This is a genomic window from Thermovirga lienii (genome assembly GCF_036847465.1).
GTDB classification, from domain to species: Bacteria; Synergistota; Synergistia; order Synergistales; family Thermovirgaceae; genus Thermovirga; species Thermovirga lienii.
Window position 1 is genome coordinate 1 of sequence record NZ_DAITZW010000002.1, and the last position, 57,172, is coordinate 57,172.

Consider the following 57,172-nt stretch of genomic DNA (forward strand, 5'->3'; position numbering starts at 1 on the left):
TGAAGGCAATTATCCTCGTAAGTGGAATAGTTCAAGGTATAGGTTTTAGACCATTCTGCGCCAAATTGGCTCAAAAAATAGGCGTAACGGGTTCAGTATTAAATACATCCGAGGGAGTAATACTTGAAATATTCGGGGACAAAAGACAAATAGAAGCCTACAAACAAGAGCTTATAACTAACGCTCCTCCTTTATCATACATCCAGAACATACAAACACTGGAAGAAAAAGAAGTGGACGCTGTTCCAGATAATTTCCTCATATTGCCAAGCAGGGAAAAAGCAGAGACCAAGGCTTTGATTCCCCCAGACATAGCAACTTGCGAAGATTGCCTAAATGAGATGACTAACCCATATGATAGACGTTTTGAATATCCTTTTATCAACTGTACCAACTGCGGCCCTCGTTTTACCATAATCGAAAGTCTTCCTTACGACCGACCTAAAACAACCATGGCAAAGTTTCATATGTGCCCAGACTGCAAAAGAGAATACGAAAACCCAGACGACAGAAGATATCATGCTCAGCCAGTTGCGTGCCCTATCTGCGGACCACAAGTTTGGCTTGAGAACAACATCTCGGACACCCCTATAGTCAAGGGCAAAGATGCTATAATGGAAACCATTCGTCTTTTGAAGGAAAACCATATAGTGGCTATAAAAGGGCTTGGAGGTTTTCATCTTTCGTGTTTGCCAACCGATGAAGCATTGACAAAACTGCGTTCTAGGAAAAAACGACCTTACAAAGCGTTCGCACTAATGGCAAAGGACCCTCAGGTAGCAGAAAAGTTGGTACACCTAACTGAGGATGCCAAAAGATTACTTACTTCTCCACGAAAACCCATAGTGGTATGCCCCAAGAGGAAAAATGGAGATATCAGTGAGCTTGTGGCTCCTAAGTTGGATACTATAGGAGTAATGTTACCATATACTCCATTGCACTTTCTTCTGTTAAAAGAAATTCCTGTTCTAGTTATGACAAGTGCAAATGTATCTGAGACTCCTATAGTGTCATCTAACCATGAAGCCAAGAGCAAACTTTCCGAAATTGTGGATTACTTCTTGATGCACAACAGAGATATAAAAATGAAAATAGATGACTCAGTCGTCGCATCTGCCGGTAAAAGGCAGATCTTCTACAGACGAGCGAGAGGTTATGTCCCCCACCCAGTATTAGTAAAAAATGCTATGCCGCCTATCTTAGCAGCAGGGGCTGAGATGAAATCTACTTTTGCTATAACAGTAGATAAATACATAATTCCAAGTCAGTACCTTGGGGATCTCAAAGCCCTGGACACCGCCACTTATTACGAAGAAGCCCTAAAACATTTCCTCCGACTTTATAACTTTAAACCAAATGTCCTGGTTAAAGACATCCACCCTCAATATATATCAAGCCAAATAGCACATAAAACGGTTAAACTCTCAACCGCCAACAATATTGAGGAGATAAAGGTACAACACCATCACGCTCATATGGCCTCATGCATGGTGGAAAACGGCATCACTCAACCTGTCATAGGGCTCATATTGGACGGCACCGGCTTAGGAATTGATGGGAAGATATGGGGAGGGGAGATACTTGTAGGAGATCTTAAAAAATTCACCAGAAAAGGGTCCTTGTACGAAGCCCATTTGCCAGGAGGCGAAAAGGCCATATTGGAACCTTGGCGTTTTGCTTACTCCCTCCTTTATGAGACTTTCGGCAAGGAAGGTTCAAGAGATCTAATAGCTACGATCTGGCCCCACAGAGCTCAGTTGATTCCTCTGATGGAAGGAGCACTGCATCTTTCTCCCATAACATCCTCCTGTGGTCGGCTTTTCGATGGCGTCGCGGCACTTATTGGCGTCGAGGAAGTAATAAGTTACGATGGCCAGGCAGCAATGGAACTAGAAGCCATGAGCGCGGGAGCGAGGGAAAAAGCACCGTTCTCTATCGCTAGAGTAGGAGAAATGTTTATACTCGACTGGAGGCCAACCATCAAATGGATAATTAAATCTAAAACTCAAATTCCTGGACCTAGGATAGCTGCAGCCTTCCACAAAGGGCTGGCGGAAAGCTTAGCGGAGATGTGCCTCGAAATTGCAAAAGAAACAGGCATAAAAGATGTTGTTTTATCCGGTGGAGTGTGGCAGAACAAAAGGTTGTTCTCCCTTACGCTCTATTATCTGAAAAAAAGAGCTTTGCGGCCCCTTTGGCACACATCCTTGTCCCCCAACGATGAATCCCTGTCTGTGGGACAAGCGGCGATAGGAGCCGCACTTAAATCTTAAATCAAAATAAACACACGTTCAGCATCCTAGCTACTCGTACCGAGGACTGTAGTCTATTCCGCTATAAAGCTCTAACTTCTCAAGGCTGTGCACTGCTTCTATGTACCTGATTGTGCCGCTCTTGGACCTCATAACCAAAGAGCTCGTCCTTATCTTTTCCCCTTGATAACGGACACCTCTTAACAGCTCTCCGTCGGTTATCCCAGTAGCAGCAAAAAATACGTTATCAGATTTCACCAAATCATCTAAACCGAGCACTTTATTGATGTCCATACCTTGTTCTTTGCACCTTGACGCCTCTTCCTGATTTCTAGGCCACAATTTACATTGCATGTTGCCTCCCACGCATTTTAATGCACATGCTGCTACCACAGCCTCAGGAGACCCTCCTATACCAATTAGCAAATCTATACCGCTGTCCTCTTTGCAAGTCATGAGAGCCCCTGCAATGTCTCCATCTGGTATAAGCCTTATTCTGGCCCCCACCTCTCTAATTTCTTTTATCATGTGTTCATGTCGCGGTCGATCCAATATCACCACCGTCACATCTTCTATGCTTTTGTCAAGAGCTTTGGCCACTTTACGAATGTTTTCCGATATTGGTGCCTCAATATCTATCGCATCAGCGGCCTGAGGACCCGTGGCTATTTTATTCATGTAAAAAATATGTTTCGGGTTGTACATGGTATCTTTCTCAGAAATGGCTACAACACTTATGGCGTTGGGCCTTCCTAATGATAGAAGACGGGTACCATCTATTGGATCAACCGCAATGTCTACCTCTGGCATGTCCCCGCTACCTAAAACTTCCCCATTAAAAAGCATTGGGGCTTTATCCTTTTCGCCTTCTCCTATGACAACCGTTCCTTTCATGTTTATTGTATTGAGCATGTAGCGCATGGCGTTCACCGCCGCTGCGTCTGCTGCGACCTTATCACCTCGCCCCATCCATCTTCCTGCAGCCATGGCAGCTGCTTCCGTTACTCTCACCATCTCAAGTGCCATATTTCTATCAGGTTTGCTCATATCCGGCACCCTCCTTTTGCTTGACATCATTGACCAATATAAGGGTTCCCTGTGAATCTATCAAAAATGGAATCTACATGTCTTATGTAGTAATTTACATCAAAAAGGGAATCCAACAATTCTAAGGATAAGTACTTCGTTATCCGTTCATCGCTTTTACACAGCGCACGAAAATCTTGACCAGTTCTCCACGCTTTCTTGGCGTTGGACTGTATTATTTCGTACGCCCCATTTCTATCCAAACCCGCATCCACCAAGGCCAACAACACTCTTTGACTGAAGATCAGTCCCCGAGTCATATCTAGATTCTTGCTTATATTCTCACCAAACACGTCCATATTACTTATAACCTTTTGCATCATCAGTATCATATAGTGGATTAGATTAAAACTATCAGGCCAAATAACTCTCTCTACAGATGAGTGGCTTATGTCCCTCTCATGCCATAAGGCCATGTTTTCCATGGCTGCAAGGGCATATCCTCTAAGCAGCCTGGACATGCCACATATCCTTTCACACAATATGGGGTTTCTCTTATGGGGCATCGCAGAAGATCCTTTTTGTTTAGACGAAAAGGGCTCTGCCGCTTCAAGAACCTCAGTTCTTTGCAGATGGCGAATCTCTAAAGCTATCCTCTCTAACGTGCCTCCCAATATGGCCAGCGAGGACATTATCGTTGCATGTTTGTCGCGCTGCAAAATTTGCGTGGATATAGGCGCAGGCCTAAGTCCTAACCTAGCACAAACCTTCTCTTCTACATCTGGAGGGCAATGAGCATAAGTCCCTACAGCGCCAGATATTTTCCCTACCTTAATCATTTCTCTAGCTGAATTTAGTCTTACTTCGCCTCTCAAGAGTTCATCCAGCCAATTGAGGATTTTCAAGCCAAAAGTCATGGGCTCAGCATGAACGCCATGAGTTCTACCAATACATGGAACGTACTTAAATTCCTGGGCTTTCTCGCGAACTACGTTTATCAAAGACACAAGGGCCTCTATCACAATGTCCAATGCTCTTGTTAACAGCAGAGAGGAAGCAGTATCTATTACATCACTGCTGGTAAGTCCTAAATGGACATATCTTCCTTCAGGTCCAATATTTTCTGCAACACAGGTCACGAAAGCTATTACATCGTGATGTACTTCCTGCTCTATCTCTTTTATTCTTTCTATGTCGAAGTTTGCTTTCTCCCGTATTACCTTCATGGCGTCGTGAGGAATAACCCCTTTCTCGGCCCACACCTCACAAACGGCCATCTCCACCTCCAACCAGGTCTTAAACTTGCTCTCATCAGACCACAGCTTGCTCATTTCTTTAGTTGAATATCGTTCTATCAAATTATTCATCCTCCTTAAGTGACCGTATTTCTTGCAGCCAATCGTTTCTCACTGCCGACAAAAAATCATCGTACAGGCCACTTCTGAAATCAGGGAAGGTATAATCAAAGGGCACCCATCTTTTACCTCTATATCTCAAAGTAACTTCAGCAAAAATACCATCTCTCAAATATATTCTATGAGCATGGTCTTTAGTAGAAGCCAAAACCAATCGTGCACCATTCACATAGCCAGGATCTATATTAATCTTTCTGGTCTTGCCCGAAGCCCTTTCAATGCCACACGTGAAGAGTTTCCAATCAGCCAGGTTTTCTGCAGCCCAAAGGCCAGTAAAGGAAAAAAACGCTTTGAACAAGCTAGGAGATATATCTTTATAATAATCCGTATATTCAAAAGGAATACCCCGCAACGTGCGCTCCACAGCGCCAAACTCTTTCTTTAAGCAAGATTTCGTCCATTCCAACCATTCGTCATCAGGATAGAGCACACCTACAACAAGCTTAACCAAATATGACATACTCAACTCACAACCTTTTATGTACCACAATTTACTCCAAAAGACCGTTAATAAACTCATCCACCGAAAAAGGCACCAAGTCCTCAGAACCCTCTCCTAGACCTACATAGTATATGGGTATATTCAGTTGCTCAGCTATAGCCAGCAATATGCCTCCTTTCGCTGTGTTGTCATATTTAGTAAGAATAACCCCTGTCAAATCCAACGCTTCCCCAAAAGTCTTGGCTTGTAAAAGCCCATTCTGGCCTGTTACTGCATCAAGCACCAACAAAACATTTTTTTCCCAACCAGGAGTTTCCTTATATGCAACCCTTATAACTTTACCAAGTTCATCCATCAGGTTTTTCTTGGTGTGTATCCTTCCTGCGGTATCTACTACCAAGAAATCGCCCCCGCCAGCATCAGCAGATTTGATTGCATCAAAAACAACTGAGGCGGGGTCGCTTCCGGGCTCTCTAGCTATGACTTTTATATTCAACCTTTCTCCCCAGGTCTTTAACTGCTCTGTTGCCGCTGCCCTGAATGTATCCGCAGCAACCAATATAGGGCGTTTGCCTCTTCCCTTGGCTAATCTAGCTAACTTTGCAGCAGTGGTAGTCTTACCAGTTCCATTGACTCCAACCAAAACGACAAGGCTTTTATTCTCCGTAGCCAATAAATCCTTCCCCATGCCCTCAACTCTTCCCAACTTCTCTCTTAAGACTTCCTTCAAAATCTCTTTTACTTCTTCCTGTGTTTGAATTTTTTCCCTTTTTGTCCTATCTTTAACCTCCCTTACGAGGTCTTCTGAATAGTCGATACCCACATCTCCCTGAATCAAAAGTTCTTCCAACTCTTCCCAGAAAGAGTCGCTCAGAATTGTACCCTTGGAAATTAGGTTGGCAATACCTAGTTTGTTTTTAACTTTTGCCAGTTTTTCTTTTATAGTTCCTAAAACCATCTATCTCTCACCTCAGTTTAGCCAGAGTAATACCCACGGCAACTAGCCTTGTTCCCGTTGGGGTTTAGTTCTTTTCTTCTTGTTGTCTTTTATTTCTTTCTTTTGGCTACCCTCTCTTTTAGCGGCATTGGTTTTGTTTTTATTTTTTCTTTTTGACCTCTTACGCCTTCCTTCCCGCTTACCTTCCTTGGTGGTTTCATCAGAATCCTGCAACGTTTCTGCAACTGAGTTTTTTGTTTTATTTTCTTTATCCTGCATTTCCTCTGAAACTTTTTTACGTTCAATATCTTGGTTCTCGAGTTGTGCTACTTCCCCTGTGGTGACCTCTATCTCAAAATTATCATCCCAAGAAAACTCCGGTTCTTCTTCTATTGGCTCTATTTCAATAAGAGGTTTGACTTGAAAATCAGACCACACCTCTCCCCTCTCAACACATTCTCTGAAGGCCTCAAATTTATCCACGGGCACCAATATTTCTCCCTTACCAGGCTCTATTATCTTCACACAATCAGAAGTTATATCCACGCCAGATATCACATACGTCGCATCAGGCCCCTTTATCTTTGATCCTGGATTGGGCAACCTTTCCCAAAGCTTGGAGTAGGTCTCCCGTTCATATGCGATGCAACACATCAATCGACCACATATTCCTGAAGTTTTCGCGGGATTCAGCGAAAGATTTTGTTCCTTGACCATGCGAATACATATAGGCTCAAAAGTATTCAACCAATAGCCACAACAACAAGGCCTTCCACATGGACCAAGACCTTTGACAACCTTTGCTTCATCTCTTACACCTATTTGCCTTAACTCTATTCTAGTTTTGAACTTCCGAGCCAAGTCCTTGACAAATGCCCGAAAATCTACTCTTTGCTCAGAAGTGAAAAAGAAAAACAGTTTCTTGCGATCCAGCAAATACTCTGCTTCCACTAATTTCATAGGCAACTTATGTCCCTTAAGGATCTCTCTTGCATCAAGCAGAACTTTTTCCTCTTCTTCCCTCTGCAAAGTGCTCTCAGATAGATCAAGAGCTTCAGCTTCCCGGACATAGATCAAATCTTGAAAAAGAGGCTCACTGCCCTTCAACTGGGGTGACTCATCCTGGGATACATTGCTAAATTTTTCCCTGTACCGTTCAACTTTGTCGGGACTTACTCCTCCTAGATTTAGCGCTAACTCAAGACCTCTAGCGCTCTCGACGACTATGTAAGTTCCTTTTTGTAGATTTCTATCTATATCTACAACTCCTAGAAATCTAGGTTTACCAAAGGACACCAGATAAAAGCTCAAAATCATACCCCTCCCACAACACCATATATATTAAATCCTCGAGCATTTCTTTGGACATATTGTACTTCTCTGACAACACTCTTGCCATCTCAATGTCGGCGGCCTTATCGAACCTACCTTCATCAACCAGGGTTGACACCCAACCGGACAAAACCAAAGCTACCTCACCAGTACTCATATTTGATGTAGATCTCAACCATTTCAAAAATTGATCTTTATTTTTAGGTATATCAGTCGATGATTTTAGCAAGGGAAGCTTGAAACGAAAAATGTGCAACCTGCTTTTAAGCGTGGGAAGCATTTTTTCTTCTTCCATCAAAAGGGCTACCAATCCATCTCCCGGGGTCTCCTCGGTAAGCTTCAACAGGCTGTTGGCCGCAGGAAGGGAAAGTTTGTCGCATCCTAAAAGAAAAGCAACCCTTCTGTTGGCGGCCACAGGGAAAAGGGATATCTCTTCCCATAGACTCATACACTCTTTGATCCCTGGAGGTTTGTCTGGAGAGCCGATAATTATTAAATCAGGATGACTCTCTCCAACCCACGCCTTGCAAGATTCACAATTATCTTCCCCTGTTTTGCTTTCACACAATAGAGACTTGCCTAACTCCACAGCAAGCTTCCTCTGCAAAGAACCTGGAAGTACACATGCAAAATTGGTATCTATCCCATTGCTTTTGATCTCCGCCACCAAGGAAGAAAAGGACTCTTGAAGAAAATTTTGTTCTTCCTCATTCTCATTAACAGCCAGATTTTTCTTCTGCATATTTCCTCAATTCCTCCGTTAGCTGCATACAGACTAACTTTTCATCCTTGTTAGCGTCTATTCGCTTTATCCTATTAGGATTTTCTCTCCAAAGGGTTTTATAGCCTTCAGCTATGCGCTCCAACAGATGCAAATCCTTTTCTATCCTATCCAAGTTTCCCCTTTTTGAAAGCCTCTTCACTGCCACATCGACAGAAACATCAAACCAGAAAGTCAAATCAGGCTCTGGGAGCTTCGCGATATTTATGATTGTTCTTACATCCTTTTCTGGTAAACATCTTCCCCATACCTGATACGCCAGAGTGGAGTCATTGTACCTTTCAGAGACAACTATATTGCCCTCATTCAACGCAGGAGCTATTACCCGCTCTACGTGTTCACACCGATCTGAGATAAAGAGAAACAACTCTGCCCAGGGGTTTGAGAAATGGGTTTCAATTATAGTGTTCCTTAGGTATATCCCGCCAGGCCACCCCCCAGGCTCGTGTGTAAGCACAACATTTTTGTCTTTCCAGATGCCTTTTATTATCTCCGCTACCCGTTCAGCTTGGGAGCTTTTCCCTGATCCATCTATTCCTTCCAACGTTATAAACATGGCTAGTTGCATACCACCTATCCTACTATTATTTTCATTACCTAAAACCTGTAGAACACTCCCAGCGAATCTCTTTCCTCCGAATCTATTTCCTGATGCTTATAGAACAATCCCCAATCCTCATCTATAGAATACTTACCCTCAACGGAAAAACTGCCACCTTCTTCGTTCCACCAAGCAGCGCCTATAGACAAATCCCCCTTGGAAAAGTCTGGGTTATAGGACAAACCAAAACCAAAGTAATCATTTATTGAGCCTGATATGAATTGCCAGTCTTTGTACTCATAACCCACGGCACCTGTAAATCCAGGATCATCACCTATGTTTGCCATTCCTACCAGCAATGAGTATGGAGAATCACCTTTCTTCAAATGGATATAGGCATCGAATATGGGATCCCTTCCATCTAAATCTCCATGTAAATATAGGTCGCCACCTAATTTTATCGATTCGATGAATGCAAGGGTTTTATCGGCTCTATCAGCTAGGTCTGATAGTTTCCTCAAGTTGAAGGCTTTGCCAGACTCCCCCTCAAAGCCTTGGACGAACTTCCTTATGGAAATAGCCATTTCTTTGGCTTCCTCTGCAGCTTCTTTGATTTTTACTACTGTTTCTCTCAAGTCTTTGCCACCTTTTTTATCTTTGTCAAATTCGGAAATTATAAAATTCAACCGACTAGACAATTCCTCAGCGTTTCTGACAAGTTTTGTTATATTGCTCCTATTTTCCTTCACAGTGGCTTCCATATTTGCTGATAGGTTTTCGAATGAATTGGCGGCTTCTTCCACAGCTCTAGCTGCATCGACAATTGCTGGTTTCGCTTCTTCGACGAAGTTCTCTAAATTGTCAGCCATTCCAGAAAGATTTTCTAAAAAGGCATTTACCTTTGAAAAAGTGTCTTTTATGCTACCAAGACCTTCCTCTATGTCCCCAAGTATTTCGTCAAAGGAGGGGGGGAGCTCTCCTATTACTCTGGCTTTAGGCCCCAACAATTCTCTAGATGTTCCCCTTATTATTTTTACTCTGGGCTCACCCAAAAGACCTCCAGTATCTATGGTAAACTTGCTATCAACCGGCAATGATATCCCTTCTTTCAAACCTACCGTCACCAAAACTCCTTCCTCTAGAAGCTCCATAGAATTTACTCTACCCGATTCTATTCCAGAGACTAAAACTGGTGAACCTACGCTTAGACCCATTGCATCATGGAAAACTATGCCTAGTTCATAACCTTTTTCTTTAAAGCGCAAGCCTCCACTGAAGAATACCAAAAGGCCTAACAATATTATTGTTACCAGAGCAAATATTCCTATCTTAATTTCCCTATTCATGGCAGATCTCCCCCACGCACCGAAATGAGCCCCGCAGCGAAACGTTTTACCGCCGGATCATCCATCTTGTTCCATTCATCACAGGTGCCACGCCATACCACCCGCCCATCATCCATGAGAACCAATCTATCTGCAATGCCTAAAGCTGACACCATGTCATGGGTAACAACTAAAACAGCTACTTGAAATCTTCTGCACAGGGTTACGATCAGAGCATCTATATGTCTTGCAGTTAAGGGATCTAAGCCAGTTGTTGGTTCGTCAAGGAGTAAAACTTCAGGTTCGTGAACTAAAGCTCTAGCTATGGCAACTCTCTTTCTCATACCCCCTGAAAGTTCCGAAGGATACAGCTCCCTCACATCTTCTAGCTCCACATGGTCTAACATTTCTTTTACTTTTTTTTCTATGAACGCTCTATCTTCTATACCTCTACAATACTTCAAGGGAAAGGCAATATTCTGACCGACTGTTAAAGAATCGAACAGAGCCCCACCTTGAAAGACTACTCCCAATCTTTTCCTAAAATCGGCCAGATCCTTCTCCTCGGTTTCCGGCGTCACGTAAGAATCAAAAAGCTTCATCCTGCCCTTCTGTATCTTCTGTAAACCAGCTATAACCCTAAGAGTAGTAGTTTTGCCACAGCCCGATGGGCCCAATATGCACTTGACCTCTCCCATACTCAATGAAAGGTTGATGCTTTTAAGGGCTTCCTTGCTGCCGAAAAAAACCGAGACTTCTTCAAGAGTAACAACCGGAGGACTCAACTTGACATACCTCCAAACAAAAGGCTCGAAAGGATGTAGTTTGTGGCCAATATAAGCATATTGCTCCAAACAACAGCTCTTGTAGTAGCTACACCTACTCCTTTTGCTCCCTGCCCGGCTCTGAAGCCGTGGGTACATGCAGAGACGGCTATCAAAATCCCAAAAACAGCTGCTTTGATAATTCCCCCCCATATATCATAGGGATCAAGAAGTACCTCAAGAGATTTTCTGAAAATATGGGAATTGACCCCATGAGCCAGAACGTATAAAAAAGCCCCGCTTATACCAATAAAATCTGAGAAAATGGTCAAAGCTGGCAGCATTATAAAACTTGCAAGCAGCCTAGGAGCACCTACAAAAACTATGTCGTCTAATCCGAAAGCTTTGAGGGCATCCAACTGCTCAGTCACTTTCATGGAGCTTATTTCGGCGGCCATCGATGCTCCTACCCTCCCGCTAACCACGAGTCCTGTCAGCACAGGAGAAAGCTCCCTGGTGATACTAAGGCCAATCACCCCTCCAATATAGCCTGTCGCTCCAAACCTAATGAACTGATCTATGGTCTGAACCGCCATAACCATTCCCGTAAACGCGCTTGTTATCGCTACCATGAACACAGAGCTTACACCTATGCGCTCCAACTGCTCTGAAAAATCCTGTAAGCTCCAGGTTTTCGACAACAAGCCGCTTGTAATCTTAAAAAAAATTACAAAAAATGCTCCCAGGTTTTCTACCACTAAGATAATCTCTCGTCCTAACCAGCTAATTATCCGCAAAAGCTGGCCTCCTTCCAAAGCAAATCAGGAAAATTATTTCTGCTTGTCAGCGACCTTTATTAACTTCCTCAATAGGCCATCAACATAATAGTTCGACTTAAAAACTTTTAGCAGTCCCTTTTCCATTTTTTCCTTCTTTATCTCGCTCAAAAGTCTTTTATCTTCTTTCTCGGTTTTAGAGGACCACGGGGCCCTGTCGGGGGTCTCATATCTAAGCTCAACTATAACTTCGTTGTTAGCCTCAATTGAACTTATCTCGCGCAAAAGCTCGTTCAAATTGGTGATAGCTCTCCATCCTTGCAGCAAAGACTCCTGAGACGGCTCGTCTATGCCTCCACCTCTTACTACCACCTCATAGGTCCCAGCAGCATCTTCTGGAACGTTCAACGTAAACTTCCTCTCGATCGCTTTACCCCTGTATGGACGCATTTTTACTTTCACTTCAAAGGTCTCTCCAGGTTTTAAATCCCTTTCAGGCACTATGAGATCCTCTATCAGAAGAATTCTAGGTTCCTGGGTCACCTCAACATCAAGATGCACACCAAAGGGATTTATCTCGTAAAAAGGGTTCAGCATTATGGTCTTTGTTATGTCCACCGCTTCCGAAAACATATCCTTCGCCAGGTCTTTTCCTGAGTAGAACATGTTTGTCCTTTGCCATCCCTCAACTAGTGAGCCACCTTCTATCTTTAAATCAACCTTAGCGGTGCCTTCTCCTTTTCTTTCCCAAGTGTCATCCCATAATCCAATCAAAATGTTATCTATAAGTTCGCTTAACAAAAAGGGGTCGTTCACAAACTGAAACCTTTTTTTGACTATTTTGCCTGTATCTTTGTCCCGCATACTAAGAGAGAAATCAAACGCCGTAGGAATTTTGCCTATATATCCGCCAATGGCTTGCGGCCTGTCCTGAGTAACCACTCCTACAATCTCTGTCGGAGTCCCTATTTTAAAAGGAGCTTGTACGCTAGGTATTACATCGTGAATCCAAGCCTTAGCCAAAGGATAGTAAACTGCACCGCGATTTAAAAATGGGTGCGCAAAAGCCAGAAAACGTCCATCCTTGGATAAAGCTGTGAGTGTGCCAGTAGCAGCGATAGAGACGTCTCCCCACGCCAAAAGGACACTAACAGCATCCCCAGGAGTTAGTTTTGCATTCATGTTAACGGGCAGTGAAGTAGCCTTAAAAGAGTGGGGCAACATAGAATAGCTGGTTCCAAGTTTTTCGCTTATTTCTCCAGCGCTACGATCACTTACCCCATACATCATTATGGGAGTTTCCAGGTTCTTAATATCGCCGCTTTTCTTACCTTCAGTTTCACTGTTCTCAATTTTTATATTTATAGGTTCCCTCAATTTTATTTCTCTGTCCGGCCACTCCCAAACTGCAGCCATTTCAGATATAGGAGTCACAAGCCCTTTGTCATGTTCACTGAAATGCCAACCGTACCCTATGGCACCGACGAGCTTCCCATCTATGAAAACAGGACTGCCACTCATCCCGGCTGCTATTCCACCTGTTTTTTCTATTACCGGACCGTAAGCTTGAATTAATATTAATTGGTGGGGCAACTCGACCGATGGGACTACGCTCAAGACTTTAACAGGAAAAGTAACTACCTCCTGTCCCTTGACCACAGTGTAAGCAATTCCTTCCATGCCTGGTTTGATGTCATCAAGAGACATAACAGGTATAGTTGAATTAAATGTAGACTGCGCCATGGCGAAAGTACAGCAACAGAGGATAAAAATTATAGAAAGTAAAAGTTTCAACTTAAATCTAAACATCCTTTGCCCCTCCAGTTATTTATCATTTGTTCTTTTCTTGCGCCGTTTCAGTTCAGCAAAAATGAAATCATCCAAGTCGCCGTCTATTACTGCCTGAATGTTACCTTTCTCTACCCCAGTACGATGGTCCTTAACCAAAGTGTAAGGATGAAAAACATAAGATCGTATCTGGCTTCCCCAACCTATCTCCTTCTTTTCCCCTTGAATTTGTTCAAGCTGCTCCTGCCTTTCCTGTTGCATTCGCTCATAAAGGCGACTTTTTAATATATTCATGGCCACCTGTTTATTCATGTGTTGAGATCTTTCATTTTGGCAGCTCACGACGATCCCCGTCGGTATGTGAGTAATTCTCACTGCCGAATCCGTCATGTTGACGTGCTGCCCCCCTGCACCACCAGCCCTGAAGGTATCTATCTTAAGTTCTTCAGGATTAATATTGATCTCCACGTCATCAGGAAGCTCAGGAGAGACATTGACAGACGCAAAGCTGGTGTGTCTCCTCTTTGCGGTATCAAAAGGTGAAATTCGAACAAGCCTGTGCACTCCCCTCTCGCACTTCAAAAATCCATAGGCGAAGGGACCAAAAACTTGAAACGTAACAGACTTAATTCCCGCCTCCTCCCCCTGAGAAATTTCAAGCACTTTAGTCTTGAATCCCTTGTTCTCAGCCCATCTTAGATACATTCTGTAAAGAATCTCTGCCCAATCTTGGGAGTCTAGGCCTCCAGCCCCTGGGTGTATGCTTACTATCGCATTTGACTCGTCATATTCTTCATCAAGAAGCAGCATTACTTGCTCTTCTTCTATTCTCTTCTTAAGTTTTTCAGCTCTTTCGTAAAATTCTTTTTCCAGAGCTTCGTCCTGCTCCATCGCCAATAGCTCAGCAATGGTTTCTATCTCTTTCAACTCATTTTCCATCTCTTGCCATTTGCTATAACGATCCTGGAGCAAAGCCAGTTTTTTTGTTAACTCTTGGGCATCATCCCTATCCCAAAAGCCCTGCTCTCCCGTCATTTCGGTGATTTGGTCTATTTTCTTCTTTAGTGAAGCTGGGTCAAAGGCTGTCCTGCAGCTCCGTCATCATGGAGCGCAGTTCCTCCAATACGGTAGATATGGGCAATAAGGTCATTCGAACTCCTCCTTAAACTGTTCTTTCATTATATAATGTGAATGCTTATTATCCAAAAAGCTTTGCTACGAGCGGATTACCATTATATCATCACCATTGTACGAAAATTGGTTTAGGAGGCCTCTAAATGCTGAAAACAAATGATACAAAAAAAAAGGTGTTGAAGATTCTCATGGAAAAAGAAAAAAATCTGATCTCTGGCTCCGAACTGAGCTCCCTTTTGAACGTATCAAGACAGACCATATGGAAAACTATAGAGTCTCTAAGAGAAGAGGGATTTTACATAGAATCCGTACCTCATCAAGGATACAGGCTTTTGGATAAAAACGAAGCAGATCTCAGCCCAACATGGATAGAACTTGAGCTCGAAGACGTAGCGTGGGGCCATCCCATACTTTACTGGGAATCCCTAGACTCTACTCAGGAACCTGCCAAATCTCTAGCCCGTCAAGGAGCCAGCGAAGGAGTCGTAGTGATATCTAGAGAACAAAAAGCAGGAAGAGGAAGGCTCGGTCGAACCTGGCTTTCCCCGGAAGAAGGAAGTATAAGCCTTTCGGTTTTAACCCGTCCAAACATTGACCCCAGCCTACTACAGCTTTTAAGCTTATCAACGGCAATTGCTGTGCACGATAGTCTAAAGGAATTATTCAACATAGATCTTGAGCTTAAATGGCCCAATGACGTATTGTTCAGGGGAGCTAAGCTTTGTGGAATATTGATTGAAGCCTCTAGTGAACCTGGCAAGGTCCATTATGCCGTCATAGGTGTAGGAATAAACGCCAATTTAAGCCCCCAAATACTTAGATCCGTCGACAAACCCACTACTTCCCTTAAGGCTATACTAGGAAAGGATGTCCACAGGGGGAAAATCATAGCTACTCTTATTAGAAAACTCGAAAAAGAGGTCAAAAACTTGGAAAAAAACGAGGGTATCACAGAATGCATACAAAAATACTCAAAACTTTGTTCGACCTTGGGGATGAAGGTTAAAGTTGAGCAAAATGACCAATTTACCGTAGGCACAGCAACAGGTATTTCTCCTTTGGGGAACCTCATTGTAAAAATGGAAGATGGATCTACCTCCACCTTCGCTGCTGCCGACATAACCCATTTAAAGATGTCAGAGGCTCAATAAATAAAAGAAGGACAAAAACATGGCAACTTTATCAAAAATTTGCTGAACGGTACGCATTCCATATCGATAAATTAAATTCATAAAGATAAACGAAAAAATCCTCCTCTTTGGTGGGATAGGCAAACTTCACCTTTAGTGGCACACCTTCAAGGGTTGGCAACAGATTTTTAGGCAGATTCGAACTGTAAACTACTACGCCTTTGTTGGACTTGATTTGCGAAATTATTTCATCAAATTCTTCTGGAGTAACGCCATCTATCTCGTGTTTAGCCTTAAAAATTTGTTTGCTCCTGCCACTGACTGCCCTCAACCAACATCCCGAAAATCCTGTGAGGTCAAAAATTTCTACGTTCCAAAGAAGTTGCCTACCTACTCTGACAACGCTATCCAATCGTGTCTGAAACTCTGCCAATCTTCTCTGATAATACGGATAATGGCTAGGATCAATAGCAGATAGAGAGCGCATCACCCCCAGAGCGATGAAAGGTAACATCGATGGATCCAAAAAATAACAGCTATTCTCTAGCTTTGAGGGCTTATTCTCATATATTGAAACCAACCTTTCATACTTAGGAGATATACCCAGTCTTTTGATTTCCTTCAGCTCTCTGTAAGGCACAAAGATATAGTCACCTTTGGAAACCTTTGACACTTTGACTAAATTCCCTTCGTCGTTCCAAAAATAAAACGGGTGGACGTTCCAGTACACCCCTCCTATAAACTTGACTATGACATATAGCCAAGGATCAGAAACCAATATATTGGTTTCCTGTTCCTTGGCAAAAACGTTTGAACGGAAAAAAATAATGCATAAACATAGAGCCATAAAAAAAACTTTTAGGGCTTTCTTGCTTTTTGGTTTGTGCCTCAAAAAAACGCTCACAAACACTAAGATCTGCTCCCCGGCTTAACTAATGGTAAAGATGAATCCTTGCATAACGGACAGTCCTCTGGTAAATACACAGAAAAATCTACCTGCCATAACGAAATGGGACTTGGTAAACTTTGAAGCTTTCCAGAGCTTCTATCCACTATACAGGCCACACCTAATAAGTCTGCACTAGTTTTGGCATTTACGGCCTCAATAGTCTCAAGAGTCGACTTTCCCGTTGTGATCACATCTTCAACCACTACGTACTTTCCTCCACTAGGTGGAGTAAACCTTCTCATCTTCATTATTCCGCCCTCCCTCTCGCAGAAGAGAAAGGGAACGTCTAAGGCCCTTGCAACCTCATGTCCTATTATGAGGCCTCCAAGGGCTGGTGAAACAACGAAATCAGGCTTTCCCAATTTTACTATTTTTTCAGCCAGGAGTTTACCTGCTATTTCGGCATTTTTAGGAAACCTTAGGAAAAGGGCACACTGTAAATAATAAGGGCTATGTAGACCTGAAGAGAGCAAAAAGTGACCTTCCAGTAGAGCTCCCGACTCTTTCATAAGTTGTTCTATGTACTTATAATCTAAAGGTTTGTTCTGCTCTTTACTCATTTTCCAAATCCTCCAATATATTATTTATAACCTCTTTGGGATCATGGGATAGCAAAATAGGCCTACCCACCACTATATAATCTGCTCCACTCCTTGCCGCTTCAGCGGGCGTTGCCACTCTCTTCTGATCATCTTTATTAACGAAATCCTTTGGACGAATTCCAGGAACTACTTTCAATAAATTCTCATATTCTTTTCCACTAAACAAATGCAGGTCTTTCGTCGAACAAACTATACCATCCATTTTTGCTGCAAGACAGGCTTTTGCTCTTGCTACAAGGCTTTCTTTAATGGAGCATCCAGGAGTTACTTCTTGCAACGTCGATTCATCCATGCTCGTAAGAACCGTTACACCAAACAAAAGAGGTTTTTCTTTGGAACCTCTCGCACGAAAAGCATCTTCCATCATTTTTATTCCACCAGCAGCATGTAGCGTTAGAGCCCACAAACCCAATTCCGAAGCGGCTTCTACTGCTCCCTTCACCGTGTTAGGTATATCATGAAGTTTAACATCTAAAAAGACATCCCAACCTTCCCCAATTACAAAGCTCAGAAAATCCTTTCCTCCTTTGATAAAAAGCTTGGGCCCTATTTTTATATACTTTAAATTACTGCAATTTTTGGTAAGAAACTCTCTCGCTTCCTCTGGAGAATCCAAATCCAATGCAAGGATGAGTTCAGTCTTTCTATCTCTCAAAAAAATACCCCCTTATCTCTTTATGCTTTTTGAGCTATCCCAACGATTTCTTCCAAGTCGTTTATTTGGTTTTCCGCCATGTAATTTTCTATTCCATCACAAATTTTTTTCACAACTTCAAAATCCGAGAACAACGCAGTCCCAACCTGAAAAGCTGATGCTCCAGCCATTAACATAGCGAGCGCTCCCTCCGCATCAGCTACTCCTCCACACCCTATGACTGGAATCTTCACAGCAGATGCTGCTTCCCAGACCAATCTGAGGGAAAGAGGCAATATAGCGGGCCCCGATAGCCCTGCGAAAATCCGTTCGAATACAGGCTTTTTCCTTTTCACATCTATGGCCAGCCCTAACCATGTATTTGCCACCACTACAGCATCGGCACCACAACTTTCGGCTACTATGGCGCCATCGCAAATCTTTGGAACATTAGGAGATAATTTAACCCACATATCCCCCCGCCATAAGGCTCTCGCTCTCTTCAGTACCTTCTCCAAAGAGGCTAAGTCCAAAGCCCATGTCATACCCCCTCCAGATACATTAGGACAGGAAACATTGATTTCTACTGTGCCCGTAAAGCCAAAGGAAGTTAGAATGTCTAAAAGGTGATATAGTTCCTCCTCCCGATGAAAGGCCAAATTGAAAATTATGGGACATCCGCAATCTTTCAATTGGTCGAATTCATTTTTCAAAAAGGCCTCCAGCCCTGGGTTTTGTAAGCCTATACTATTCAAAAGACCACAATTGGTTTCCCATATTCTGATGCCCCTATTTCCTTCTTTCGGAGAAAGGGTCAAACCTTTTGTGCAAATTGCCCCAACGTTATCGACCACCCCTGATGGCCATCTCTCTGGTTCCATAGGCCATACTCCGGAAGCAATTATCGCAGGAGAGCGCAAGGTCAAACTTCCTATCTTCGCTTGTAGAAGCCTCTTAGAGCTCATCCCAGCTCACCTCCGACATTCTAAACACCGGACCATCAGCACACACCCTCCTGTTACCCAGGGTAGTTGGTATAACACATCCCAAACAACCACCTATTCCACAGGCCATGCGGGCTTCCAAGCTAACGTAGACTTGATCTTCCCTGACTTTGTGTATCAGTGAACCCCCTAGAGCCTTTAACATACCAATAGGGCCACAAGCCCATACCTCATCATCTGTTCCAACACCTTCTTCGGTGAGGAACGTCAAGGGAGTTCCCGATCTTCCAATGCTTCCATCGTCAGAAAAAACTTCTAGGTTGGTATCGCTCATAAGCTCACTTTTACAGAAGTTTTCCCATTCTCCTCCAGGAACTCCTATAACCAATTTAGCAGGCACTATATCTTTATACCTTTTGTATGCAAAAAGCATGGGCGCTATACCCACTGAACCTCCTAAAAGTAAAAGCCTTTGCCCCGATGGTGCTGGAAAGGGTTTCCCACATGGTCCCCTCAATTTTACTTTAGCTCCTTCGATAGACGAATTTATAATTTTAGTACCCCTACCCACAACCTTTACAAGAAAATCCAGGGATCCATTTTCATGAACCGCAATGGGTGCAAACGGCCTGGAAAGGAGGGGGTCAAACCCCTCCCACGACTTCAGCAAGTAAAACTGGCCAGGCAAAGGTATGCTAGAATCTTCTTCCGGCAAGACCCTAATCATGAATAACTCGTCGCTGAATTGAAACTTCTCAAGAACGATAGCTCCAAGATCTCTAGTCCCGTTCATGGTCAATCCCCAGCTCCCATAAGCTCATTATCGCAAAACAAAACCTCTCCATCTCGCAAGGTCATCACAGGCCACCCCTTCAAAACACTCCCATTCCATGGCGTAAGACGGGCTTTGCTCTTCCATTTCTCAACTTCGACAACCTTTTCCTTATTTAGATCCAACACTGTTATATCTGCTGGGGCACCCTCTTTGATGGCGCCAAGATTTGACCACCTTTCTGGCAAAAGTCCAGCAGGTTTGCTCGTCCATAGGGTTAAAAGTTTCTCCAGCGGACAAATCTTTCGCTTCGACCATTCATTCAGGACCGCTGCAACTGAACATTCCAAAGAAGCGATCCCAAAAGGAGCTTCTTGGAAGGGTAGATCCTTTTCGTCCATGTGGTAGGGTGCATGATCCGTAGCTATTGCATCTACGACCCCCTCTGATATGGCCTGCCATAAGGCTTCTACGTCTTCACAACTTCTCAAAGGGGGATTTACCTTGTAAGTAGCGTCAAATCCACTTTTTACCACTGCCGTTTCATCCAAGGTAAGGTGATGAGGTGTAACATCACATGTAACCGGTAATCCTTTTTCTTTTGCCTTCTTTATCTCATCTATACCCGCCTTTGTGCTTACGTGCGTGAGATGGATAGCAGCTTTTGTCTCTTCCGCCAGAGCTATACACTTTTTGATGTCAATTGCCTCAGAAGAAGCAGGATTCCCTTTGAGACCTGATACTGAGGAACACAAACCGTAGTTGACTTGGCCTCCTTTGGAGAGATCACCATCCTCGGGATGCTCCATTATCCTGACGCCAAGGTGGGTAGAGTACAAAAGGGCTTTCTGAAGCAAACTGCTGTCCTTCACAGGAGAACCATCGTCAGTAAAGAATACCGCTCCTTCCTCCGCCATCTTGCCCATTTCTGCCATGACTTTTCCTTCCCTACCTTTACTCACTGCCCCAGCGGGCAAAACCCTTGCGCCACCGCTTGATTTGCCTTTTTCTATTACATATCTAATTAAGAATGGGTTATCAATGGGAGGATCGGTATTAGGCATAGCCACGACAGTGGTGTAACCGCCGTTGGCTGCTGCTTTCGAACCTGACGATATATCCTCTCTCCATTCCTGCCCAGGGTCTCTAAAATGTCCATGAAGGTCTATAAAGCCTGGACAAACAAGTAATCCCTCTAGATCAACAATCTTCACATCACCCTGCAGGGAAGGTTTTTCCTTTGATATCTTGCTTACAACACCGTTTTCTATCAAAATGAATTTTTCATCATCAAGCATCCTTTTCCCGTCGAACACCTTGCAATTGGCTAGCAAGATTCTTTTCATTACCTCGCACCTCCAAGACATAGATACAGTAGGGCCATCCTAACGGCTACGCCACTTCTCACCTGTTCAAGGATCACACTCTGTGGGCCATCTGCCACAGCGCTATCTATCTCCACCCTACGGTTTATGGGACCTGGATGCATGACCAGAGCATCCTTTTCAGCCAAAGCTATCAGTTCCTCGTCTGCTCCAAAAAGTTTGAAATATTCATCCAAAGAGGGGAACAGCCCTTCTTCCTGTCTTTCTCTCTGTATCCTCAAGAGATAGACCATATTGGCCCCTCTGACAGCCTCTTTTGGATCACTCAAATATTTAACCCCATAGTATTCTAGTTCGGGTGGCATAAGAGTCTTTGGTCCAGAAACCACCACATCACACCCCATTTTCTTAAATCCAATCATGTCGCTTCTGGCCACCCTACTGTGTACTATGTCGCCAACAATGGCTATCTTCATCCCTTCTAGCGAACTAAAATGCTTCGACGCAGTGTAGATGTCCAAAAGAGCCTGGGTAGGATGAGCATGAGCACCATCACCTGCGTTGAAAACAGACGCATGCTTAAGCTTCCTTTGCAGATATGATGCGGCACCTACAGCACCATGCCTTATGACTATGGCGTCTGCGCCCATGGATTCCAACGTCCACGCCGTGTCCCTTAGAGTCTCCCCCTTTGCTGTACTTGAACCTGAGGCGGACCAATTAACCACGTCTGCGCTGAGCATTTTCTCAGCCAATTCAAATGAAACTCTAGTCCTTGTAGAAGGCTCAAAAAACAAATTAACTATGAGTTTTCCTCTAAGAGCAGGAACTTTTTTAATAGGTCTGTCCAACAAATCCTCCATGTTTCTAGCTTGGTCTATTAGGTGAAGTATCTCTTCTTTCTCCCAACAATCAATGTCTATTAGATCTCTGTGTCTCCACTCCATAATTTATTCCCCCCGTTCGCAGATAACTACCTCATCTACACCGTCCAGCTCTTCCACCCGCACTTCCACTATCTCGTTCTTTGAGGTGGGAATATTTTTTCCTACGTAGTCGGGGTGTATCGGCAACTCCCTATGCCCTCTATCGATGAGGACACAAAGCTGAACAGATGCTGGCCTACCTAGGTCCATCAAGGCATCTAGTGCAGCGCGAACAGTTCTACCCGTGTATAAGACATCATCCACCAAAATAACGTTTTTCCCAGTTATATCCACTGGGATACCTGTACTATGAACCACAGGTTGATCATGTAAAAGCGAGAGGTCATCCCTATACAGAGTAATATCAAGGACTCCTGTTACAACCTTTTCCTGCTCTAATTCTGCAATATACTGCTTCAGTCTACTTGCAAGGTGGTTTCCCCTTCGCTGTATTCCTACCAGCAGGCTATTACTCATACCCTTGTTTTTCTCCAATATCTCTAACGCCAGCCTTTTCAGAACTCTCTCCATTTCCTCTTTGCTCATAATTTTCGCCTTTTCCTTCATTCAGCACACCTCCTGTAATAAAAAGCGGGAAACAGAACGCTAATAAGCGCTGTTTCCCGCTCTAAAATACTTTCCCTTATTGCAATGGCCATAATTGGTCTTTTGCCTGCAACCAGCATGGTAGACCCCCTCGCGATATTCACGAAGGAGATTCTACCAGAAAAACAATTTTTATGCAAGCGGTTGCATATTCTTTAAGGCATCTTCTGCCGCCTTCCTTTTGGCTTCCTTTATGCTTCTGCCCTGCCCTTGCCCAATTACTTCTCCGTTCAGTAATATCCTTACCCAGTGCAGAGGTCTATGAGGTGGCCCCTCCGTCTTTACAAGTTCGTAGATCATTTCACCTTTATCCAAGAGGACCTTCTTTAACTCTAAGTTGGCATCATATATTCTTTGCTCCAACTCTGTTTTTTTCTTTTCGCAGTATTGCCTAACGATTTTGTGAGCTGTCTCGTATCCACCATCTAGAAAATATGCGCCAATTAAGGCCTCCATGGCATCCGAAAGGACCGAATAATTGTTCCGCCCTCCCTCTTTCTCCAATCCCTTACCTATACACAAGAACTTATCTAATCCAATTTCCAAGGCCCATTCAGCCAAAGCTTTCTCGCAAACTAGGGCCGCTTTCTTGTGAGACATCTGTCCCTCATCGTCGGAGGGAAAAGTTTCATATAGAAAAGAGGACACCACCAATCCGATAACGGCATCTCCCAAAAATTCCAGCCGCTCATTAGATACATCAAGGCCCTTTTCGTTAGTGTAGGACATATGACATAGGGCCTCTTCGAAAAGGGCCCTATCTTTGAGTGGATATCCAAAAAACGACTCTATTTTTTTAAGATCATCGCTTCTCATCGTTTCTCTTTTCTTGAGTATCTCGACAAACTATCCTTTGTATCCCTCCACAGCCAAGACAGCGTTATGTCCACCGAAGCCAAAGCTGTTCACCAGTAGCTTGTCTACAGATTTCTCTAGAGGTGCACCGTGGGCCACCACATTAACAGCAGAACATGCAGGATCTATATTGACACAATTTACCGTAGGATGCACTATCCCCTCAACAATGGACTGAAGAGCCGCTATGAGTTCCAGGGCACCAGCAGCGCCAAGGCAGTGACCTATCATGGATTTCGTCGAATTGACCAAAATATTTTTGGCATGGTCACCAAAAGCGTTAACTATCGCCTGGGTCTCCATCTTATCGTTCAAAGGCGTGGAGGTACCATGAGCATTTATGAGCTCCACCTCTTCTTTCTTCCAACCTGCCATCTCTACCGCTTGAGACATGGCTCTTGCGGGGGTTATAGCCTCGGGATCCGGTGCCGTTATGTGGTAGGCATCGCAATTTGAACCGAAGCCCTTTACCTCAGCGTAAATCTTGGCTCCCCTCTTCAGTGCGTGCTCCAATTCTTCAAAGATAAGAATGCCAGCTCCCTCACCCATCACAAAACCGTCTCTGTCAATATCGAAAGGTCTAGATGCCCTAGCTGGGTCATCATTTCTAGTGGAGAGGGCTTTCATTGCACTGAATCCTGCCACTGCTATAGGGGTTATTGCTGCCTCGGAGCCGCCTGCCATGATAATATCAGCTTCGCCCCTTCTGATAGCATGGAAGGCCTCGCCCATTGTATGAGTCGCAGTAGCACAAGCTGTTACTACACATATATTTGGCCCCTTGGCTTTATATCGCATTGCCACATAAGCAGCAGGCATATTACTCAACATCATGGGTACGCAGAAGGGACTAACTCGCGAGGGTCCCTTTTGCAACAGAACCTTTATTCCTTCGTAATTAGTCGATATACCACCTTCGCCACTACCTATATAAACACCAACCCTATAGGGATCCTCTTGCGAAAAGTCTAAAGAAGCATCCTGCACAGCCAAATCTGCTGCAGCTACGGCAAACTGAATCACCCTATCCGCACGCCGAGCTTCTTTACGATCCATCCAATCTTCGGGCTTAAAATCTTTTACTTCCGCAGCTATTCGAACATCATAATCAGAAGGATCAAATAGGGTAATCTCTCCTACTCCATTGCGCCCCTCCTTAAGGGCATCCCAATAGTTTCTCACACCTGTAGCTATAGGGCTTACCACACCTACGCCAGTGATCACGACTCTCTTCACGCCGATTCACTCCTTTATCTTCCCGGGAGCTCAACTCCCAGGTAAGGCACAGGGATATTCCCTGTGCCTTTTATTATTTGAGGATACTACTCATCTACACCTAGTTTGTTTTTAATGTATTCCATTGCATCGCCAACGGTCGTAAGCTTTTCAGCATCCTCATCGGGTATTTCTATATCAAACTCCTCTTCGATTCCCATTATCAACTCGACGATGTCAAGAGAATCTGCACCGAGATCCTCCACAAAGGATGCTTCGGGTTTTATTTGATCCTCTTCGACATCCAACCTGTCCATAACAATTTCCTTCAAACGAGCTGTGATCTCTTCCATTCTCATTTCCTCTTCACCTCCTTCCAAAGAACTTATCTATGCCATAGTCATTCCACCATCGACTGCTATAACTTGACCGGTGATGTAAGAAGCTCCATCGCTACACAAAAAGCGAACCAGGTTCGCCACATCCTCAGGCGTTCCAAATCTTCCTGCTGGTATTTGCGCCATCATACCATTCTTTATATCCTCTGGCAGCACTGCAGTCATATCCGTCTCTATAAATCCGGGGGCAATAGCGTTAACAGTTATCCCCCTGCTAGCTAACTCTCTTGCCGAACTTTTCGTGAAACCAATTATCCCAGCCTTGGCAGCAGCATAGTTAGCTTGTCCCTTGTTACCTATCAAGCCAATAACAGATGAAATGTTGACTATCCTGCCCCATTTAGCTTTGATCATTGGCCTGAGAGCCCGTCTTGTCGCGAAGAAAACCGAATAAAGATCCGCCTTTATAACGTCATCCCATTCCTCGTCCTTCATTCGCATGAGCAAATTATCTTTTGTTATGCCCGCGTTATTAACTAGGACCTGAACTGTTCCCAGGTTTTTTTCGATGTTCGAAAACATCTCATCGACATCACCTTGGTCAGAGACATCGGCTTTCACAGCCAAAGCCTCCACTCCTTTTTCCTTCAAAAGATCCACAACCTCTTCAGCGTATTTGCTGCTACTTCTATAATTGACTGCCACCTTGAAACCTTCTTCACCCAGAGCCAAAGCAATGGCTCTCCCTATACCTCTGCTCGCTCCAGTTACCAATGCTACTTTCTTTTGTTCTTTCATGATTATTCCTCCAAGGAAATAAATTCCTTTAATGTCTCCACTTCCTTCGGGCTGCTAACGGCAATAGTCTTTGCGCCTTTCAGGGTTCTTTTTACTAGGCCGCTTAAAACAGCTCCAGCCCCAATCTCAACGAAAGCAGTGATACCCATTTCTGCCATCTTTTCCACAGAAACGCTCCATAAGACCGGCATGTAGGTTTGATGATATAGGGAATTTTGTATTTCCTCTACGTCATGTTCAATTTCCCCAGACACATTTGCTATTAGAGGCCATCTGGGAGTAGACCATTCGTATTTTTCAAATTCTTTCTTTAATTTTTCCGCCACGGGTTTCATGAGAGAACAATGAAAAGGAGCGCTCACCTTTAGGGGAACTGCCCGTCTGGCCCCTTTCTCTTTAGCTATCTCCACCGCCTTATCAACAGCTTCTTTCTCACCAGATATGACAATCTGTCCTGGGGCATTGTAATTAGCTGGCTCACATACTCCAAAAGAAGAGGCTTCCTCGCAAATATTGCTTATCACTTCCTTATCTAAGCCCAGTATGGCTGCCATGGCACCTCTGCCCAATGGCACAGCATCCTGCATCAGCTTACCTCTAACATGAACTAATTTTACGCCGTCTTCTAATGACAAGGTACCTGCCGCTACAAGTGCAGTATATTCCCCTAGACTGTGTCCGGCAACGCACTTAGGCTCAAACTCAAAGCCCAATTCTCGCCTCATGGTTTCAAATATAGCTATGCTAACGGTCATTATTGCCGGCTGAGCGTTCTCGGTCTTCTTTAACTCCTCCTCAGGTCCCTCTAGTATTATTTCACTAAGCTTATATCCCAAAGCGTCGTCTGCTATCTCGAATATTTCTCTAGCGACAGCAAAATTATCCAAGAATTCCCTACCCATCCCTACTTCTTGAGAACCTTGTCCTGGAAAAATGAGACTATACGCCATACCAATTCACCTCTATTTTTACTCAAAAAGACTATCTTTAACGTGGCTCAGGACCGCTTCAGCACCACTCAATAGCTCTTCTATTATCTCTTTGGCCGTCTTAATTTCGCTAACCAGCGCTGCGGACTGACCCGCCATAACGGAACCCCACTCCGTGTCACCTTCCACTACTGCGGCCCTCAATCGCCCTGCTCCTAGCTTTTCCAATTCTTCTATCGAAGCGTTTATCCTTTCCATTTCCTCGAATCGCTTCGTCAATTTGTTGCGAATGCATCTGACTGGATGTCCAGTAGGTCTACCAGTCACAACAGTATCCCTATCCTTCGCACTTAAGATCTCCTTCTTATAGTTTTCGTGCGCATTGGATTCTGCACATGCTGCAAAACGGGTCCCTATCTGGACTCCTTCTGCTCCTAACGCGAAGGCAGCCACGAACCCCCGGGAATCTGCAATTCCACCTGCAGCTATGACTGGTATTTTCACAGAATCTGCGATCACAGGAACCAGAACCATCGTAGTAATATCCCCTATATGCCCGCCGGCCTCCATACCCTCAGCTATAACAGCATCTGCACCCTGGCGCTCCACCCTTCTTGCGTGAGCTGAGGAGGCGATCACAGGTATCACTTTTATGCCCAAAGGTTTAAGTCGATCTATTACCTTGCCAGGGCTCCCGGCCCCAGTAGTAACTACAGGCACCTTATTCTCAGCAACGACCTCTATAGCATCGTCAGCCGTAGAAGACATGAGCATTATGTTTACTCCAAAGGGCTTATCGGTTTTCTCTCTTACCTTTTTTATCTCTTTATCCAACAATTCCGGAGGCATATTACCTGCAGCTATTACTCCAAGTCCTCCGGCGTTGCTCACTGCAGCTGCCAAATCAGCATCGGCTACCCACGCCATTCCTCCTTGAACTATCGGGTATTTGGTGCCTAGAATTTTTACAACTCGATTTTTTTCGAACATTGTCAACCACCTCACAGGCTGAAGATCACCGCTCCGTACGTCATTCCAGCTCCAAAACTCGTCATGAGGATTGTATCACCTTTCTTGATCCGCCCATCCTTAAGGGCATCATGAAAGGCAATAAAAACTGACGCAGCAGAGGTGTTGCCATATTTATCCAGATTGATAATGGCTTTCTCATGGGGCTGCTTTGACCTCCTCAAAACCCCCTCTATTATTCTCATATTCGCTTGATGGAAAATCCACCAATCTATATCCTCTGGCGTAAGGTTTGCTTTATCACAAACTTCATCTAGAAAAGAAGGCAAGACTCTATTTACGAACTTAAACACTTCGTTTCCCTTCATCTGGACAAAATGTTCTCTGTTATCTACGGTTTCATGGGATGCCGGCTTCTCAACTAATCCACCTGGCAGCTTGATCAAGTCGGCCTTGCTCCCGTCGGCTCTAAGCTCCGAGGCCAACAGACAACCGCCTCCCTCGCCGCCGGATACTACCACCGCACCAGCACCGTCACCGAAAAGAACGCAAGTATTGCGGTCAGTCCAGTCTATAAGTTTCGAAAGAACCTCTGCTCCGATCACCAAAACGTTCTTCCACATACCACTACCAACCCCGGCAAAGGCCATGCTCAATGCATAAACACACCCTGTACAGCCAGACTGGACATCACAGGCCCCAGCATGCCTCGCGCCCAAAAGAGCTTGGACCTTGGGAGCAACTCCAGGAAAAAGAGTATCAGGAGAATTGGTGGCCACAATTATCATATCTATCTCCTCAGCGCTTATTCCTGCGTCTTTTATTGCTTCAAGAGCAGCTTTGTAAGCTAAATCGCTGGTCAGCTCGCCTTCAGAGATCCTTCTCTCTTTTATGCCTGTTCTGGTAGTAATCCATTCATCCGTGGTATCAACAATCTTTTCCAGTTCCAAGTTTGTTAAGACCTTGCTTGGGACATATTTGCCGGTCCCCAAAATTTTAATAGGCATCTTCAAAGCGCTTGACAATTTATATACCCCCTTCAGAGAGCTCCTCCACTATCTTCTCCACGCCCTTCTTGATCACGAAGTTTCTTGCCACACCAATGGCACTTTTCACAGCTTCGGACTTAGAGCGACCGTGGGCCTTTATGACTGCACCGTTCACGCCAAGTAGTGGAGTGCCTCCAGTTCTCTCATAATTAAATCTAACCCATAAATCCTTCAACATAGGTATCATAAAAGTCATTCCTACTTTAGACCAAAACCGTTTCTCAAGCTCCTCTTTAAAGAGAGAGTAAATAGCGCTCCCTGTTCCCTCTATGAACTTGAGAAGAACATTACCTGTAAATCCCTCACAAACAACCACGTCGGCATTACCAATGGGGATATCGTGCCCCTCCACGTTACCGACGAAATTTACAGGCGCATTTTTGATCAATTTGCGTGCTTCCTGTATCAGTTCGTCCCCTTTAATTTCCTCTTCTCCGTTAGACAAAAGAGCAACAGAAGGTTCTGCAACCCCTTGAATGGTCCTCATGTACACATCACCCATCAAGGCGAACTGGTAAAGGTTTATTGGTTTACACCTTACGGTGGCCCCTACATCTATAAGCATTGTGACCCTATTCAAGGCAGGTAACGGAACGCCCAATCCTGGCCTGTCGATGCCCTTGATGCGCCCTACTATCAAAACACCTCCTGCCACTATGGCCCCTGTATTGCCAGCAGACACACAACCGCAGGCTTCTTTTGATTTGACCATTTGCATCGCCACATGGAGGCTGGAGTTTTTCCGTTTCCTTATTGACAGGGCAGGGGCCTCATCCATACCGATCACTTCTTCAGCAGGAATTATATGGAGCTTTCTCCCCACAAGCCCTGAATTATCTACATGAGGCAGTATGGCCTCTGGAATCCCAACCAATGCCAACTCCAAATCTTCATATTCGCTACAAGCTTTTATAGCTCCTTTGCATATTTCTTCAGGAGCATGGTCTCCTCCCATCGCGTCTACCGCTATCAACACCTCTACCCGCTCCTTCTCTCAGACGTCAAATCCGATCTATTACCATCCTTGCTTACCACCGTTATAAACCGCCCCACAAATATCTCCCTTTCTCCAACCCTTGTTCGCACACTAACGATATATTTATTTCCCTTTTTAGTCCCCACTTTGGCTCGCGCGACCAATCTCTCACCTACTCGTGCAGGTTGCTTGTATTTAATTCGAGCAGCACCTGTGAAGACCATGTTTTCATCTATAGCTGCTATGGCTAAAGAAGTGGCCTGCGCATAGATATAATGATCTGAAACCCACTCAGTATGCCTGAAGGCCATTTCATTGGTCGTCACCAAGGTAGATACTGCAAAATTATTGGGCTCCAGCTCAACAAGATCACCAATCACTTCTTCTTCCCTCAAGGACTTGAGCTTGGATACAGCGTTTTGGGCCATCATCTTGATTCTTTCTCTTACTTCAGGGATTCCAAGCAAAGCCCTGTCAAGCCTTATAGTACTTATACTAACTCCCAAAAGCTTGGCCAACTCTTCATCTGTAAGCATGGGGTCCGCCTTTAATTCGGCTTTTATCCTCTCATGTCTTGCTTCTCTGCTCATCCGCTTATGTTTTTTCCCCATAACTTCATTCCCCGTTTGTTAATACCAGGTTTTATTACCTGCTGTTATTACGAGGTGAGTATAACTTAAGGTCCAATTTTGGTCAATAGCAGAGGAGGGGCCACAAGGCCCCTCCTCTGCTATTTATTCGTGATTTACTCGCCAGTTTCTTCGCTTTCTTCTTTTACCTTCGCGACCTTACGTCCCTTGTAATATCCACATTCTGGACATGCTCTATGGGTCTGGACCACCTCTCCACACTGAGCACACACTCCTACTGCCGGAGCTTTCAAAGCACCAAGCCATTGAGCCTTCCTTTTATGGGTTCTTGCATGTGAAGTTTTCCTTTTAGGTACGGCCATGTTCTTCCCCCCTTCCCTGAATTATTCTTCTATCTCTTTCCACAATCTTGAAAGAGGAGACAGCCTAGGGTCAACTTGGTTTTTAAAGCAATCGCAGCGTCCATAATTCAAGTTCTTCCCACAGTAGGGGCACAAGCCTTTACACTCTTCCTTACAGAGGACCTTCTCCGGCAGAGCCATTATGACGCATTCCCACACTTGATCCCCCAAATCCAGTAGCCCCAAATCTCCTTCTAGAACAACCACATGATCATCCGCTTCAGCGGCAATCTTCTCCTCTTTCGAGTCACACGGAGTATAAAAATACCTGAAATTCTGCTCCAAATCAAGTACCACAGTTTCTAAACATCTAGAACATGGAGCTTTACACCGGGCTGAGATTCTCACATCGGCGATAATCTGGTTCCTGTCCCGCTGAATTTCAGCAAAAACTTCGATATCCCCTAGAAACTCGAAATCTATGCCGTCGTATATTATCGTTCCTTCAAAGAGCGCTCGCCAATCAAAGTTATACAACTTCCCGTTTTCAAGCTGTGCCGAGTGAACCACAAAGCTCCAGTCTTTAGGCTTTTCCTCGATAATGGACAATATGTTCCCCCTCTTTATGAACCTTTATTTTGTGAGCTCCAAAGTGTCCTTGGCTATCACAAGCTCTTCATTAGTGGGGACCACCATAGCCACGACCTTGGAATCTTCCGTAGAAATTATTACTTCCTTACCTCTTGACTTGTTCTTCTCGTAATCGACCTTGATCCCAAGGAAGCTTAATTCCTCCAGGACTTTCTCCCTTACTAAAGAACTATTCTCACCTATTCCTGCAGTGAAGACTATGGCGTCCAATCCGTTCATCGCGGCAGCATAGGCCCCTATATGCTTCCTGATGCCATAGCAAAGCATGTCCAAAGCCAACTTGGCCCTTTCGTTTCCACCCTCTGCGGCTTCTTCTACATCCCTCATATCGCTACTGATGCCGGAGATCCCCAGTATACCGCTCTCTTTGTGGAGAATATGACTCATAAGCTTTGTGTCCAAATTTTCTTTCTCCATCAAGTACAAGACAACGGTGGGATCAATTTCGCCACAACGAGTCCCCATTATAACTCCAGGAACCGTACCAAACCCCAAACTTGTATCTACTGACTTACCACCATCTACGGCGGTTATGGAGCTGCCGTTACCGAGATGGCATGTGACTATCTTGAGGTCTTCCACAGGTTTTCCAAGAATTTCTGCCGCACGGTAGGCTACATAGTAATGGCTTGTTCCATGAAAACCGTACCTTCTGGTCTTATACTCCTCATAATAATGGTATGGAACCCCGTACATATAAGCATGTTTTGGCATCGTTTGATGAAAGGCCGTATCAAAAACTGCAACCTGAGGAGTTTCGGGTAATAGTTCCATCATGGCTTTTATGCCCATTAAATTAGCAGGGTTGTGCAGCGGTGCCAGTGGAACGCACTCTTCTATGGCTTCTAGCACTTCCTTGTTAACCACAACCGAGCTCGAAAATTTCTCTCCTCCGTGAACAACACGATGACCTACGGCATGCAATTCATCGAGACTACCAAGAGCCCCATGATCTTTGTCTAAAAGGGCATCTAACGTCGCCTTTATGCCCACTTTGTGATCTGGTATAGGCATATTTTTGATAACCGTGTCCTGACCAGTCTTGGTGTGCTTTATTCTAGAACCTTCAATACCTATCCTCTCTACAAGTCCTTTAGCCAAAACCGACTCATCAGTCATATCAAAAAGTTGATACTTGAGCGAAGAACTACCACAATTAATAACAAGAACCTTCATGATACCATCCTCCTTAAAAAATAAGTGCTAATATAGTATAAACTTTAGATTGCTCCTGCAGCCGCTCCAACAAGTAGAAAGGAGTAACTCATGGATAATAACACTATTTTGGGCATAATAGCAGAATACAACCCTCTTCATAATGGTCATTTATACCATATTCAAGAAGCCATGCGCCAATCTTCTGCAAACGCATTAATAATAGCTCTTTCCTCCCATTTTGTACAAAGGGGAGAACCTTCTTTTATAGATAAATGGAGTCGGGCTGAGGCTGCTTTGAAGGCAGGAGCAGATCTTGTCATAGAGATTCCATCTGCTTTCTCCTGCCAAAATGCCGGCATATTTGCATCTTCAGGCGTGGACGTTCTGTGGAAAACAGGCTTGGTCACCCACATATCCTTCGGCATGGAAGATCCTCAAATTGACTTGAGAAAGCTAGCAGAAATTTTATTAGAAGAACCGCAACCTTTCAAAGTTGCCCTCCGGAAGAAATTAAATGAAGGATTTTCCTTCGTGGAATCCATGGCAGAAGCCTTCGAAAAAACCTTACCAGGCTCCTACCATGCCGTAAGAAACCCAAACAATATATTGGCCCTAAACTATATGAAGCACATTTTAGAAAAGAAATATCCTTTGGTGGTCTTGCCCATACAGAGAAAAGGAGAACATTATCACAGTAGAAAAACAACGCCACTCGCAAGCGCATCTGCAATAAGGGCTTCCCTATATAGAGGGGAAAAACATATATTGAAAATGCTTCCCAACTTTAGCTCGGACATAATATCCAGAGAACTAGAAAAAGGTAGATGCTTCAATACCTACGAACACTACTGGAGAATTCTGCGAGCTGTAATTGTAAGAACCTCACCAAAAGAATTGCTAGATTTTTCAGACATATCAGAGGGAGCAGAAAACCTTATATATCAAGCCGCCAGACAGGCAAGAAGCTTTGAGGGAATGGTACAAATATGCACCAGCAAAAGGTATCCCAAAAGTAGGATACAAAGACAGCTGGCCCATGTACTTCTAGGGTTCAAACGAGAAGAATACATGAAAACACAAAAGAATGGTGTACCCTATCTTCGAGTCCTTGGGATGAATGAGAAAGGCAAGGCTCTACTGCGTAAAATGCGCCACACAGCCACCTTGCCCGTAGTCTTTAGGCCAAGACATTTCGAGGACGACTATTCCAAATTCGTAGCAGACTTCGAGCACACATCTTCCGAACTATGGGAGACCTGCATCCCCAAACAAGGAAACCTCAAAGAAAAAGACTGCCCTCCCGTCATACTCCCTGAATGACATCCTTCGGGGGGAATCTCTCTCTTAACCGTCTAAACACTCCAGGGGGAACCATATCCTTTATGGAGCCCCCAAAGTGAAATACCTCTTTTACCACCCTGCTCGATAAATAAGAATATTTCGCGTCCGTTACTATAAAGAACGTCTCTATTTCGGGAGCAAGCTGCCTGTTCATCAGGGCTAGCTGAAACTCATACTCAAAATCTGAGAGTGCCCTGAGCCCTCTAATAATTACGCGGCTCCTTTCCGCTCTCATAAAATCTACAAGCAAACCATCGAATGATTTTACCTTGACGTTGGGTAAATGGCTCAATGCCTCTCGAGTCATAGACTCTCTTTCTTCTATGCTGAACGTATACTTTTTGTTTTTATTTATCAATACCCCTACGACCAATTCATCAAAAATTGCTGCCGCCCTTTCGGCAATGTAAATATGGCCGTTCGTTATGGGATCAAAAGATCCCGGATACATAGCCTTGATGGTCATTGGCCCATCACCCCGTTCTTTCTGTAAAAAGATATACAAGTCTCCCCATACTGTCTCGTGCTTGCCAAAGCAAGGTACTGGTTTGATGGAGGAATATCCTCTCTACAAGAATGCTCTAGCACTAAAACTCCTTCACTTTTTAACAGCTTGCTCAGAAGGAAAGCTAGCTCCCCAACTAAGAGCTTTGGCCAGCCCTTACCATACGGGGGGTCAGCGAAAATAATGTCGAATACCTCACCTTCCTTAGCAAGCTTTTGAAGGGCTCTTCTAACGTCCATACCAATGATATCAACATTCAAGTTTCTTTGGGTATGCAAATCTTCTCTGAGTTTCCTTAAAGCAAATTTGTGATTTTCAACTAAACAGACTCTCTCTGCTCCACGCCTAAGGGCCTCCTTGGAGACACGTCCAGTACCTGCAAACAAATCCAGAAAAGCAGCGCCCCAAACAGAGGAGCCCATTATATTGAACATTCCCTGTATAACCTTTTCAGATGTTGGCCTTACATTCATATTCTTCATAATACGCGCCCAAAGTTCTCTTCAGTCATTTTCTTCCAACTAAACATATCAAACCTGATTCCGTGTCCAATCTCTTTAGACCATTTTCAACGATTAGCCACCATTTTCCTCCAAGAACCTGCGAAGATGCTCCAAAGCACCTTTTACCGCTGGAGTTGCAAAAGCTTTAACCGCTGGATCGACCTTTATGAGCCAATCCTCTTTTCTCGGTACGAGCCGAAAGTAAATTTGCTGGTGAAAATCCTCGTCACTTACAACAACCTCCAGCAAAAGGATACGATTCTCGCTTTCATAACAATCACCGAAGCACCACCGAGAAGCATCTCTAGCTCCTTTTACTCCCCTTATTTTATCGAAACTCTCTCGAGTAAGATTATCCAGCTTGACTATGGCGTGCACATCATTACCCTCCTCTGTCATTCTAATTAACGTGTCTTTTTTAGTTTTCACAAAACGCAACGTATGTATAACCTTACCTTCTTCCTTCCACTTTCTCTCATATTTGGTAGATATTTCTCTCGGTTCATTCAAATTATGACACAAACAGTCAAAAGTACTGTAGTTAGAAAAGATATCCTCAATCTCTAAGGCATAGTTTTCATCGTCGGTCACGACCTCAAAAACTCCACCCGTCTTTAAAACTGATGCTAAAACCTTTGGAAAACCTCCAGACGTAACCCTTCTTTTTTCATGTTTTGTCTTAGGCCACGGGCACGGAAAATTCATATATATATGATCTATGCTTTCGTCGGGGAAACACTCCCTCAACAAAAACTTGGCATCCCCTAACATCAAAAAGACTCTTTGTTCATAACCAACCAGTCTTTTTGACGCTTTCTGTATGCATTTCTTGGAAACCTCTATACCAAAACATACAGAGTCCTGATATTTTTTTGCCAGAAAAGCCAAAAACTCGCCGTTGCCGAAACCAATTTCCACTATTGTTTTCTTGGCTTGATTATTTTCCAATATATTTGGAACATCACAATACGGATCTAAAAGAACAAAGTTACCTAACAACATAAATACACTTCCTCCCTTACTCATTCCGCTTTGGTTTCCCCGAGGCGCACCGAATAAGACCCGCCATAAATAACTTGACTAATACAGCTTTCTCCATACAATATACATTATAGCGAATCAGAAGTTTCATTCTTGTATACATCATTGCATGCACTTAAACTACGAAGGAGTTCATTGCATTCTCTGCCACATTATACATGCTAGGGACTTTCTAAGCAGCAAAAGCGAAAACTGTGGGTATATTGCAGAAAACCCAAGGAGGCGATATGTAGATGTCAAAGGTTTTAGAAATAAGATGGCACGGTAGAGGCGGCCAAGGAGCAAAGACTGGCTCTGCCCTTCTGTCGGAAGTGCTGTTTGAGGCGGGCAAATACACCCAGGCCTTCCCCGAGTATGGAGCAGAGCGCCAAGGCGCACCAATGAAAGCGTATAACCGCATATCTGACGAAAAAATACGTGTCAGATCAGGGGTACTCAATCCTGACATAGTGGTAGTTATCGACCCCACATTGCTTGATGCATCAAACCCCACTGAAGGTGCAAAGGAAGATACTGTTTACGTAGTAAACACCCCCAAAAAACCCGAAGAAATAAAGCAAAAGCTTAAATTATCCGAAAAAAGCAAAGTCCTTACCGTTGATGCCACCAAGATCACCTTGGAAGAATTCGGGCAAAACAGACCAAACGCACCGATACTTGGAGCGTTGGCCAGGCTCTTTGAAGAAATACCCATCGATATGTTCCTGAACCATTTCAAACACAAAATGGCCAAACTACCAGAGAAGGTCCTCGAGGCTAATTTGAGAGCCATAAAAAGAGGTTACGAGGAGGTGCAAATAGGATGAAACTCAAAGGATGGAAAGATCTGCCTCCAGCAACAGTAGTCCCGGCCGCTACAGCTGAGCAGGTTGAAACAGGGCAATGGAGGAGCATTCGGCCCGTATGGGATGAAAGCAAGTGCATACACTGCCTCCAATGCTGGATCCAATGCCCTGACAGGTCGATAAAAGCAAACGAAGAAGGAAAAGTTACTGGCGTAGACTATTTCTACTGTAAGGGCTGCGGAGTCTGTGCAAAGGTCTGCCCCAAGGACGCCATCGAGATGCGTCCCGAATCAGACTTTATATAACGCAGCACAGAAAGGAAGTGAGTAAAAGATGGCACGTAAAGATATAACAAGTGGCAACTGGGCTGCAGCGGAGGCCATGAGACAAATAAACCCCGATGTCGTAGCCGCTTATCCAATTACACCATCCACAGATATACCCATGAAGTTCTCTGAGTTTGTAGCTGATGGCTTGGTGGACACCAATCTTGTAACTGTTGAAAGTGAACACTCAGCCATAAGCGCATGCTTGGCGGCTTCCATTTCAGGCGCAAGAGTAATGACCGCATCCAGCGCCAACGGCGTAGCACTAATGCATGAAATATTCCCAATTGCTGCTTCTTATAGAGCACCTATAGTCTTTGCATTAGTGAACAGAAGCATTGGGGCCCCCATAAACATCCACTGCGATCACAGCGACAGTATGGCTGAAAGAGACATGGGCTGGATACATCTCTACTGCGAGGATGCCCAGGAAGTTTATGACTCATTGATAATGGGTGTAAGAATTGCAGAGCACAAAGACGTACTTCTTCCCGTTTTCGTCTGCCAGGATGGATTCATAACAAGCCACTGCTTTGAGCCCATTGAGTTTCTTGAGGATGAAGAGGTTAAAAACTTCATCGGGGAAAGAGATCCTTTGTTCCCATTGCTTGACGTAGACAACCCTGTAGCCTACGGTTCTTTGGCCCTGACAGATTATTATTTCGAAATCAAGCGCCAGCAAATCGAAGCAATGAAAAACGTAAGAAAGGTATATGAAGAAGTATCAGAGGAGTTCTTCAAACTTACTGGACGGAAATACCCGGTCATAGAAGCATACAAGACGGAAGACGCGGAGTATGTAGCGGTCATAATGTCCTCCGCAACAGGCGCCGTAAAAGAAGCTGTCGACAAATTGAGGGCAGAAGGCCACAAGGTGGGGTGCTTGAGGGTCAGAATGTTCAGGCCTTTCCCGTGGCAGGATATAGCAGAAACCTTAAAAGGAAAGAAAGGCATAGCAGTTTTAGACCGGGCTGTGAGCATAGGAGCTGGCGCACCTCTGTTTACTGAAGTAAAAGGAGCCCTGTACGACAGTGGAACGCTAGTTCCCACCAACAGCTACGTTTATGGCCTAGGTGGAAGAGATTTCTTCGTCCATGATGCCGAAAAGGCGTTTATGGACATGATCAACGGCGATTTTAGCCCAGAGGAACGCTACCTCGGACTGAGGGAATAATCAGGAGGTGCTACAGCTATGGCTGTTAGACTAAAAGATTTCACTACCAAAGATACACCTATGACAAGGGGGCACAGAATGTGCCCTGGATGTGGAGCACCAACAGCAGTTCGCCAAGGCCTTTTGGCGGTAGATAAGCCGGTTGTTATTACCTGCGCCACGGGATGTTTGGAAGTCTCCACTACTATTTATCCATACAACGCTTGGAATGCTCCCTTCCTACATTGTGCTTTTGAGAACGCAGGCGCCAACATTTCTGGCATAGAGGCCGCTTATGTTGCATTGAAGAAAAAAGGCAAAATAAACAAGGATATAAAGTTTGTAGCATTTGGCGGAGACGGTGGAACTTACGATATTGGTCTTCAGGCTTTGTCTGGAGCAGCTGAGCGAGGACATGACTTCACCTATATTTGCTACAACAACCAGGCCTACATGAACACGGGAGCACAAAGAAGCAGCGCTACTCCAACAGGTGCTAGCTCCACCACTGCACCTGCAGGAAAGAAAATACCTGGCAAGGTACAACGCGCTAAGGATTTAACCGATATAATGGCTGCACATCATATTCCCTACGTAGCACAAACGACGTTGCACAACCCTCAAGATGTGATCGAAAAAGTCAAAAAAGCTATAGAAACTCCTGGACCATCTTTCGTGAACATATTGGTTCCCTGCGTCCTCTTCTGGAGGATAGAGCCAGCCATGCAGAGAGATATTTGCAAACTAGCAGCCGACACGAGGATATGGCCAATCTATGAGGTAATAAACGGAGAGTGGAAGCTATCATACAAGCCAAGAAGCTTTGTCCCCGTTGAGGAGTTCCTAAAGCCACAAGGAAGGTTCAGGCACCTGTTCAAGGGAGATGCATGGAAGCCTGTAGTGGAACAGCTTCAACAGGAAGTAGAAGAAAAATGGGCGTACGTTCTGGAGCGCTGCAAAGAAACTTGGGAACCCAAATAGGCATAAAAAGAAATCAAACGAAGATATTTTAAAGATAACTCTTGACCAACACCAAAAACAAGGATACAATACTCGTCGCTGACGGGACGTAGCGCAGTCTGGTAAGCGCACTTGACTGGGGGTCAAGGGGTCGGAGGTTCAAATCCTCTCGTCCCGACCAGAGACCAAAGCGGGAGATATTATATTTCTCCCGCTTTTTGTTTATGAACAAAAAACCTAAAGACTAAGAAACGGGAGACCACAGGTGAAAGAGAGAGTATGGAATCATAAGGCGAACACTAATATAGGACAAAACTTTCTAATCGATAAAAATATAGTACAAACTATATGTGAAGCATCCAACATAACATCAATGGACTCTATATTAGAGATTGGACCTGGAAAGGGCATTCTTACCACTGCACTTATACAATCTCCGGCAAAAAAGGTATATGCCATTGAGCTGGATGAAAGGCTTAAAGACATCTTATTACCCCTTGAAGAAAACAACGAGAAGCTCCAAATCTTCTGGAAAGACGCGTTAAAGTTCAATTACCGAGACATAGAACATCTAAGGCCTTATCCTAACAAACTTATAGCTAACATTCCTTATCACATTACTACCCCTCTTATCTGGAAGCTATTAGAAGATGCTGCTCCTATGGGATTGAACTTCATGATCCTTATGATACAAAAAGAGGTAGCAGAAAGATTGGCAGCAAGCGCTAATAGTAAAGATCGGTGTCCTCTAGGCATAACGCTAGAAAAAATGGGGCAGGTGTGCATACTGAAAAGGGTATCCCCAAATGTATTTCGCCCTAAACCTAAAGTGGATTCCGCAATAATAAAAATAGAGCTCATTGAACAGGATTTCCTAGCCCAAAATCCCACATGGAAAAAATTGCTGAAAGCCGCTTTCCATAAGAGACGAAAGACTCTGCTAAACAACTTAGTTTCAAGTAATCTTCTAACGAAAGAAACTGCATCCGCCATGATAGAAGAACTTGGAATGAAGCCTACAGTAAGAGCCGAAGAACTTTCGATTCAACAGTGGACGTCCTTGCACGAAAGAGCACGGAGATATTACCCTTGATTCTATCTCCGTGCTCTTATAAAGGTTGAACCTTATAGGCTTTTAAAAAATGCGCTTATGCGCCCATATAAATGCTATTGAACCTTATCCTTGAGAGCCTTTCCAGGCCTGAAAGCTGGAACCTTCTTACTTGGAATCTCAATGACCTTCGATGGGTCCTGGGGATTGCGCCCTGTCCTGGCTGCCCTGGTTCTAACCTCGAAGGTCCCAAATCCTACTAGCTGAACCTTATCTCCCTTGGCAAGAGCCTCTCCTATGGTTTCAAAAATTGTGTTCACCGCTTCCGCAGCCTGCTTTTTAGTGATTCCTGCGCTTTTTGCCACCGCACTTACCAGTTCCGTTTTTGTCACTCTTAGCCACTCCCCTCAATTTTGAATAAGAGCTTTTAACTAGTATTTATTATTAACATCACAGCTTGATTACGTCAAGCATACAGGAGGTTTTATCCTTTATTCCATGCGATTCTTATAGGTGTTCCTTCAAAATCATCCATCTTTCTTAAAATACGAACTATATATCTAGTAAACGATTGATTAACTATAGTCGGATCGTTTACAAAAAAGCAAAATTTTGGAGGATTTATTCCTATTTGCTTACACTTGCGAATTTCTAACCTCTTCCCCTTTGAGCTGCTCGGCAATCGTTCAAAGGCCAAAACGTCGTGAAGTAAGGCAAACAACTTGTCATCACTAAGGGTTCTTCCCCTATTCTCTTTCACCTTCAAAACTAAATCAGGTAGCTTGGATATACCTCTTCCTGTCTTTACAGATGTAAACAGTATAGGAGCGAAATCACAAAATGCCATCTCTTCTCGGATTTTCTTTATAACCCTGTCACCTATTTTATGGTCCTTGGGCATTTTATCCCACTTATTGACGACCAGGATGAGTCCTTTACCCCTCTCAATTACATGATTGGCTATTTTTTTATCTTGGTCCGTACAGATGGCTGAATCTTCCATCATTATCACAGCCACATCACATCTATCAACAGCTTGAAACGTGCGAACCGTCGAATAAAACTCCACTCTACTGTCCACTCTTGATTTACGTCGCAATCCCGCTGTATCTATGATCCTAAAGCTTACACCATTTATTTCGACAAGGGTGTCTATAGAGTCCCTGGTCGTACCAGGTATATCGCTGACTAATGATCTTTTTTCCTTGCACAAATAGTTCAAGAGGCTTGACTTTCCCACATTTGGCCTACCTACAAGTGCCAAGCTTATTACATCGTCGTTTGCTTCTTTTTCTTGCTGATCTGCTTCATCAGGCAAGAAGTCCCATATTTTGTCCATTAGCTCATCTATGTTCCTTCCGTGTTCGGCGCTAACTCCTATGACGTGATCAAATCCAAGAGCATAGAGTTCGTTTAGCCTGTCTTCGTGGACCGTGTCGTCAACCTTATTACCAACAACTATTATTGGCTTCCTCGTCTTGCGCATTTGAAGAGCTATTTCTTCGTCAAGAGGGGTAACACCTGCTTTGGTATCTAAAACCAACAACAACACATCGCTCTCTTCTACAGCGCACTTGACCTGCTCATATATGGAGCTATCAAAGTCTGCATCCTGCCCGGATACGCCACCAGTATCCACTACATAGAATTTTTTACCCTTCCACTCTGTTTCGGAATAAATCCTGTCTCTTGTAACCCCCGGTTGGTCATCAACTATTGCATGTCTCCGCCCAATTATGCGATTGAACAATGAAGATTTACCTACATTAGGTCTCCCCACTATTGTCACGATCGCCATTTACATCACCTGCTCTCTTTCAATCCATCCATACTCTTATTTTAGGATAACCTTTATAAGATCTTGAAACATGAAAGAAAGGAATCCAAGCCTCTCTTAACTGTTCCAATTGATATTCCTTCTTAGCTTTTATCCAAAACTTGCCCGTATCTGGCTCCGGATCCATGTACTCAATACCCAGCCTTATGGCTTCATTTAGCATCTTTGTCTTCGTTTCGGGTTTGCCATTTACCTCCAAAAGGTAGATCCACGGCGGAAGTTCAAGGTCTTTTCTTTCCTGCAACTCATTTTTCCAAAAAATGTTCCAACCTGCTTTCAGGCCCTTTTGCCAACCTCTACCTGGCTGTTTGCTTTGTAAAATTACCGTCCTTTCTTCAGCATGCTTCCCACACCAAAGGGAATCCCATAGCATTTTTATCGCTCTAAATCGAGCATCGTATAAAGGCCTTGCGTTCTCTATGTCGACATCAAGCCAACACACCAATTGAACAGGAATTTCATCACATACTTCTAATGCTTTTCTAGAACCAACTACTATTCCACCCTCTTTTTTGAGAGTAGATACTATCTTCTTTAAGGAAGACCTTTCCCTTTCAATTCCTCCATGCCAGAAGTGTATTTTATCAGAACTGCCCAAAAGAGATTTAGCAATATCCAAAGCGGCCTCGGCACCAGGCTTATCTCCGATGAGCATAGGTGCTCCACACCTGGGGCAAATTGTGGGTTTGTCTTGGGCTTCCTTGCAAAAAGGACATATCAAAGCTGACTTAGACTCTTCCCACCTCAATGGGGCACCACATTTTTTACACATAGGTTTGTGGTCACACTCGGAACATACAACAGCATTAGCATAACCCAATCTATCAAGGATCCATAAGGCCGCGCCTGCTTTATTAGTTACTTCTTGGGTTTTTTTCAGTATTAAGTCGCTAATAGCCAAGGGGAATGCAACACCTTTTACACCAAACTTCCGCGCTGCCTTCGTATCCACCATAATAAGCCTCTTGTCTGGCCTCTCATGGCACTCAGGTTCCGCCAATTTAAACACTCTAGAAGAAGGAAAGTTTCCACCTAGAATCAACTCGGCACCAGCCATCTGTGAGCGTATTCCTGCAAAAGTCCTTACGTGTAGATATGGATACCTTGCATTCATGTAGACGGGGTTACTTTCATCGTCAACTATGATCCTTCCGAGGTTTGGGAAGGGCAAAAACACAGCAACCCCAGTTCCTACTGCAAATTTGATCTCTCCTTGTCTAATTTGCTCCCATTTTTCCCATTTTTTCTTTGCATTACCTGGTAACCATAAGGTTCCCCTCTCCCTAAGCTTTCCTTCTAGGCTCTCCCAGAAAATTTCAGCCTTCCGTCTTTCGGGGAATATTATTATAGACGAAAGGCCATCTTGCAGCAGAGTTTGCTTATAAAACTGCATCCTTCTTTCATCAGGAACAATATAAGAGAAATTTAGACTTCTCCTTTTGGAGAAGTCTTTTCTGAAATCAACCTCTTTGACAGCCGTTCCTTTCAAGAACTGGGTTGGAAAGGCAACCTTAAACAACTCACCTGGTCCACAATAGAAAAATCTGGCAGCCTTGCCTATAGAATCTAGAAGCTCTTCTGGTATAGATGGTACGCTATCGACAACGCTTGCTATTTCTTTGATTTCAATTCTTTCTGAGTCAAATTTTTGTGCTTTTGCCTCCCATACTATACCTACCCTATGGCCTTTACCCAAAGGGACTATCACCCTTTGTCCCTTTCTTATTCCGGCTTTACCCTTGTACGTAAGAGGATGCCACCAGGGAGAGGGAAGAAAGACATCGCAAAAAACTTCCATCATTTGCTGCACAGGAATCTCTCGTATATGACATCCCATATCTTCTCTGCCACAATGCTTTTAGAAGTTGATATTTCCAATAAAGTCTCATCTGGTGTCAGTAAGGTTACACTGTTGGTATCGGACGCAAATCCAGCGTTGGGCGCTGTAATATCGTTAAGCACTATCATATCTAAATTCTTGTTTTTCAGCTTTTTCCTGGCATTTTCGATGGGTTCGTTAGTTTCAGCTGCAAAACCTACAATTATCTGCCCCTTTTTCTTTCTCTTACCTAGCTCCGCTGCTATATCCCTATTTGATATCAACTCAATAGAAAGAGTCTCTTTGCCTTCTCGCTTGATTTTTTGCAGCTGCTTCTCTTTAACTCGGTAATCACCAACTGCTGCCGCCTTAACGATAATATCTGCTTCTTCCGCCCTAGCCAGCGTAGCTTCACACATTTCTTCGGCAGATACCACAGGTACTACATCTACACCATGAGGATAAGGTTCCGCTACTGGACCACATATTACGGTTACATCTGCACCCCTATACCAGGCCTCCCTGGCGATTGCAAATCCCATCTTGCCCGAGCTGGGGTTTCCTATGTACCTCACTGGATCAATGTATTCATAAGTCGGTCCTGCCGTTACTAGCACCTTCTTACCAAGTAGATTTTTCACAGGGCACGCCGCTTTCAATATTTCGTCTACTATCACACCTATGGAAGGCAACCTTCCCTTGCCCTCATACCCACAAGCAAGTCTGCCCTTTTCTGGTTCTACCACTACGTAACCTAAATCTTTACATATCTCAACATTTTTTTGTGTAGCTTTGTTGTCCCACATATTACTGTTCATTGAAGGAAAAACAACTACCGGGGATTGGGAGGCAAGAACTGTCGCAGATACAAGACTCGAAGCGTCTCCATAAGCAAGTTTGTGTAACATTGAAGCAGAACAAGGAGCAATGGCTATAACATCCGCAGCACCTGAAAGGGTTATATGAGGTATCTCCCAACCCCTTTCATCAGAGAGAAAATCTTTCTCCAGGAACACTTTGTTCCCGGAGAGGACGGAAAACGTAAGAGGGGCCACAAAGCTCTCTGCTCCTTCTGTCATCATGACATGTACCTTCCACTCTTTTTTTACAAATTCTCTGACTATATCCGCAGCTTTATAAGCTGCAATTGCTCCCGTAATTCCTAAAATCAAGGTCTTTTTCTCTTTCCACGAAGCTACCTCCATTGGCTGCCCCTCCTCTCCCTGTCTGTTGATACCTACAAATTTATTTAAGCTCCGCCCTTTTAGTCTCTCTTTGAGGCAGGAAGGATATAATCTAGCTTACCCTTAACGAACTCATCCAAAGCTGCCAATACGGGGTTGGCCCATCCAGCTTCAAACAACCTGGCTCCCTTGTCTTCACTTATCTGCCTCGCTCTTTTGGCTACAACCATCGCTGCCAAATATTTGTTCATTTCCTTATTTTCGCTTTCACCTCGAGACATCATAGTCTGACTTTCCCCCTCTTTATGATTAATTCTTTCGCATTTTATTTTTTACGTTTTCAAATATTTTTTCCAGCTCTTCTACTGCCTTCTTTAGGTCATCATTAACGACTATGAAATCGTATTTCTTTGACTCCAGAATCTCTTTTTTTGCATTTTTGATCCTTTCTTCTAACTCTCTGTCATTTTCAGTTCCCCTGCGGTCTAGACGTTTAATCAACTCCTCCTCACTTGGAGGCATGATGAAAATGAGAACCGCTTCGGGCATCTTGTTCTTAACTTGAAGGGCCCCTTGAACATCGATTTCCAGCACTATATCATGCCCTTCATCCAATAGCTTGCGCACATCAGACTCCAAGGTTCCGTAGTAATTACCGTGAACTTTGGCCCACTCCAAAAACTTATTTTCCTTTACATAGTTCATAAAGGTTTCCATATCTATGAATCTATAATCTACTCCGTCCCGCTCACCTTCTCGAGGTTGTCTTGTAGTACAAGAAACCGAATATGTCAATCCCTCCATGCGTTTAAAAAGCTCTTTGCGCAAAGTCCCTTTGCCAACTCCACTGGGACCAGAAATGACGAAAAGGACGCCTCTTTTATTCTCCATCTTCCTTCCCTTCTCCTTCAAAGCGCATAGTTATCGTTTCAGGTTGGAGCGCTGACAAAACAACGTGATTGCTGTCGGTTATTATGATCGCTCGCGTTTTTCTGCCCTCTGTGGCATCTATCAGTCTTCCTTGAGATCTAGCCTCGTCCTTCAATCTTCTTATAGGGGCAGAATTGGGGTGAATTATCGAAACGATCCTATCTGCAACTACCATGTTTCCAAAACCTATGTGTAGCAATTTATTCTTCAAGGCTCATCACTCCACGTTCTGAATTTGTTCCCGCATACTCTCTATGGAAGCCTTAGCTTCGACTATTTCCCATCTTATATCCGAGTCACTTGCTTTTGAACCAATGGTATTAATTTCTCTATTGATCTCCTGGAGCAGAAAGTCTATTTTTTTGCCAGACACAAAGGCCTTTTCATATAAAAGTTCCCTTAATTTCTTCATATGACTATCCAACCGATCCAGCTCCTCAGAGATATCCCACTTGTCACTCAAGATGACTATCTCCTGGATTATTCTAGATTCGTCCGCCTCCACCCCCTGCTGAGCCAAAATAGTTTCAATCCTTTCTCTGAAGTCAGCAAGAGCTTTCTCTTTTACAAAATCCCACGTTCTGGCTATATTAACCAGCCTCTTCTCCAACTCTTGCACATATTTCAACACATCCCCTAAAAGATGGGAGCCTTCGACTTCCCGCATTTCATTCCAATTTACAAGGGCTGATTCGACCTGCCCAGTTAGTGCTTTAGCCACATCCTCAAATATTGTTTCTTTATTCTGTAAAGGGGGTTCCAAAACCCCAGGAAGCGTCAAAAGATGCTCTAGTCTTATATCACATCCCAAGGAGAACGTTTCGGATATTTCCTCTAGGTCCCTTATGTATCCTTCAAGGACATTTTTATTGATGGTTGGAACACTGTACTGTGCAGACCAGCGAACATCTAGTCTAACAGTTATTTTGCCTCTGCTTGAATTGGCTTTCACGATGGAGATTATCTGAGGTTCCAACCTCGCCAATTCTTTAGGTAGCCTAACAGATATTTCACTGTATCTATGATTGACACTGGAAACTTCGACTACTACAGTCCCCCAATCATAAACCACCTCAGATCTTCCAAAGCCTGTCATGCTGCGAAACAAAAAAATCGCCCCTTCCGTAGCCGAATCCAAAAAATAGGATCTAGCAAGTTTCTATTTCTTCCTTGAGAACTAAAAGCCTCCTAGCAAGCTCTTCGGTGATCATCTTTCTTAGCTCTTTAGCAGAAGCTGTTTTGTCCTTGAAATCCTCAAGATGTATGGCTTCTCCAAAATTGACGACTATCTTGCACGGCTTGTACATTTTGGCGTGTTTAGGCAGAGCGTTGAAACTTCCATGAACCCATACTGGGATAATAGGGGCATCCGTTTTAATAGACAGCATGGCTACCCCTTCCTCTAAGGGTTGCAGCTTTCCATCCAAAGATCGACTGCCTTCGGGAAAAACTAGCACGTTCTCTCCAGACTCCAAAAGACCTATCAACTGCTTTAGGGCCGAAGCTGCCCCTTGAGCATCTTCTCTCTTCGCTGGAATCGCACCTAGCCATCTAATCAGGGTACCAAGAATGGGGACCTTAAATAAGCTAGATTTAGCCAAATAACGCAGCTTCTTGGGGTAAGAACACCCTACGACAACAGGATCCAAGTTGCTGCAATGGTTAGCAGCAACGATGACAGGGCCCTCGGTTGCAAGGGCTCGTTTCAAACCTATCACAGTCAACCTGTTATATAAGGAAAGGACACCTCTGCAAAAAATCCATGCTGTCCAATACAAAAACTTATCGCCAAAACTCATCTGCAATCTCCTCTGGATTTAATAACATTTTCCGCTAACTCTACAACTCTTTCTGCTATTTGATCGGCAGTCAGATCCGTGCTATCTATTACAAACGCCCCATCAGGCACACGGAGGGGCGAATGTTTCCTTTTACTGTCCTCCTCATCCCTTTTCTTGAGCTGGACTTCTACTTCCTCTAAAGATAGGTCTCTCCCACTAGCTTTTATGTCGTTCCAGCGCCTTTTAGCCCTTTCCTTCAACTCCGCATTAAGGTAGATTTTGAGGATCGCCTCCGGGAAAACAACTGTTCCCATATCTCTGCCATCAGCAACTATGTTGCCTAACGATCCTAGTTTTCTCTGAATTTCCAACAGTTTCTCCCTCACCATACTCAGTTTTGCATAAGATGAGACTATCGTCTCTATTTCGACTGTCCTTATCTCTGCCGAAACGTCTCGCCCATCCAGGTATATTCTTTCCTTCTCAAAGTGTATATCCACGTTGGATAAAGCAGTTCTCATCTCGTCTGACTCAACTGGAGGAACTTTCTTGTCCCTAAGATACAAGGCGATAGCACGATATAAAGCTCCAGTATCCAAGTACTCATATCCTAAGGTATGAGCCACTTTCTTTGCTACAGTACTCTTTCCCGCTCCAGCTGGCCCGTCAATGGTTATAATCACAAATTTCCCCTCTTTTTCATTGCACATTCTCTCAGACCTTATCCTCCTATACAAATCCACCTGATCTTATAAGATACATCAGGTCCTTTAACGTAACTTCCTTGTAAGCCCCGGGAGAAAGCTCTTTCAGGATCATTTTACCTATGGCTCTTCTTATAAGCCTAATGACTTTAAGTTTAGCTTCCAAAGCCATGACCCTAATTTCTCTTTTTCTGCCCTCTCCCAAACGTATTTTAACCCAACGACCATACGGAGGCCTTTCCAATATGGTCACATCGATCGGAGCTACATGAAGGCCCTCCACTATGGCACCTCTTTTCAACCTCATGATATCTGAGTCGCGCAGAGGCCTATCCATCAAAACTTCATATGTTTTGACTATTCTACTACTAGGGTGTGTTAAATTGAAGGACAATTCCCCATCATTCGTCAAAATTAAAAGTCCCTCTGACATCTTATCCAGCCTTCCCACTGGAAATAGCCCTAAATCATTATACTTACCAGGCAAAAGAGAAAAAATAGTTGCATTATGCCTATCCTTAACCGCGCACACATACCCAGGAGGTTTATGGAAGACAAGGTACACAAAGTTTAAAGGCCTTACTCTATTTCCATCGACTTCAACACAATCATCACTATCAACCTTTACATGAAACGATTGCGCCAATTTGCCGTTTATCTTTACTCGCCCTGTCCTTATGAGCTCTTCAACACTTCGCCTTGATCCCAATCCGCAAAGGGCAAGATAACGGTTCAATCGAAGTTTATTGGCTTCCATGTCCATGTTTCTCTGTTCCCTCATTCTGTCCTTCATTGTCTTCGCTGGAATACATCTCCTGAATCTCATCTAGAGTAGGCAGGTCGCTTATGGCGCTTAAGCCAAATATTTCCAAGAACTTGTCAGTTGTTCTATACAAAAGAGGAGTGCCTGTGCCTTTCTTCCTTCCAGCAACCCTTATCAGCCCATTACTGAGTAAGGTTTCCAATACCTTATCACATCTTACTCCTCTTATTTCCTCTATTTCTGCCCTTGTGACAGGTTGACTGAAAGCCACTACAGCCAGCGTCTCCATGGCCGCCTTGCTAAGTTTAAGTCGACTATGAGTCTCCTTGTTGGAAAGGGCCTCTACTACTTCGGATAAATTTGGAGCCGTGAATATCTTCCAACCTCCCGACACTTTGCGAAGCCTCAAGCCATGAAACTTTTCATAATGGTCTGCAAGTTCCAAAATAGATTCTTTTATGGACTTTTGAGATACTCCTATAACTTCCGCCAATTTCTCTTCTGACAAGGGCTCAAAAGACACGAAGAGCAAAACTTCAATCGATTGGGCCACAATGGAAAGCACCGGGCTCCCTCCATATTATCAAGGTATCAAAGTGTCGTTCTTGGCTGATTTTTATCAACCCTAACCTGCACATCTCTAGTAACGCAAGCAACGTAATTATCACTTCTGCCTTACCTTTAGATTTTTCCACCAGCTCACCAAGTTCGGTTTTATGCCTCACCTTTAGTATTTCTTTTAACTCCTTGATTTTTCTTTCCACCTGCACCTCTTCTGGTACAGTTTCAAAAACAATAGGAGCGCTCGAGATAACGCTCTTATCTTTCTGTCGTTGACGGCTTATTCTATCTCTGTAAAGTCTGAACCACAAAACAGAAAGGGCATAAAGGTCTCCGACCAAGTATATCATCGGATCGTCGTTCAAGGGCTTGTCAAAAAACGGTCTACCATAGCACCTATCCTCTATCTCCTTTAGCTCCCACAAATATCTAGCAGCCAGTCTGTAAGGCTTGTACTGCCGCAAAACGTCATCCAACTCGATGTCTTCTAGCTTTTCCTCTTGTTCTGTTGTCTCTTCTTGGGTTTTCTTATCAGGGAATAAAGCTCTTATTTTCATTAAAAGTATTTTGGAAACAAGAATGAAAATCTGCGCCACTTTGCCCAAAGGTACATCCTTAATCTCCACAAGATACCTAGCGTAGATATCGATAAGATCACTGACTCTAATAGAGGAAGCTTGTATTTGTCTGTTCTCAACCAGGTGACAAAGAAGATCAAGGGGACCTGCAAAGTCCCCTATCTCAACTTGTAATATGTCTCTGCTGGACAAGTTGGTCCACTCCGATGTTTTTTATTATCTTTCCACAAAACCTATCGCTTCTACCACTTCGCTCATAGTCTTGGCCGCCACTTCTTTCGCGACCTTGGCCCCCTCACGCAAAATATCTGTTACCTCATCGCCATGTGTTTCGTAATAGGCCCTCCTTTGTTGAATTGGCTCGAGCAAAGTCATGACATGGCCATAGAGGGACTTTTTGCACTCTACACAGCCTATGCCCGCTGTACGGCAACCTTCCGCGAGGCTTTCTTTTTCCGCAGCATTTTTGTTAAATACTTTGTGTAGATCCCAAACCGGGCACTTGGCAGGATCTCCTGGGTCTTTTCTTCTCTCCCTTGCCGGGTCGGTCATCATGGTTCGAAGTTTCTCCCATATGACCTCCGGCTCATCAGCTATATCTATGGAATTTCCGTAAGATTTGCTCATTTTTCTCCCATCTGTTCCAGGGACTTTTGGGGTCTCTGTGAACAAACCTTCCGGTTCAGGGAAAATATCCCCATAGAAGTTATTGAACCTCCTAGCTATTTCCCTGGTAAGCTCCAAGTGTGCAGTCTGGTCTTCTCCAACCGGAACCGCTTCTCCTTTGTACAGCAATATATCAGCTGCCATCAATACAGGGTAGCCCAAAAAGGCATAGGTGCTCAGATCCTTGTTTTGGATGTTCAGTATTTGATCTTTATACGTGGGGTTCCTCTCCAACCATCCCAAAGGTGTAACCATGGACAGTGCCAAATGTAACTCCGTATGATATGGCACATGAGATTGAATAAAAATTGTAGCCTTTTCGGGATCCAGTCCGGCTGCAAGCCAATCCAGGAAAACCTCTTTGCAATTGGATTTTATTTTTGAACTATCTGCATAATCTGACATCAAGGCATGCCAGTCCACTATGCAGTAAAAACATTCATTATCATCCTGCAACTTGACCCAATTGGTCAATGCTCCAGCCAAATGCCCAAGGTGCAATCTGCCTGTAGGTCTCATACCGCTGAATATTCTCTTACCCATCTTTTTCACCTCTTAATATTATTGAGCATTATTATGAACGTGTTTACGTGCCTTTATATCAGTTTGCACTCTTCAAAGGAACCTGATATCAATACCACATCTAATCCCGTGGTTCCTTTTATTTTTTCTGCAAGAGCCTCCATAGTCAAGTCCTCCATCTGTGCGTGACTTACCTCTATCAAGGATAAGCCAGCCTCCAGGGCCTCTTGCACTTGATGATGTTTCAGCTCAGCTGTAACAAAAACACAAGCTCCAGCTTTAAGGGCCTCTTTCCACAAATCTCCGCCAGAACCTTCACATAAAGCCACCGTCGTCACTTTTGATGTACGTCCATAGTACTTGACCCAAGAGAATTTACCCTTTCTTTTAACATCTTCTGCAAAAGCCTCCAAATCCAAGGGAACTTCCAGTCTACCCAACACACCATCCCAAGATGGAGCTGGCAAGCCATGCCTTGCCAGCGAGATGGGCTCCACTTTTGCAAGTCCTAATTTGGAAGCCAAAAATCTATTTCCACCCTCAGGCGAAACGTCCCAGTTAGTGTGAGCTGCTATCACATTAATGCCAGTTTTTATAACCTTATCTATGATCTTACCCACATGAGATGAAAGGTCTATTTGCTTGATTGGATTAAATAATAAAGGGTGATGGGTAACTATACAATCGCATCTTTTCTCTACCGCTATTTCCAAACTTTTCATGTTAAGGTCCAGAGATACTGCTATTTTTTCAACCTTCTGCTCTGGAGAACCTATTATGAGGCCACAGTTGTCCCAATCATAGGCATAAACGAAAGGAGAAAAAGAATCTATGGCTTTCAGTACTTCTCCTATAGTTATGGAACTCATACTCTTACACCTCCTCTAATAACTGAAGCCACCCTCAGGGGGTGGCTTCAGCAACTCTCTATAGTGGTGGGCCCACCTGGACTCGAACCAGGAACCTTCCGGTTATGAGCCGGTGGCTCTGCCAATTGAGCTATGGGCCCTCCTTAGCTATTATTCGCTAACCTCAATGCAGCTGACCGGACAACTATCTGCAGCCTCTTGCGCACATTCCGCTCCTTCTGGTCGTATAACTTTTGCCTTACCAGCATCTTCGTTCAGCTCGAAGACCTCAGGGCATATCTGAGCGCAAACTCCGCATCCAATACACTCTTCCTCGTTTAGGTGAACTTTCACGGAGTCGGTCACCTCCTCCCGAGGGGCAATTCTAGCGCACGTTAGGCTTTTAGTCAAACCCCTATATTGATTTTTCTACAGAAATTTTTACGGCTCCGTCGCTTTCTTTTTCCATTCGCAGCAGAGCTTTGTAATTATCGACCGCTTTCTCTGCTGGTTCGGAAGAAACCATAAACACTCCAACGCCCACAGGAGTGGCTCCAAACTCCTTCGCTACAGCCATCATACCTGAGACGGTGCTTCCACCTCGCATGAAATCATCTATTATCAATACTCGACTTCCCCTAGGCAGGTTTCGAGTTCCCATGAACATAGTTCTTATCTCTCCTCTTGCAGCTTGATAGTGTACGGAAACTGCAGGACCATCACTTGCTCTGTTCCTAAATCTACACACAGCCAGTGGAAGACCCAAATGGAAGGCTGTAAAAATAGCAAGAGGTATCCCTTTAACCTCGGAAGTCATCACTATATCAGCCTCAGACTCAGAGAAATCAGAGGCAAGTATATGTCCCAATCTGGAAGCATATTTGGGGTTAAAAAGAACATCGCTATAGTAAACCAAGGATCCAGGAAGAAGTCTCCCCTGATCTTCCAACAAATTAGCTATTTCTTCCAACCATTCGTATCTTATATCTTGACGCAAGGAAGGCTTAAGAAAGGCTCCTCCGCCTCTTCCCTTGCTCACATTCACCCTGCCTATGCCTTCTTTTTCCAGAGAGGCATCTATCATGGAAATATCGTCGCTTATCACTGTCTTAGATACACCAAATTGTCTTGCCATGTTCGTCAACGAAACAGAATCGCTTGGGTTCAACAGAAATCCTGTTACGATTCTTATCAATCGCTCTATTCTCTCCGCTTTCATCCGCCTCACTCCATTACTATAATTGTCCCAATCTCATCGAACCCCTCGAGCTCTTCCGCAGACAAAAATGCGCTAGAAGGTTCTTTGAACAGGGCAAAACAACTGCTACCGCTGCCACTTATCCCCCAAGCAAGGGCTCCGTATCTCTCAAAACACTCAAAAAACAATTCGTAACCAGAATGGGCTTTAATAAGCATACTACTAAAATCATTTGGCAAAAGTCCTATTTTTTCACCCAAATTCAAGGCGCTCACCATATCCAATGCCTCCATACAGGCTTCTTCTTCCCTGCGTCCCTCATATTCAACTAATTCATCTATCAGCCTAAACGCCTCTTTAGTAGAACAGCTCCAACGAGGAACCAATATCAACTTAGCAAAAGTGTATTTAAAGTTGACATTTTCTACTATCACTTTTTCACCTATACCACCCACAATGGCACAATTATACCCACTCGCTAAAAAAGGCACATCTGCACCTATAGCTGTTTTTTCTTCAACTTTAGCCTTTTTGCCAGTTATACCCTCTATCCAGGATATGAGAGCTGCAGCGTTACCGCTTCCTGAACCTAGCCCCGCTCCTGGAGGAGTTGTCTTCCACAGCTTTATTTCAACGTTGGGTATGTTCCACCCCTTACCTCTGAATTCCCGCAAGACTTTCACAAGTATATTTTCATCATCAATTATCGTTGCTCCATAAGTTTCTACGCTATCACGCCTATCCCCCTGGGGTTTCTTCATTATGGTCATTTTTTCCCAATATGGCAGCCTGAGAAAGCAACTGCATAGGTTATGATAGCCATCCAACCTTCTGCTCAAGATCCTCAGGGTCAAATTCAACTTGGCAGGGCTAAACACAGTTAACACCCTAACACCTCCAAAAGAAAACCCCGGCTGAATGCCGGGGCAACAATGGATGCACAACCTCTAAAACTGCATTAACTGCTTCTTTTCTGGCAATATTTCCAATTCAACTTCTTTAGTAAGCAACTCTGCATAGCTAAATGACACAGTACCGTGTTGTGATTCCACATATAGGGTAAAAACGTGAGGATACGCCTCGGTTATCACACCCATCTTCTCCTCTGTCTTTCTTCTCCCTTTGAGCGCTTTATAGCGCACCTTGTGTCCTTTGTACAACTTGACCTTGTTTCTTATCGCTGAAAGACTCGGGCTCATATTAGTCACTCCATAAACCGCAAATTTATAAGAATTTTACCATATTATTCGTTAAATTGCAACCATTCCCACCCTTTTTAATTAAATTATGGTAAATCTCTTCTTTTCAATATTCTTTTATCTTGAACTCTCCTCGTTATACCTAATGAATCCAAAAGCTCCAATAAAGGTAGTATATATTTTCTGCTGCTTCCTGTAGCATCTCTTACAGACCCAACTGTGATATCTCCTAGACCATCAAGAAGATTTATGACTTTCCTCAATGTGTTGACGTCAACGACATATCCCCCAGATGCTATGAATATTTTATTGGTATCCTTCAGCATACTGAGCGCCCTATCTACTTGACTGTCTTTAAAAATCTTTTTTATTTCCTCTATAGTCGCCATGTTGACGCCCTGCTTCGCGCAAAACTCCATTATTTGAGCCCCAAGTTCGTTTATTTTGCCTTCTTTTACAGGTTCAAAATCAACAATGCTTACCTTCCCAGAGGTCTCTTTTAAGATTCCCTCTTCTATGAGCTTATCTGTAATTTTCCTCGCAGCCCTAAGAGGGAACCTTAAGCTTGTTCTCTGAAAGAGCAGTTCGTACGGCAAACCATTACTCTCTGGCTCCATCTCGTGGTATTCTTTCAATATTCTCACAATCTCATCTTTTAAGCCTTCATAAACCTCAATATCTAAAACTTCTATATCAGGTGCGTCCAGGGCAATCAAGCGCTTTTCCTTCGCTAACACATCTATCAGATTCTTAGTGTAGTCATGTTTTTGCTGCAGTTTTATGGACAAATTCCTTACTGTACTCCATTTATTCTTTTTCAAGTGAAGCAGAAGAAGCTCAGAAGGCAAGGTGCATGAATCAATCTTTGACATAAAATGGATATATTCACTCCTGCCTTTTTTACCCCTAGGCTTTTCACCATAAGGGTATAAGACCTTTCCTCCACCTATCGTCCTAAGGGGGCTGTAAAATCGAATAATAAATGGCTGTCTTTCTGTAGCTACTATTTCCTCTTCCGTTAGAAGTTGGGCATAGCATCTTTCTCCAGGCGACAAGCTGGTTCTATCTAAAAATGAAACCCTGGCAATTACATCCGACGTGCCCGTATGAAGTCTCACCCTTTGCCAGTGTCGCAAGGGGGTTTTATTCGAAGGTAAAAGCTCAAGGCTTACATCAAGACACCGGGTAGGCAAAAATATTTCCTTTTCGCATAGCACATCGCCACGGCTCAAGTCATCAACGGAGACGCCTGAAAGCCCTATGGCAACCCTTTGTCCTGCTATTGCCTTAGGAACCGATCTTTCATGGACTTGTATGGACTTTACCAAAGCTTCTCTCCCTAATGGCAGGACTTCCAGTTGCGTATTTTTATCTACTGTTCCTCGATAAGCAGTACCGGTGACAACGGTACCAACACCTTTTATTTGAAAAGCTCTATCTATGGGCAAGAAAAAAGCGCCCTCTGTACTTTTGGGTTTCACCCGATCTAACAAAGCCTGAATCTCCTTTAATAGAGCATCAAGCCCCTTACCAGAGATCGCGGAAACGCACAAAATAGGCTTACCTTCCAAAAAAGTTCCCCTTATTTCGTCTTTGATCTCTTCCAACGCTAACTCCAAGAGCTCTTCATCCACCAAGTCAGATTTAGTTACTACAACTATTCCTTCCTTTACCCCAAGAAGCTGCAGTATCTCAAGGTGTTCCTTTGTTTGAGCCTTAACTCCTTCATCGGCGGCAACTACAAAAATGACAGCATCAATTCCAGCAGCCCCTGCAACCATTTGCCTTATAAACTTTTCATGACCAGGAACATCAACGACACTTACAGTTCTGCCATCTGGTAACACTAAAGGAGCGAATCCAAGCTCAATGGTTATACCTCGTTTCTTCTCTTCCGCTAATCTATCGCAATCCACCCCCGTAAGGGCCTTTATGAGAGTGGTTTTACCATGATCTATATGCCCCGCTGTACCGAGTATTATCGGGAATTCAAAAACTTTATTTCTGCCTTCAGGAACGCTCATGGGCTACCTCCTTTAAACAATCAATAAGAAGTCCCTCTTCATTCCTCAGTATAGTACGAACGTGCAAAAGTACGAAACCACCCGCTGTCGTGGCAATAACAGGAGGCTTTTTCTTTCGCAACAGCTCCACCAATTCGCTATCTTTTATCTTGTTGGATTTTATACTGAGCGCATACCCTTTTAGCGTGTCCGCAGGGTAGGCGCCGCCACCTACTACGTCCTCAACCTCCACAACTTCTATATCAAAAAAGTCACCTGCAGCTCTTTTGAGCATCCTTTTCAACCTTAGAGCTTTTTTCTTGAGGGTATCGGCATCGGCACATAGCATAGCTATAGTGGGAATTTCATGGGCTCTGCCTTCTAAATATATCCTCAATGTAGCTTCCAGTGCCGCGAGGGTCATTTTATCAATTCTGAGAGCCCTATGAAGAGGATGTCTTTTTATTTTATCTATTAGCGGTTTTCTACCCACTATGCATCCCGCCTGAGGTCCTCCCAAAAGTTTATCTCCCGAAAAGGTTACAACATCCACGTTGGAGCGCACACAATTTGCCACAGTGGGTTCACCCTTCAGACCGCAGACACTCAAATCCACCAACACACCGCTTCCAAGGTCCTCCATA

At 44.0% G+C, this 57,172-nt stretch carries 65 protein-coding genes and 2 tRNA genes (1 of these 67 cut by a window edge); 9 read left to right on the forward strand and 58 right to left on the reverse strand.

Translation table 11 applies throughout. From position 1 onward, the window contains the following. A partial coding sequence (hypF, locus tag V7Z69_RS01170; RefSeq protein WP_334138158.1) for a carbamoyltransferase HypF occupies positions 1-2,273 on the forward strand: 2,273 nt, incomplete at its 5' end. A 30-nt stretch (positions 2,274-2,303) separates the two neighbouring features. On the opposite strand, the gene glpX is transcribed toward hypF, so the two are convergent. The 12 genes from glpX to prfB form a co-directional block, all read right to left on the reverse strand. After that, positions 2,304-3,299, reverse strand: a complete 996-nt coding sequence (gene glpX, locus V7Z69_RS01175) for a class II fructose-bisphosphatase (protein ID WP_014163228.1) — start codon at positions 3,297-3,299, stop codon at positions 2,304-2,306. A 26-nt stretch (positions 3,300-3,325) separates the two neighbouring features. Then, complete coding sequence (purB, locus tag V7Z69_RS01180; protein ID WP_014163229.1) at positions 3,326-4,636, reverse strand: adenylosuccinate lyase; 1,311 nt, start codon at positions 4,634-4,636, stop codon at positions 3,326-3,328. A gap of 1 nt (position 4,637) precedes the next feature. Continuing rightward, positions 4,638-5,153: a DUF4416 family protein gene (locus tag V7Z69_RS01185; RefSeq protein ID WP_014163230.1), complete on the reverse strand. Its 516-nt coding sequence runs from the start codon at positions 5,151-5,153 to the stop codon at positions 4,638-4,640. A 31-nt stretch (positions 5,154-5,184) separates the two neighbouring features. Then, entirely contained in the window at positions 5,185-6,093 is a 909-nt protein-coding gene (gene ftsY / locus V7Z69_RS01190) for a signal recognition particle-docking protein FtsY (RefSeq protein WP_014163231.1), read from the reverse strand. Between the two features lie 42 nt (positions 6,094-6,135). Next, the gene (locus V7Z69_RS01195) at positions 6,136-7,383 is read right to left on the reverse strand and encodes a PSP1 domain-containing protein (RefSeq protein ID WP_014163232.1); all 1,248 of its coding nucleotides are present in this window, start codon (positions 7,381-7,383) and stop codon (positions 6,136-6,138) included. Further along, positions 7,355-8,146 carry a DNA polymerase III gamma/tau subunits-like protein gene (locus V7Z69_RS01200; RefSeq protein ID WP_014163233.1) on the reverse strand — a complete coding sequence of 264 codons (792 nt, stop codon included), beginning with the start codon at positions 8,144-8,146 and terminating at the stop codon, positions 7,355-7,357. The genes V7Z69_RS01195 and V7Z69_RS01200 overlap by 29 nt, the downstream gene beginning before the upstream one ends. After that, entirely contained in the window at positions 8,121-8,741 is a 621-nt protein-coding gene (gene tmk / locus V7Z69_RS01205) for a dTMP kinase (protein ID WP_041446042.1), read from the reverse strand. The genes V7Z69_RS01200 and tmk overlap by 26 nt, the downstream gene beginning before the upstream one ends. Before the next feature lie 41 nt (positions 8,742-8,782). Beyond that, positions 8,783-10,072, reverse strand: coding sequence for an MlaD family protein (locus tag V7Z69_RS01210; RefSeq protein ID WP_014163235.1), 1,290 nt, complete (start codon positions 10,070-10,072; stop codon positions 8,783-8,785). Next, on the reverse strand, positions 10,069-10,836 hold the full coding sequence (locus V7Z69_RS01215; RefSeq protein WP_014163236.1) for an ABC transporter ATP-binding protein: 768 nt from the start codon (positions 10,834-10,836) through the stop codon (positions 10,069-10,071). The genes V7Z69_RS01210 and V7Z69_RS01215 overlap by 4 nt, the downstream gene beginning before the upstream one ends. After that, complete coding sequence (locus tag V7Z69_RS01220) at positions 10,833-11,612, reverse strand: MlaE family ABC transporter permease (protein WP_014163237.1); 780 nt, start codon at positions 11,610-11,612, stop codon at positions 10,833-10,835. The genes V7Z69_RS01215 and V7Z69_RS01220 overlap by 4 nt, the downstream gene beginning before the upstream one ends. A 33-nt stretch (positions 11,613-11,645) precedes the next feature. Next, positions 11,646-13,400: a SpoIVB peptidase S55 domain-containing protein gene (locus V7Z69_RS01225; RefSeq protein ID WP_014163238.1), complete on the reverse strand. Its 1,755-nt coding sequence runs from the start codon at positions 13,398-13,400 to the stop codon at positions 11,646-11,648. 15 nt (positions 13,401-13,415) lie between these two features. After that, a protein-coding gene (gene prfB, locus V7Z69_RS01230) for a peptide chain release factor 2 (protein WP_014163239.1) occupies positions 13,416-14,529 on the reverse strand; the annotation gives its coding sequence in 2 pieces (ribosomal slippage) (positions 13,416-14,456 and positions 14,458-14,529; 1,113 coding nt in all). Positions 14,530-14,656: 127 nt separating this feature from the next. On the opposite strand from prfB, the gene V7Z69_RS01235 reads away from it, so the two are divergent. Next, a complete protein-coding gene (locus V7Z69_RS01235; protein ID WP_014163240.1) occupies positions 14,657-15,664 on the forward strand; it encodes a biotin--[acetyl-CoA-carboxylase] ligase in 1,008 nt (335 codons plus the stop codon). Between the two features lie 31 nt (positions 15,665-15,695). Here V7Z69_RS01235 and V7Z69_RS01240 read toward each other — a convergent pair whose 3' ends face one another. From V7Z69_RS01240 to V7Z69_RS01340, 21 genes are all read right to left on the reverse strand, one after another. Continuing rightward, positions 15,696-16,373 (reverse strand): hypothetical protein, encoded by a 678-nt coding sequence (locus V7Z69_RS01240; RefSeq protein WP_334138165.1) that lies wholly within the window; start codon positions 16,371-16,373, stop codon positions 15,696-15,698. A gap of 179 nt (positions 16,374-16,552) precedes the next feature. Beyond that, positions 16,553-17,152 carry an orotate phosphoribosyltransferase gene (pyrE, locus tag V7Z69_RS01245; protein WP_334138166.1) on the reverse strand — a complete coding sequence of 200 codons (600 nt, stop codon included), beginning with the start codon at positions 17,150-17,152 and terminating at the stop codon, positions 16,553-16,555. After that, positions 17,145-17,849: an orotidine-5'-phosphate decarboxylase gene (pyrF, locus tag V7Z69_RS01250; protein ID WP_014163243.1), complete on the reverse strand. Its 705-nt coding sequence runs from the start codon at positions 17,847-17,849 to the stop codon at positions 17,145-17,147. The genes pyrE and pyrF overlap by 8 nt, the downstream gene beginning before the upstream one ends. A gap of 20 nt (positions 17,850-17,869) precedes the next feature. Beyond that, positions 17,870-18,793, reverse strand: coding sequence for a dihydroorotate dehydrogenase (locus V7Z69_RS01255; protein ID WP_334138167.1), 924 nt, complete (start codon positions 18,791-18,793; stop codon positions 17,870-17,872). Further along, a complete protein-coding gene (locus tag V7Z69_RS01260; protein ID WP_041445778.1) occupies positions 18,783-19,565 on the reverse strand; it encodes an iron-sulfur cluster-binding protein in 783 nt (260 codons plus the stop codon). The genes V7Z69_RS01255 and V7Z69_RS01260 overlap by 11 nt, the downstream gene beginning before the upstream one ends. A gap of 2 nt (positions 19,566-19,567) precedes the next feature. Then, positions 19,568-20,890 carry a dihydroorotase gene (locus V7Z69_RS01265; protein WP_014163246.1) on the reverse strand — a complete coding sequence of 441 codons (1,323 nt, stop codon included), beginning with the start codon at positions 20,888-20,890 and terminating at the stop codon, positions 19,568-19,570. After that, on the reverse strand, positions 20,890-21,816 hold the full coding sequence (locus V7Z69_RS01270) for an aspartate carbamoyltransferase catalytic subunit (protein WP_014163247.1): 927 nt from the start codon (positions 21,814-21,816) through the stop codon (positions 20,890-20,892). The genes V7Z69_RS01265 and V7Z69_RS01270 overlap by 1 nt, the downstream gene beginning before the upstream one ends. A 3-nt stretch (positions 21,817-21,819) precedes the next feature. After that, on the reverse strand, positions 21,820-22,362 hold the full coding sequence (pyrR, locus tag V7Z69_RS01275) for a bifunctional pyr operon transcriptional regulator/uracil phosphoribosyltransferase PyrR (RefSeq protein ID WP_014163248.1): 543 nt from the start codon (positions 22,360-22,362) through the stop codon (positions 21,820-21,822). Further along, positions 22,359-22,481 (reverse strand): hypothetical protein, encoded by a 123-nt coding sequence (locus V7Z69_RS01280; protein WP_334138168.1) that lies wholly within the window; start codon positions 22,479-22,481, stop codon positions 22,359-22,361. The genes pyrR and V7Z69_RS01280 overlap by 4 nt, the downstream gene beginning before the upstream one ends. 52 nt (positions 22,482-22,533) lie before the next feature. Beyond that, positions 22,534-23,217: a ribonuclease III gene (gene rnc, locus V7Z69_RS01285; RefSeq protein WP_014163249.1), complete on the reverse strand. Its 684-nt coding sequence runs from the start codon at positions 23,215-23,217 to the stop codon at positions 22,534-22,536. A gap of 30 nt (positions 23,218-23,247) precedes the next feature. Then, positions 23,248-24,492 (reverse strand): beta-ketoacyl-ACP synthase II, encoded by a 1,245-nt coding sequence (gene fabF / locus V7Z69_RS01290; protein WP_334138169.1) that lies wholly within the window; start codon positions 24,490-24,492, stop codon positions 23,248-23,250. 86 nt (positions 24,493-24,578) lie between these two features. Next, positions 24,579-24,830, reverse strand: coding sequence for an acyl carrier protein (gene acpP, locus V7Z69_RS01295; RefSeq protein ID WP_334138170.1), 252 nt, complete (start codon positions 24,828-24,830; stop codon positions 24,579-24,581). A 30-nt stretch (positions 24,831-24,860) separates the two neighbouring features. Beyond that, positions 24,861-25,607 carry a 3-oxoacyl-[acyl-carrier-protein] reductase gene (gene fabG / locus V7Z69_RS01300; protein ID WP_014163252.1) on the reverse strand — a complete coding sequence of 249 codons (747 nt, stop codon included), beginning with the start codon at positions 25,605-25,607 and terminating at the stop codon, positions 24,861-24,863. Positions 25,608-25,609: 2 nt separating this feature from the next. Beyond that, entirely contained in the window at positions 25,610-26,557 is a 948-nt protein-coding gene (gene fabD, locus V7Z69_RS01305) for an ACP S-malonyltransferase (RefSeq protein WP_014163253.1), read from the reverse strand. An 18-nt stretch (positions 26,558-26,575) separates the two neighbouring features. Beyond that, positions 26,576-27,526, reverse strand: coding sequence for an enoyl-[acyl-carrier-protein] reductase FabK (gene fabK, locus V7Z69_RS01310; protein WP_014163254.1), 951 nt, complete (start codon positions 27,524-27,526; stop codon positions 26,576-26,578). 11 nt (positions 27,527-27,537) lie between these two features. Then, positions 27,538-28,530, reverse strand: coding sequence for a beta-ketoacyl-ACP synthase III (locus V7Z69_RS01315; protein ID WP_014163255.1), 993 nt, complete (start codon positions 28,528-28,530; stop codon positions 27,538-27,540). A 1-nt stretch (position 28,531) separates the two neighbouring features. Further along, entirely contained in the window at positions 28,532-29,530 is a 999-nt protein-coding gene (plsX, locus tag V7Z69_RS01320) for a phosphate acyltransferase PlsX (RefSeq protein ID WP_014163256.1), read from the reverse strand. Between the two features lie 2 nt (positions 29,531-29,532). Beyond that, positions 29,533-30,120, reverse strand: a complete 588-nt coding sequence (fapR, locus tag V7Z69_RS01325) for a transcription factor FapR (protein ID WP_052299927.1) — start codon at positions 30,118-30,120, stop codon at positions 29,533-29,535. 155 nt (positions 30,121-30,275) lie between these two features. Beyond that, positions 30,276-30,482, reverse strand: coding sequence for a 50S ribosomal protein L32 (gene rpmF, locus V7Z69_RS01330; RefSeq protein WP_014163258.1), 207 nt, complete (start codon positions 30,480-30,482; stop codon positions 30,276-30,278). A gap of 21 nt (positions 30,483-30,503) precedes the next feature. Further along, positions 30,504-31,070, reverse strand: coding sequence for a YceD family protein (locus V7Z69_RS01335; RefSeq protein ID WP_014163259.1), 567 nt, complete (start codon positions 31,068-31,070; stop codon positions 30,504-30,506). Positions 31,071-31,094: 24 nt separating this feature from the next. Further along, the gene (locus V7Z69_RS01340; protein ID WP_014163260.1) at positions 31,095-32,288 is read right to left on the reverse strand and encodes an acetate/propionate family kinase; all 1,194 of its coding nucleotides are present in this window, start codon (positions 32,286-32,288) and stop codon (positions 31,095-31,097) included. Positions 32,289-32,378: 90 nt separating this feature from the next. On the opposite strand from V7Z69_RS01340, the gene V7Z69_RS01345 reads away from it, so the two are divergent. Then, on the forward strand, positions 32,379-33,590 hold the full coding sequence (locus V7Z69_RS01345) for a tRNA(Met) cytidine acetate ligase (RefSeq protein WP_014163261.1): 1,212 nt from the start codon (positions 32,379-32,381) through the stop codon (positions 33,588-33,590). On the opposite strand, the gene coaD is transcribed toward V7Z69_RS01345, so the two are convergent. From coaD to trmB, 3 genes are all read right to left on the reverse strand, one after another. Next, positions 33,574-34,077: a pantetheine-phosphate adenylyltransferase gene (coaD, locus tag V7Z69_RS01350; protein WP_014163262.1), complete on the reverse strand. Its 504-nt coding sequence runs from the start codon at positions 34,075-34,077 to the stop codon at positions 33,574-33,576. The genes V7Z69_RS01345 and coaD overlap by 17 nt on opposite strands. Then, a complete protein-coding gene (locus V7Z69_RS01355; protein WP_014163263.1) occupies positions 34,074-34,598 on the reverse strand; it encodes an RsmD family RNA methyltransferase in 525 nt (174 codons plus the stop codon). Before V7Z69_RS01355 ends, coaD begins: the two co-directional genes overlap by 4 nt. A gap of 93 nt (positions 34,599-34,691) precedes the next feature. After that, on the reverse strand, positions 34,692-35,621 hold the full coding sequence (trmB, locus tag V7Z69_RS01360; RefSeq protein WP_014163264.1) for a tRNA (guanosine(46)-N7)-methyltransferase TrmB: 930 nt from the start codon (positions 35,619-35,621) through the stop codon (positions 34,692-34,694). A gap of 272 nt (positions 35,622-35,893) precedes the next feature. Here trmB and V7Z69_RS01365 point away from each other — a divergent pair, with 272 nt between their 5' ends. From V7Z69_RS01365 to rsmA, 6 genes are all read left to right on the forward strand, one after another. Further along, positions 35,894-36,466 carry a 2-oxoacid:acceptor oxidoreductase family protein gene (locus tag V7Z69_RS01365; protein WP_014163265.1) on the forward strand — a complete coding sequence of 191 codons (573 nt, stop codon included), beginning with the start codon at positions 35,894-35,896 and terminating at the stop codon, positions 36,464-36,466. After that, positions 36,463-36,750, forward strand: a complete 288-nt coding sequence (locus V7Z69_RS01370; RefSeq protein WP_014163266.1) for a 4Fe-4S binding protein — start codon at positions 36,463-36,465, stop codon at positions 36,748-36,750. The genes V7Z69_RS01365 and V7Z69_RS01370 overlap by 4 nt, the downstream gene beginning before the upstream one ends. Positions 36,751-36,778: 28 nt before the next feature. Further along, on the forward strand, positions 36,779-37,945 hold the full coding sequence (gene porA / locus V7Z69_RS01375) for a 2-ketoisovalerate ferredoxin oxidoreductase subunit alpha (RefSeq protein ID WP_014163267.1): 1,167 nt from the start codon (positions 36,779-36,781) through the stop codon (positions 37,943-37,945). Between the two features lie 18 nt (positions 37,946-37,963). After that, positions 37,964-38,905 carry a thiamine pyrophosphate-dependent enzyme gene (locus V7Z69_RS01380; protein WP_014163268.1) on the forward strand — a complete coding sequence of 314 codons (942 nt, stop codon included), beginning with the start codon at positions 37,964-37,966 and terminating at the stop codon, positions 38,903-38,905. Between the two features lie 82 nt (positions 38,906-38,987). After that, positions 38,988-39,065, forward strand: a tRNA-Pro gene (locus tag V7Z69_RS01385). Between the two features lie 84 nt (positions 39,066-39,149). Continuing rightward, positions 39,150-39,977, forward strand: coding sequence for a 16S rRNA (adenine(1518)-N(6)/adenine(1519)-N(6))-dimethyltransferase RsmA (rsmA, locus tag V7Z69_RS01390; protein ID WP_014163269.1), 828 nt, complete (start codon positions 39,150-39,152; stop codon positions 39,975-39,977). A gap of 74 nt (positions 39,978-40,051) precedes the next feature. Here rsmA and V7Z69_RS01395 read toward each other — a convergent pair whose 3' ends face one another. The 22 genes from V7Z69_RS01395 to selA form a co-directional block, all read right to left on the reverse strand. Next, positions 40,052-40,327, reverse strand: coding sequence for an HU family DNA-binding protein (locus V7Z69_RS01395; protein WP_014163270.1), 276 nt, complete (start codon positions 40,325-40,327; stop codon positions 40,052-40,054). A 92-nt stretch (positions 40,328-40,419) separates the two neighbouring features. Beyond that, positions 40,420-41,733: a ribosome biogenesis GTPase Der gene (gene der, locus V7Z69_RS01400; protein ID WP_014163271.1), complete on the reverse strand. Its 1,314-nt coding sequence runs from the start codon at positions 41,731-41,733 to the stop codon at positions 40,420-40,422. A 19-nt stretch (positions 41,734-41,752) separates the two neighbouring features. Then, positions 41,753-43,573 (reverse strand): primosomal protein N' family DNA-binding protein, encoded by a 1,821-nt coding sequence (locus tag V7Z69_RS01405; RefSeq protein ID WP_334138218.1) that lies wholly within the window; start codon positions 43,571-43,573, stop codon positions 41,753-41,755. Then, the gene (coaBC, locus tag V7Z69_RS01410) at positions 43,570-44,796 is read right to left on the reverse strand and encodes a bifunctional phosphopantothenoylcysteine decarboxylase/phosphopantothenate--cysteine ligase CoaBC (RefSeq protein ID WP_014163273.1); all 1,227 of its coding nucleotides are present in this window, start codon (positions 44,794-44,796) and stop codon (positions 43,570-43,572) included. Before coaBC ends, V7Z69_RS01405 begins: the two co-directional genes overlap by 4 nt. 59 nt (positions 44,797-44,855) lie before the next feature. After that, positions 44,856-45,059, reverse strand: a complete 204-nt coding sequence (locus V7Z69_RS01415) for a DNA-directed RNA polymerase subunit omega (RefSeq protein WP_014163274.1) — start codon at positions 45,057-45,059, stop codon at positions 44,856-44,858. Positions 45,060-45,084: 25 nt separating this feature from the next. Further along, entirely contained in the window at positions 45,085-45,666 is a 582-nt protein-coding gene (gene gmk / locus V7Z69_RS01420) for a guanylate kinase (protein ID WP_014163275.1), read from the reverse strand. Then, positions 45,656-45,916 carry a DUF370 domain-containing protein gene (locus tag V7Z69_RS01425; protein ID WP_014163276.1) on the reverse strand — a complete coding sequence of 87 codons (261 nt, stop codon included), beginning with the start codon at positions 45,914-45,916 and terminating at the stop codon, positions 45,656-45,658. The genes gmk and V7Z69_RS01425 overlap by 11 nt, the downstream gene beginning before the upstream one ends. Positions 45,917-45,922: 6 nt before the next feature. Then, positions 45,923-46,813, reverse strand: a complete 891-nt coding sequence (locus V7Z69_RS01430; RefSeq protein ID WP_052299881.1) for a YicC/YloC family endoribonuclease — start codon at positions 46,811-46,813, stop codon at positions 45,923-45,925. A gap of 40 nt (positions 46,814-46,853) precedes the next feature. Beyond that, entirely contained in the window at positions 46,854-47,504 is a 651-nt protein-coding gene (locus V7Z69_RS01435) for a lysophospholipid acyltransferase family protein (protein ID WP_014163278.1), read from the reverse strand. Further along, the gene (gene cmk, locus V7Z69_RS01440; protein WP_244406307.1) at positions 47,501-48,169 is read right to left on the reverse strand and encodes a (d)CMP kinase; all 669 of its coding nucleotides are present in this window, start codon (positions 48,167-48,169) and stop codon (positions 47,501-47,503) included. Before cmk ends, V7Z69_RS01435 begins: the two co-directional genes overlap by 4 nt. Positions 48,170-48,215: 46 nt before the next feature. Further along, positions 48,216-48,983: a pseudouridine synthase gene (locus tag V7Z69_RS01445; RefSeq protein WP_334138172.1), complete on the reverse strand. Its 768-nt coding sequence runs from the start codon at positions 48,981-48,983 to the stop codon at positions 48,216-48,218. After that, complete coding sequence (scpB, locus tag V7Z69_RS01450; protein ID WP_014163281.1) at positions 48,934-49,518, reverse strand: SMC-Scp complex subunit ScpB; 585 nt, start codon at positions 49,516-49,518, stop codon at positions 48,934-48,936. Before scpB ends, V7Z69_RS01445 begins: the two co-directional genes overlap by 50 nt. Further along, positions 49,490-50,284, reverse strand: coding sequence for a segregation and condensation protein A (locus V7Z69_RS01455; protein WP_334138174.1), 795 nt, complete (start codon positions 50,282-50,284; stop codon positions 49,490-49,492). The genes scpB and V7Z69_RS01455 overlap by 29 nt, the downstream gene beginning before the upstream one ends. A 24-nt stretch (positions 50,285-50,308) precedes the next feature. After that, positions 50,309-51,301: a tryptophan--tRNA ligase gene (gene trpS / locus V7Z69_RS01460; RefSeq protein ID WP_014163283.1), complete on the reverse strand. Its 993-nt coding sequence runs from the start codon at positions 51,299-51,301 to the stop codon at positions 50,309-50,311. A gap of 53 nt (positions 51,302-51,354) precedes the next feature. Continuing rightward, positions 51,355-52,149: a Nif3-like dinuclear metal center hexameric protein gene (locus tag V7Z69_RS01465; RefSeq protein ID WP_334138175.1), complete on the reverse strand. Its 795-nt coding sequence runs from the start codon at positions 52,147-52,149 to the stop codon at positions 51,355-51,357. Positions 52,150-52,213: 64 nt separating this feature from the next. Further along, positions 52,214-52,289: transfer RNA gene (locus V7Z69_RS01470), tRNA-Ile, on the reverse strand. 10 nt (positions 52,290-52,299) lie between these two features. Then, complete coding sequence (locus V7Z69_RS01475) at positions 52,300-52,482, reverse strand: ferredoxin (RefSeq protein WP_014163285.1); 183 nt, start codon at positions 52,480-52,482, stop codon at positions 52,300-52,302. 61 nt (positions 52,483-52,543) lie between these two features. Then, the gene (locus V7Z69_RS01480) at positions 52,544-53,347 is read right to left on the reverse strand and encodes a phosphoribosyltransferase family protein (RefSeq protein ID WP_014163286.1); all 804 of its coding nucleotides are present in this window, start codon (positions 53,345-53,347) and stop codon (positions 52,544-52,546) included. 5 nt (positions 53,348-53,352) lie between these two features. Further along, positions 53,353-54,213, reverse strand: coding sequence for a 4-(cytidine 5'-diphospho)-2-C-methyl-D-erythritol kinase (locus tag V7Z69_RS01485; protein WP_334138176.1), 861 nt, complete (start codon positions 54,211-54,213; stop codon positions 53,353-53,355). Between the two features lie 60 nt (positions 54,214-54,273). Beyond that, positions 54,274-54,525: a Veg family protein gene (locus V7Z69_RS01490; protein ID WP_014163288.1), complete on the reverse strand. Its 252-nt coding sequence runs from the start codon at positions 54,523-54,525 to the stop codon at positions 54,274-54,276. An 86-nt stretch (positions 54,526-54,611) separates the two neighbouring features. Next, on the reverse strand, positions 54,612-56,549 hold the full coding sequence (gene selB / locus V7Z69_RS01495; protein WP_014163289.1) for a selenocysteine-specific translation elongation factor: 1,938 nt from the start codon (positions 56,547-56,549) through the stop codon (positions 54,612-54,614). Then, a protein-coding gene (gene selA / locus V7Z69_RS01500; RefSeq protein WP_014163290.1) for an L-seryl-tRNA(Sec) selenium transferase crosses the window boundary here: on the reverse strand, positions 56,536-57,172 show its 3' end. Its footprint extends 764 nt past the window's final position; the window shows 637 of its 1,401 coding nt (coding positions 765-1,401); the start codon falls outside the window, past its right edge; the stop codon is at positions 56,536-56,538. The genes selB and selA overlap by 14 nt, the downstream gene beginning before the upstream one ends.

What these genes read in the sequence shown, in the direction of transcription:
- V7Z69_RS01490 (WP_014163288.1), bottom strand. Translation starts at nt 54,525, where the DNA reads ATGAGCCCGAGTCTTTCAGCGATAAGAAACAAGGTCAAGTTGTACAAA.
- V7Z69_RS01260 (WP_041445778.1), bottom strand. Translation starts at nt 19,565, where the DNA reads ATGAACGGGACTAGAGATCTTGGAGCTATCGTTCTTGAGAAGTTTCAA.
- V7Z69_RS01255 (WP_334138167.1), bottom strand. Translation starts at nt 18,793, where the DNA reads ATGAGCTCTAAGAGGCTTCTACAAGCGAAGATAGGAAGTTTGACCTTG.
- V7Z69_RS01235 (WP_014163240.1), top strand. Translation starts at nt 14,657, where the DNA reads ATGCTGAAAACAAATGATACAAAAAAAAAGGTGTTGAAGATTCTCATG.
- V7Z69_RS01445 (WP_334138172.1), bottom strand. Translation starts at nt 48,983, where the DNA reads ATGAAGGACAGAATGAGGGAACAGAGAAACATGGACATGGAAGCCAAT.
- ftsY (WP_014163231.1), bottom strand. Translation starts at nt 6,093, where the DNA reads ATGGTTTTAGGAACTATAAAAGAAAAACTGGCAAAAGTTAAAAACAAA.
- fapR (WP_052299927.1), bottom strand. Translation starts at nt 30,120, where the DNA reads ATGAGCAGAGAAGCAAGACATGAGAGGATAAAAGCCGAATTAAAGGCG.
- fabD (WP_014163253.1), bottom strand. Translation starts at nt 26,557, where the DNA reads ATGGCGTATAGTCTCATTTTTCCAGGACAAGGTTCTCAAGAAGTAGGG.
- V7Z69_RS01355 (WP_014163263.1), bottom strand. Translation starts at nt 34,598, where the DNA reads ATGAAGAATATGAATGTAAGGCCAACATCTGAAAAGGTTATACAGGGA.
- tmk (WP_041446042.1), bottom strand. Translation starts at nt 8,741, where the DNA reads ATGTTTATAACGTTGGAAGGAATAGATGGATCAGGGAAAAGCTCCCAA.
- V7Z69_RS01345 (WP_014163261.1), top strand. Translation starts at nt 32,379, where the DNA reads ATGGATAATAACACTATTTTGGGCATAATAGCAGAATACAACCCTCTT.
- pyrR (WP_014163248.1), bottom strand. Translation starts at nt 22,362, where the DNA reads ATGAAGGAAAAGGCGAAAATTATGAGCAAAGAGGAAATGGAGAGAGTT.
- V7Z69_RS01210 (WP_014163235.1), bottom strand. Translation starts at nt 10,072, where the DNA reads ATGAATAGGGAAATTAAGATAGGAATATTTGCTCTGGTAACAATAATA.
- V7Z69_RS01415 (WP_014163274.1), bottom strand. Translation starts at nt 45,059, where the DNA reads ATGATGTCTCGAGGTGAAAGCGAAAATAAGGAAATGAACAAATATTTG.
- V7Z69_RS01480 (WP_014163286.1), bottom strand. Translation starts at nt 53,347, where the DNA reads ATGAAAGCGGAGAGAATAGAGCGATTGATAAGAATCGTAACAGGATTT.
- V7Z69_RS01340 (WP_014163260.1), bottom strand. Translation starts at nt 32,288, where the DNA reads ATGAAGGTTCTTGTTATTAATTGTGGTAGTTCTTCGCTCAAGTATCAA.
- porA (WP_014163267.1), top strand. Translation starts at nt 36,779, where the DNA reads ATGGCACGTAAAGATATAACAAGTGGCAACTGGGCTGCAGCGGAGGCC.
- pyrE (WP_334138166.1), bottom strand. Translation starts at nt 17,152, where the DNA reads ATGAGTAAAGAGCAGAACAAACCTTTAGATTATAAGTACATAGAACAA.
- V7Z69_RS01185 (WP_014163230.1), bottom strand. Translation starts at nt 5,153, where the DNA reads ATGTCATATTTGGTTAAGCTTGTTGTAGGTGTGCTCTATCCTGATGAC.
- fabK (WP_014163254.1), bottom strand. Translation starts at nt 27,526, where the DNA reads ATGTTCGAAAAAAATCGAGTTGTAAAAATTCTAGGCACCAAATACCCG.
- trmB (WP_014163264.1), bottom strand. Translation starts at nt 35,621, where the DNA reads ATGTTGTTAGGTAACTTTGTTCTTTTAGATCCGTATTGTGATGTTCCA.
- gmk (WP_014163275.1), bottom strand. Translation starts at nt 45,666, where the DNA reads ATGGAGAATAAAAGAGGCGTCCTTTTCGTCATTTCTGGTCCCAGTGGA.
- V7Z69_RS01370 (WP_014163266.1), top strand. Translation starts at nt 36,463, where the DNA reads ATGAAACTCAAAGGATGGAAAGATCTGCCTCCAGCAACAGTAGTCCCG.
- fabG (WP_014163252.1), bottom strand. Translation starts at nt 25,607, where the DNA reads ATGAAAGAACAAAAGAAAGTAGCATTGGTAACTGGAGCGAGCAGAGGT.
- glpX (WP_014163228.1), bottom strand. Translation starts at nt 3,299, where the DNA reads ATGAGCAAACCTGATAGAAATATGGCACTTGAGATGGTGAGAGTAACG.
- V7Z69_RS01365 (WP_014163265.1), top strand. Translation starts at nt 35,894, where the DNA reads ATGTCAAAGGTTTTAGAAATAAGATGGCACGGTAGAGGCGGCCAAGGA.
- V7Z69_RS01200 (WP_014163233.1), bottom strand. Translation starts at nt 8,146, where the DNA reads ATGCAGAAGAAAAATCTGGCTGTTAATGAGAATGAGGAAGAACAAAAT.
- coaD (WP_014163262.1), bottom strand. Translation starts at nt 34,077, where the DNA reads ATGACCATCAAGGCTATGTATCCGGGATCTTTTGATCCCATAACGAAC.
- acpP (WP_334138170.1), bottom strand. Translation starts at nt 24,830, where the DNA reads ATGAGAATGGAAGAGATCACAGCTCGTTTGAAGGAAATTGTTATGGAC.
- V7Z69_RS01270 (WP_014163247.1), bottom strand. Translation starts at nt 21,816, where the DNA reads ATGGAGTGGAGACACAGAGATCTAATAGACATTGATTGTTGGGAGAAA.
- V7Z69_RS01405 (WP_334138218.1), bottom strand. Translation starts at nt 43,573, where the DNA reads ATGATGGAAGTTTTTTGCGATGTCTTTCTTCCCTCTCCCTGGTGGCAT.
- rnc (WP_014163249.1), bottom strand. Translation starts at nt 23,217, where the DNA reads ATGAGAAGCGATGATCTTAAAAAAATAGAGTCGTTTTTTGGATATCCA.
- V7Z69_RS01380 (WP_014163268.1), top strand. Translation starts at nt 37,964, where the DNA reads ATGGCTGTTAGACTAAAAGATTTCACTACCAAAGATACACCTATGACA.
- rpmF (WP_014163258.1), bottom strand. Translation starts at nt 30,482, where the DNA reads ATGGCCGTACCTAAAAGGAAAACTTCACATGCAAGAACCCATAAAAGG.
- V7Z69_RS01225 (WP_014163238.1), bottom strand. Translation starts at nt 13,400, where the DNA reads ATGTTTAGATTTAAGTTGAAACTTTTACTTTCTATAATTTTTATCCTC.
- selB (WP_014163289.1), bottom strand. Translation starts at nt 56,549, where the DNA reads ATGAGCGTTCCTGAAGGCAGAAATAAAGTTTTTGAATTCCCGATAATA.
- V7Z69_RS01465 (WP_334138175.1), bottom strand. Translation starts at nt 52,149, where the DNA reads ATGAGTTCCATAACTATAGGAGAAGTACTGAAAGCCATAGATTCTTTT.
- V7Z69_RS01280 (WP_334138168.1), bottom strand. Translation starts at nt 22,481, where the DNA reads ATGCTGGTTGCAGGCAAAAGACCAATTATGGCCATTGCAATAAGGGAA.
- trpS (WP_014163283.1), bottom strand. Translation starts at nt 51,301, where the DNA reads ATGGGTAAGAGAATATTCAGCGGTATGAGACCTACAGGCAGATTGCAC.
- coaBC (WP_014163273.1), bottom strand. Translation starts at nt 44,796, where the DNA reads ATGGAGGTAGCTTCGTGGAAAGAGAAAAAGACCTTGATTTTAGGAATT.
- der (WP_014163271.1), bottom strand. Translation starts at nt 41,733, where the DNA reads ATGGCGATCGTGACAATAGTGGGGAGACCTAATGTAGGTAAATCTTCA.
- V7Z69_RS01265 (WP_014163246.1), bottom strand. Translation starts at nt 20,890, where the DNA reads ATGAAAAGAATCTTGCTAGCCAATTGCAAGGTGTTCGACGGGAAAAGG.
- V7Z69_RS01435 (WP_014163278.1), bottom strand. Translation starts at nt 47,504, where the DNA reads ATGAGTTTTGGCGATAAGTTTTTGTATTGGACAGCATGGATTTTTTGC.